The following is a 57671-nucleotide window of genomic DNA, read 5'->3' as shown; positions in this document are numbered from 1 at the left end:
GCGGAAGGAGGTGTGTGGAGTAGATGCATCCGGCACACAAACATGCCGTCAGAAAAGGATGTGTTTTAGCATTTTTTTCTGTGGTTGCAAGCTACTCAAATCTCTCCACATATCGTTTTTCGGGGGCAAAGATAGTGCAAACCGAACGCAGAACAAAATGAACTTGTTCATTTTTTATGCTGAGGTGCAGCCTATCTTCGCTTTCCGGAGGCAAAGATAAAAAAGAAATCTTGTATCTGCGCTACAGATAGCAGAGATTAACACTGATTTTGCAACAATTCCCCGATTGTCTTTCCCAATACCGGATGCACCACGCCTGAAGCAATCTCCGCCAACGGCTCCATCACGAAACGGCGTTCCTGCATCAGCGGATGAGGAAGTTTCAGTTCGGGAGTATCCAGCAAAACGGGAGTACCGTCATCGGCAAAACAGAGCAACAGGTCGATGTCTATCACACGGTCGCTATACACTGCATTGACAGACTTATGCGTACGCCCCATCTCCCGCTCGATTTCCTGCGTCGTTTGCAACACCTCCAAAGGTGCCAAAGCAGTGTCTACGCAGAGTGCGGCATTCAGAAAAGTATTATCGGAAGAAAAGCCCCACGGGGCAGTAGCATAAAAAGCAGATAGGGAAATCACTTCCCCTATCTGCTTTCTTATCTTTTGGACGGCCATGCGGAGATTCTGCTCCTTATCGCCGAGATTGGTACCAAGACTGAAATAAACAACCATAATTACCGGTCTGTAATCAGCATCGCATCTCCATACGTACCAAAGCGGTACTCTTCCTTCAATGCCACATTGTATGCCTCCATCACCTGCTCGTAACCGCCGAAAGCGGCAACAATCATCAGCAGGGTACTGAGCGGCATGTGGAAGTTGGATATCATGGCATTGGCCACGGTAAAGTCGTACGGCGGGAAGATGAACTTGTTGGTCCAACCCTCGTATTCCTTCAAATGTCCGTCGGTGCTGACGGTGCTCTCGATGGCACGCATCACGGTGGTACCTACGGCACAGACTTGGCGGTTCAGGTCTTTGGCATGGTTCACAATCCGTACGGCTTCCTCGTTCACAATCATCTGCTCGGAGTCTGTCTTGTGCTTGGTGAGGTCTTCCACATCAATGTCGCGGAAGTTACCCAAGCCAGCATGCAGGGTGATGTAGGCAAAGTCAATACCCTTGATTTCCATACGCTTCATCAGCTCGCGGCTGAAGTGCAGGCTGGCGGTAGGCGCCGTAACAGCTCCTTCGTTGCGTGCAAAAATAGACTGGAAACGTTCGGCATCGTCCGGCTCTACGGGACGGTTGATGATGCTGTGGGGCAGCGGCGTTTCGCCCAGCGCATAGAGCGCCTTCTTGAACTCATCGTGCGGACCGTCGTAAAGGAAACGAAGCGTACGCCCACGCGAAGTGGTGTTGTCGATAACCTCAGCCACCATAGAGTCGTCGTCACCGAAGTAGAGCTTATTGCCGATACGTATTTTACGGGCAGGATCCACCAGTACATCCCACAACCGGAGCTCTTCGTTCAACTCACGCAACAAGAACACTTCAATACGCGCACCGGTCTTTTCCTTGTTACCGTACAAGCGGGCAGGGAAAACCTTGGTGTCGTTGAAGATAAACACATCTTTGTCATCAAAATAGTCCAGAACATCCTTGAACATCTTGTGCTCAATCTCACCCGTCTTACGGTGCAACACCAGCAGACGTGACTCGTCTCTGTACTTCGTGGGGTGCAAAGCTATCTTCTCTTCGGGAAGCTTGAATTTGAATTGCGACAGTTTCATAATTAGTTATGAGTTATAAGTTATTTATTATTTATATCAGTCTGTTTTAGTCATAAGAGGGTATGAGTTATCCGGCAGTATGCTACACTTCATAGCAAATAACTCATAACTTATAACTAAATATCTATCTCCTGCGCCTCTATCCACTCTTTAAAATCGAGGGGATTGAGGCAGTCTGCCAGCCGGACGTCGCCTACGCGGGTACGCTCCAGGGCGGTGAGGTGAGCGCCGCTCTGCAGGGCTTCGCCGATGTCACGTGCCAGGGCGCGGATATAGGTTCCTTTGCTGCATACTACGCGTACCTTTATCCACGGTTCGGCAATATCCAGCCCGTCGTCCAGCAGCTCTATCTCGTCGATGACGAGCAACTTGGGTTTCAGCTCTACCTCCTCTCCCTTGCGGGCAAGGTCGTAGGCACGTTTCCCGTTCACCATACATGCCGAGAAGGCGGGAGGCACTTGCTGTATCTCGCCGATGAACTTCTTCAGCGTCTCCTCCACCAGTCCGCGGGTGATGTGCTCCGTGGGATAGGTGGCATCTATCTCATGTTCCAGGTCGTAAGAGGGAGTGGTGGCACCCAACCGGATGGTGGCAACGTACTCCTTCGTGTGATACTGGAATTCCTCAATCCGTTTCGTGGCCTTGCCCGTACAGACTATCATCACCCCCGTAGCAAGCGGGTCGAGGGTACCGGCATGGCCTACTTTCAACTTCTTCTCCTTTATCCGCCGGCAGATGTGGTAACGCGCATGTCCCACAACCTTGAACGATGTCCATCCCAGCGGTTTATTGAAATAGAGGACTTCTCCTTCTTTAAAATTCATTGGCCTCTCCCCTAACCCCTCCCCGGTAGGGAGGGGGATAAAATGGTACAACTTAATATTTTTCTCTTATTGATTTCCGGAGTAATCAGTCTTTCCCCCACACAAGGAGGGGACTTTAGCTTAATATGAGCGTTATGACACCGGCTATCGCGCAATAGATGGCAAAATAAATCAGCTTGCCCTTCTTCACGATATTTATCATCCACTTGCAGGCCAGGCAGCCCGAAACAAAAGCAGCCAGGAAACCTACCACCAGCGAAAGCGTCGGAATATCCCCTGCAACCGCCTCACCTTTCATCATCTTCATTCCATCCAGCAGTGCCTCGCCCAGGATGGGAGGCATCACCATCAGGAAAGAGAACTGTGCCAGCTTCGCCTTGTTGTCGCCCAGCAACAGACCGGTTGCAATGGTACTGCCCGAACGGGAAAGCCCCGGAAGCACCGCGCATGCTTGTGCCAGACCGATGATAAAGGCATCCTTCATGCTGATGTTCTCCTTCTGCTTCGGCTTATAATAATAGGAGAAAGACAGCAGCAGAGCTGTCAGCAGCAGGCAGCAGCCCACAACGACCAGTCCCGAACCGAAAATGGCCTCTACTTCGTCCTTGAAAAATACCCCCACAATGCCGATAGGTATCATGGATACCAGTATATTGATGACGTAACGTGTCTCCTCGTTCATCTGCCACTTGAACAGTCCCTTGAAAATCCAGTCAATCTCTTTCCAGAGTATCACCAGCGTACTGAACACCGTAGCCACATGTACCACTATCGTAAAAGCAAGATTCTCCTCTCCCTCAATACCGAACAATGCCGAACCTATGGCGAGGTGTCCGCTACTGCTCACCGGCAGATATTCGGTCAGTCCTTGAATAAGCCCAAGGATAAGCGCTTCAAACCATTCCAATTTGTTTAAGTTTTTAAGTTCTTGAGTTGCCGGAGGGGCTGTCCGGAAGCTCTGTTACTACTTTCTTTCTGATTATTTTTCAGACGCAGATAACGCAGATGACACGGATTTCTAATATTCCAATCTGCGTCATCTGTGTAATCCACGTCTGAAAGTTTACTCCTCTGCACGACAGCTTTTAGGCTTGCGCAGCACGGCATATATCATGAACACAAACCCCAGCAGGCAAACTACCGGAGCCACCTTGATGCGTCTCACACTAAAAATGTCCGGCTCAAAGGTCGTCGGGGTAGACACGGGGCCGGTCATCAGAAGAAAACCAATGATAACCACCGCCATTCCGATGCCAAGCAGGATAAAATTGGTCTTATCAAAAGCGAATTTCTCTTTACTCATCTATACATTTACTATTTTACTATTTACAATTTACTATTTGGAGGCTGCGATAACAGTACTTTCTCTCTATGCACTTCAAGGCGTTAAATATAATACAGTGTGCTTGCCTTCATCCTCAGATATTTGTTGATGGAAAGCAAAGCGCACAGCCACGTAATAAGTACACCGAACACCAGCACGGCACCCGACACCAGCACCATCACCTCGGGCGTAATCACCTTGACCAACTCCGGTTCGTAGGACACCAGCCAATAGGCGGCTCCCCACAGAATGCTGTCGGCTATGAAAGCGGCCAGCACACCTATCCAGAAATTGCGCCGCAGAAACGGACGACGGATGAATGCCCAGCTTGCTCCCACCAGCTTCATGGTGTGGATAAGGAAACGCTTGGAATATATAGCCAGACGGATGGTGTTGTTTATCAGCGCAAAGGAGATAAACGTCAGTATCACAGCCAGCCCCAGCAGCATCAAGCTGATATTCCTTATATTATCGTTCACGGCATCTATCAAGTCTTTCTGATAGAGCACTTCCTGGATATTGGTATTCTTTTTAATCAGTTTCTCTATTTTGGCGATGCTGTCCGAATTGGCATAGTCGGAATGCAGCTTGATTTCGATGGAGGCAGTGAAAGGATTGTAGCCGAGGAACTCTTGTGGGTCCGTACCCATCGCCTCAGTCTGCTCGCGGAGTGCCTGCTTCTTGGAAATGTATTCCGTCTGCTTCACAAAAGCCTCCTTGTCCAGCCTCTTCTGAAGCTTCAGGATGTCGCTCTCCTTCATGTCGTCACTGACAAGCACGGAGAAACTGATGTTCTCCTTGACGTACACGGAAAGATTATGAGCCGCGAGCACAAAGAATACAACCAGCCCCAACAGCAGTAACACCAGCGTCGTACTGATGCTGGACGTAATGAACTGCATGTCAAAATAGGATACCGAGTTATTCTTTGCTTTCATTATATCAATTATAAGTTACGAGTTACAAGCTACAAGTTATGTAAATCAGTCGCTATTAATCATTAATCATTAATCCCTAATCCCTTTTCTCACCCTTTCTTCCTGAACACGTAAATCATGGAACTGCTGCGTTCCTTCTTCACCAACGCGCTGAACCAGGCCAGTGTACCGGTCACCATTCCCCGCAGGAAAGTACACGAGTGCCTCATGTGCTTTTCTGTCAGCATGGAGACGTAGAAGGCATCGAACGGCATGGGATGCCGCTCTGCCATGATGAAACCATGCTTGGAACCGAATTGCTGGATGGTGCCCGGTGTGAAGTGCCACAAATGGCGGGGCACATCGTAGGCAGCCCAGTAAGCCCCGTATTTCTTTGCGTCGAAAGAGGAGCAGTTGGGCACAGCTACAATCAGTACCCCCTTTTCAGTCAGCAGGGAGTGCAAGGTTTCCCACGTTTCGTTGAGGGGTTCCAGATGTTCCATGACATGCCATAGGGTGATGACGTCGAAACTGCCCGGTGCAAAATCTTTCAATGCCGTATGGGGTTTCACATCCAGATTGAAGTGTTCTTTGGCAAAGGCACGCGCCTGCGCACTCTTTTCCACAGCTTCCACCTGCCAGCCGCGACGCTGCATGGCATCGGCAAAGTAACCAGTCCCCGTACCCAAATCCAGCAGGCTGCCCTCCTTGCGGTGTGCTTCACGGACCACAAGACGTGCCTTGCGTCCCAGCATATAGTTGCGCACCCAGTGGTACACGGAGTTCATCGCCCCCTTGCGGGTATCGGTATGTGAAATGTAATCAGGAGTTTCGTAGTAACGACCGATTTCAGCCTCCACGGGAAAGTCTTGCGTGAAAAGGAAACCGCAATCCCGGCAGCGGCACAAGTGGAACATTTCGCCCGAGGCATAATGGTCTACACATGTCAGGGCACGCTCCAAATGCGTTCCACCACATAACGGACAAGCTTTTATAGTGAGTTTATTCATCGAACGTTCTGCCAATAAGGAAGTGCAGCCCGAATGAAACAGACCACACCATACCTAAATTTGGTGCAAAATAACAAATAAAAAGTGATTTATAGGGTTTCCATTAAGGAGATTTAAGAAAACAAACGCTTGCTCCGGCCAGCTGGCGGAACGAATGACCAACTGTTCGATATTAAGCGGACAACTGTCCGATAATGAACAGTTTTCGAAAGCATCTATTCATTGATTATCAACAACTTAAATCTTTGGCATGGGAATTGACTATAATTAGGCGAAGGCGTTTGAGAAAAAGATTAGTTGGAATGCAACTTTTTAATCGGGAACAACGTCTAAAAGAAACAGAGTAAGTAACAACAATTAAAAATAAAGATTATGAAAACTACAAATTTATTCAAGGCAGTCGCATTCGTAGCAATGACTATCGTAAGCGTTATGAATACAGAAGTGAAAGCTCAGGAAAACAACTTCATCACCAATGAAGAAGTGAAAAACGAATTAGTAGTTGCCAAGACCATCTTTAAGCAAGACGGTGCACAACTTTACCGGCACATCCGTTATGAATACTCTTATGACGACCAGAAACGCCTGACCTGCAAGGAAGCCTCCAAGTGGGACGGTACAAAAGACGAATGGACACCTTACTTTAAGATGACATACCAATATGGCAATGATGAAATCACCATGTCCTACGCACGTTGGAACGAGTCTCACAAGGCTTATGACAAAGACATGAAGAAAAGTGTGTATGAATTGAACGATGAAAACATGCCGGTAGCTTACAAACTCTACAATCAGGACGCGCCAAAGTCCGAATTGACCCTGGTAAGCTACAACAAGACCGACTACGTAGCGAATATTCTGGCCATGGCAGAATAAAATTTAAAGTTTATAATATGAAAAGCACGAGCCTCACGGCTCGTGCTTTTATTCTATATACCGGTGTCATCATACTGATGTCATCGAGACTTTTCTATCCCGTCAGCCGGCTACCTCTTCTCCTTTCAGCGTAGCCGAACTGGATTCGGTAACCTTCACCATCACAAAATCGCCCACACGGTGCGTGCCACGGTCAAACACCACCACACGGTTTTGTTCCGTACGGCCGAACAACTGGTCACGACTACGTTTGGAAACACCTTCCACCAGCACCTCGTACGTCTTGCCCACGCAACGGGCATTCGCCTCGGCAGAGAGACGGTTTTGTAAGGCGATGATTTCATTCAGACGGCGAATCTTCACCTCCTCGGGCACATCGTCCGGCAGGTACTTGGAAGCATGCGTACCGGGGCGTTCGCTGTACTTGAACATAAAGGCGGAATCGTATCCGCACTCCTCCATCAGCGAGAGGGAAAGCTGGTGGTCCTCCTCCGTCTCACTATGGAAACCGGAGAATATATCCGTAGATAAGCCACAATCGGGGATGATGCGGCGGATGGCTGCCACGCGGTCCATATACCACTCGCGGTCGTACTTGCGGTTCATCAGCTTCAGGATGCGGCTGCTCCCACTCTGTACCGGCAGGTGGATGTGCTTACATACGTTGGGCATGTCGGCAATGACCTGGAGAGTTTCGTCGCTCATGTCTTTAGGGTGCGAGGTAGTGAAACGGATACGTACGCCCGGCGCTGCCTCTGCCACGGTGCGCAGCAGCATTGGGAAAGTAATCGTCTCTCCGTCCGGCTTCTCGAAGCGGTAGGAATTGACGTTCTGTCCCAGCAGGGTGACTTCCTTGTAACCCTTTGCCACGAGGTCGGCCACTTCATTGAGGATGCTTTCCACATCACGGCTACGCTCACGGCCACGGGTGTAGGGAACGATGCAGTAAGTACAGAAATTATTGCACCCACGCATAATGGAGACGAAGCCGGAGATGTGGTTTCCGCAAATGCGCGAGGGGATGACATCCCGATAGGTCTCTGTGGTGGAGAGCTCCACGTTCATTGCTTTCTCACCGGCCTCTACCGAGGCAATCAGTTCGGGCAGAGTAAGGTAGGCATCCGGCCCCACCACCAGGTCCACATGATGGTTGGTGATTAAGTCGTCCTTCACACGCTCTGCCATACAGCCCAGCACACCCACTATCAGGCCGCGTTTCTTCTTCTTGAGCGAGTGGAAGAACTCCAGACGGTTCAGAATCTTCTGCTCCGCATTGTCGCGGATGGAGCAGGTGTTCATAAACACTGCATCGGCTTCCTCCAGGGTGTCGGCCACCGAATATCCCGCCATCTGCATGACGGATGCAATCACTTCACTGTCGGCCACATTCATCTGGCAGCCGTAAGTCTCGATAAACAACTTCTTGTTGTCATCAGCAGTTGCAGATTTAAAGTCTGCTCCCGTTACTTTTTCCATAATCAGTTCGTTTAAAATCAGTTTATATCATAAGTTGGTATCTGTCATTCGGAGCGCAAAGATACTTCTTCCCTCCCAATAAACGGATGAAATGAAAGAAAAATGCCATTACAAGTTGTCAATCTGCGCCTTATCAGCTAATTTATGTTAAGAGAGCAAACATTTTCCGAGTGTTAATTTGGCATAGAGCAAATTAATTCACAAATTTGTGGAAAGAAAGAAACATTAGATTTTTTCATAGTTAAGGTTTAGGTTAAAAAAATTAAGGGGAGCTGTGAAGCTGCCCTTTTTTATTACCAATTCCTTGGCTGTAATCAGATTAAATAATTAACTTTGCCCAAAAGCAAAGATAAGAGATAATTGCACTATCTTTGGGTGGAAAATCAAAAAGAATATGGAAGATGTCTTCAAGTTTCTGTTAGTTGCGGCTGTCATAGTAATCGGACTCGTCAAGCAGTTTAAGAAAGAAGCAAATAAAAATGCTGACAAGAGTCCCGACATACCTATGCCCGACGTTGACAACCCACTGCCCGAATACTGGGGCGGAGATACTTACGGAGGCTTTATTCCCGAAGGCCCCAAGCCGGCAGAAAAGCCCAAGCCGGTATCCAAACCGTCTGCCAAATCCAAGCACACTTCCATAAAGGCTTCCCCTCCCTCCCCGGCATCCCGTCCGCAGGAATCCGATGAAGTAACGTCCGAATACGGCATCCACTCGGCAGAAGAAGCGAGGAAAGCCATCATCTGGTCAGAAATACTTCAACGGAAATATTAAAGACAGTCGATAATTGCAGAACCAATTACGAGCCCCTTCAGAATCTTTACACGAAAAAATAACTATTTATATTATGGCACTCAATTACATTTCGGCAGCAGAAGCTGCGAGCCTGATTAAACATGGCTACAACATCGGCTTGAGCGGATTTACTCCCGCAGGAACAGCCAAAGCCGTTACGGCTGAATTAGCAAAAATCGCGGAAGCAGAACATGCAAAAGGAAACCCGTTCCAGATAGGTATCTTCACCGGTGCTTCTACCGGAGATTCCTGCGACGGTATCCTTTCACGCGCCAAAGCTATCCGCTACCGTGCTCCTTACACCACCAACGCCGATTTCCGCAAAGCCGTGAACAATGGCGAAATAGCCTACAACGACATCCATCTCTCACAGATGGCGCAGGAAGTACGCTATGGTTTCATGGGAAAAGTGAATGTTGCTATCATCGAGGCATGTGAAGTTACTCCCGACGGTAAAATCTACCTGACGGCTGCCGGCGGTATCGCTCCGACTGTCTGCCGCCTGGCCGACCAGATTATCGTGGAACTGAATGCCGCCCACAGCAAGAGTGCCATGGGTCTGCACGACGTCTACGAACCCCTCGACCCTCCTTGCCGCCGCGAAATCCCCATCTACAAACCGAGTGACCGTATCGGCCTGCCCTACATCCAGGTAGACCCGAAAAAGATTGTCGGCGTAGTGGAGACTAACTGGCCGGACGAGGCACGTTCGTTTGCCGCCGCCGACCCGCTGACCGACAAAATCGGACAGAACGTGGCCGACTTCCTTGCCGCCGACATGAAACGCGGAATCATTCCGCCTACCTTCCTGCCGCTGCAATCTGGTGTGGGCAACATTGCCAATGCCGTACTGGGTGCTTTGGGACGTGACAAGACCATCCCCGCTTTTGAAATGTACACAGAAGTCATCCAGAACTCCGTTATCGGACTTATCCGCGAAGGCCGCGTGAAATTCGGCAGCGCCTGCTCACTGACCGTAACGAACGACTGTCTGGAAGGTATCTACCAGGATATGGACTTCTTCCGCGACAAACTGGTGCTCCGTCCGTCGGAAATCTCCAACAGCCCGGAAGTGGTGCGCCGGCTCGGTATCATCTCCATCAATACCGCCATCGAAGCCGACATCTACGGCAACGTGAACTCCACGCACATCGGCGGTACGAAGATGATGAACGGTATCGGTGGAAGCGGTGACTTCACCCGCAATGCCTATATCTCCATCTTCACCTGTCCGTCCGTTGCCAAGGAAGGTAAAATCTCGGCTATCGTGCCGATGGTTTCGCACATGGACCACACGGAGCATGACGTCAACATCATCATCACCGAACAAGGTGTGGCCGACCTCCGCGGCAAGAGTCCGAAAGAACGTGCACAAGCCATCATCGAAAACTGTGTTCATCCGGACTACAAGAACATTCTGTGGGATTACCTGAAACTGACCGACGGCAAATCACAAACTCCCCACGCTCTGCGCGCCGCACTGGCTATGCACGCTGAGCTGGCCCAAAGTGGAGACATGAAGAATGTAGACTGGGCACAGTATAAATAAACCGCTCCCTCAAAGGCGGAGAGAAACCGCCCGAAAGATATGCCGCGTTGCATGTATATTTCCGGTTTGCTGGATCTATATATGCAACGCGTTGCATATATAGATGGAACACGCTGCATCTATAGATCCAACAACAAGCTATTTCAGTACCTACTACATCCCTGCATCAATTCCTGGCAAAACCTCCTTCTTACCGGTAAACTCACTATCTTTTGCTTCAGTTTCCTTTTCAGTTTCTTCAATCGATCTCTCACCGAGCCAACACTTATCGTTCGCATTGAGTGAAAAACTGCAATAATTTGTCTAGAGAAATACTTGCCTCCATTTGATCCCTCCTATTCATTGAAAACGGGCTGCCTGGAATCACTTCCCGGACAGCCCTTCCTTCACATTTAAAATGAAGATGCAGAGAGAGTAGTATGATGACACTCTATTCCTGACCTCCCCCTAACGCCTTGTAGAGGTTAATCAGGCTTTGTATTTCAGAAAATCGATTTGCCGTCTGTGCCAGTTGTGCGTTGAGCAATGTCTGCCGGGCGGTAAGCACCTCCAGATAGGTGGTGTTGCCATGCTCCATCAGCAGGGAAGTGCTGCGGGCAGCTGTCTGCAAGGAAGCTACCTGCTTGTCCAGCAGTTCGCTTTTGGATAGGCTTGTCTGCCAAACAGTCAAGGCATCGTTCACCTCGCTGCCTGCATTCAGCAATGTCTGCTGGAAGGCAAGGGAAGCCTCCTCCTGCTGGGCACGGGCTATGCGGTACTGTGCAATGACCTGCCCGCGAGCAAAGAGCGGCTGCGTCAGCGAACCCACTGCCGAAGCCAGGAACTTGCCGGGATTCACAATCATTGAACCGGCAGAATTGGTCCAGCCCGCACTCCCGCCCAGCGTGATGGAGGGATAGAAGGCAGAGCGCGCCGCATTGGTGCCGTAGAACGCCGCTTCCAGTGTCCGCTCAGCCGAACGGACATCAGGACGGCAGGAAAGCATCTGAACAGGAATCCCTATAGAAAAGCCCACGGGGAACTGCTGCTCTGCCAGCACACCGCGCTCGTAATGACGGGGCGTCTCTGCCAGCAACAGCGCAAGGCTGTTCTCCACCTGGTTTATCTGTTCTTCCAAATCGAGCACGGAAGTCTGCACCTGATAGTACGTGGCCTCCATCTGCGACACGGCGGATTCGTTCGCCATGCCCGCATTCATCAGGGCACGGGTGGAAGCAACGGTTTCCCGCCACGTCTCTTCGGTCTGCCTGGAGATGGCAAGCTGCTGGTCCAGCATCAGCAGGGTATAGTAAGTATTGGCTATCCCGGCAATGAGCTGGGTACGCACGGCCTGGCGATAGTCCTGACTCTGCGCATAGAGCGCCTTCGACTGTTTCTTGGCATTGCGCATGCGGCCGAAAATATCCAGCTCCCAACTGGCAGTGACGGGCAGCGAATAGGTCTGTGTGGCCTTGCGGCTGTCAAAGCTGCTCACCGTGCCCTGCGGCGCAAGGGCAAAGGAGGGCAGGAAGGCAAGCTTTGCGGACAGCAGGGTAGCTTCGGCTTCCTCCACGCGGAGCTGTGCCGACTGGTAGTCGGTATTGTTCTGCAACCCTTGTCCGATGAGTGCCTGCAGATGCGGGTCGGTGAAAAGCTCGTGCCAGTCCATGCCGCCCAGGCCAAGGTCCAGGCTGTCTTCGGTGGCAGCCGGAGAACCGGCGAGGCTCTCCGTAAAAGCTGCCATTTCTTCCCCATAGAGGCCGTCGGGGACCTCGGTAGCGGGTTTGTATTTGGTGTACACGCCGCAACTGCTGAACAGCAAACCGGCGGCGGACAATAGGATGATATGTTTCTTCATTGTTCCAATCTGTTTTTATTTTATTTTCCTCAATCTTTCGCCCGTTCTGCCTCACTCTTCTGCTTTTCAAGCAATACCTGCATATCGGCTTCTTCCTCCATTGGCGGACGAACCTTCTCCTGTAAGTACTCGAAGATGATGTAGAACACCGGAACGACGAAAAGCAGCGCTAGCGTTCCGATGAGCATGCCGCCTACTACGCCCGTACCCAGCGAAGAGTTACCGTTGGCGCCCGCACCACTCGAGAACATCAGCGGAAGCATACCGAATATCATCGTCAGCACCGTCATCAGGATAGGACGCAAACGGACCTGGGCGGCCGAATAAGCTGATTCCACAATGCCCATTCCCTTGCGGCGCCGCTCGATGGCATACTCCGTAATCAGGATGGCCGTCTTGGCGAGCAAGCCAATCAGCATAATCACACCCGTCTGCAAATAGATGTTGTTCTCCAATCCCAGAACCTTGGCAAAGAGGAATGAACCCATCAGCCCGAACGGTACGGAGAAGATGACCGCAAACGGTATCAGGAAACTCTCATAAAGACATGCCAGGATGAGATAGATAAGGAAGATACAGATGGCATAAATAAAGACAGTCTGCGCACCACCAGTATTGGCTTCCTCACGTGCCATACCTCCGTACTCGTAACCGTAGCCCAGCGGCAATGTCTGTTCTGCCACTTCCGCAATCACTTTCTGCACTTCACCGGACGAATATCCTTCCGCCGGATTCACATTAGCGGCGATAGCGCTGTACAGATTGAAACGGTTTGCCGTCTCCGGACCGAGCACCTTGTTCAACGTCACGAACTGGCTGACCGGAGCCATCTCCGTACCGTTGCGCACAAACATATTACCCAGTGCTTGTTCGTCCAGACGATATTCGGGCGATGCCTGCATCATGACGCGGTACACCTTGCCAAACTGATTGTAGTTGGAAATATAGGCACCGCCGCAATAGCTGCCCAATGCGTCGAGCACCGCACCCGGCGAGATACCCGCACGCTTGCACTTGGCAGCATCCACATCTACCGATACCTGCGGGAAATTCATGGCATAAGAGGTATACGCCATAGCCACTTCGGGACGCTGGTTCAACGCACCCAGAAACTGTATCACTGCCTCGTAGAACGTAGCCATGTCACCACCCGTTCTGTCCTGCAGGTTCAGCTCCAGGGAGTTACCCATACCATAGCCCGGAATCATACCCGGCTGGAAGCTGAATATCTGCGCCTCTTTCACGCCGTAGAACTGGGCATTGAGACGGGCCACCACAGCGTCGGACGTGTGTTTGCTCCCCTTCCGCTCGCCCCAGTCCTTCAGACGGATGATGATGGTACCGTAGGAAGTGCCCTGACCGGACATCAGTCCGTATCCTGCCACCTTGGAATAGTGTTCTATCTCGGGAGTGTTTTTCAGGATGTCCTCCAGCTTGTTCATCACCTTCGTGGTTTCTTCCAGCGTGCTTCCCGGAGACGTGCTGACGTTCACCATGATGACACCCTGGTCCTCCTGCGGCACAAGCCCCGTCTTGGTGGTACTCATCAGGTAAACCAGCAATACGACGGTAGCCGCCAATGAAGTCCACACCATCCAGCGGTGGTGGATGAAGAACATCACACCTTTCTTATATTTGCCCAGCACGGCGTTGAACGAGGCATTGTATGCCGCACGCACCCGTCCGTTGATGCTCTTCGCACTCTTCGTACCGTCCGACGGACGCATCATGATGGCGCACAAGGCGGGACAAAGCGTCAATGCCGAAATCATGGAGATGCCCACCGCCGTTGCCATCGTGACACCGAACTGCGTATAGAACACGCCCGAAGTACCGCCCATAAACGTCACGGGGATAAATACCGCCATGAACACGCAGGTACAAGAGATGATGGCCATCGTCACATCGCCCATCGCATCCTTCGTGGCAAGGTAAGGGGACTTGTATCCGGCATCGAACTTGGACTGCACCGCCTCCACCACCACGATGGCATCGTCCACCACCGTACCGATGGCAAGCACCAACGCAAACAGCGTCAGGATATTGAGACTGAACCCCGCAGCCACCAGGCAGGCAAACGTGCCGACCAGCGACACGATAATGGAAATGGAGGGTATAAGCGTACTCTTGAAGTCCTGCAGGAAGAAATACACCACCAGAATTACCAGTATAATGGCAATGACCAGTGTCTCCACCACATTGTGTATGGAAGCGAAGAGGAAGTCGTTGGAGCTCATCATGGTTACAAACTCCGTCCCTTCGGGCAGGCTCTTCCTCATCTCGTCTATCTGTGCTGTAATCTGCTTGTTGACGGCGGTCGCGTTGGAGCCTGCCGTCTGGAACATCATGAAAAGCACAGCCGGCTTGCTGTCCATCTCACTGCGGAAACTGTAAGTCAACGTACCCAGCTCCACATCCGCCACGTCCTTCAGACGGAGCACGGAACCGTCACTCTGCGAGCGTACCACCGTGTTCTGGAATTCCTCCACACTCTTCAGGCGTCCACGATACTTCATCGTAAACTGGAACACGTTCTTTGAATTCTCGCCCAGCGAACCGGTAGGCGCTTCGATGTTCTGCTCGCCCAATACGGCGGTCACATCCGAAGGGACCAGTCCATACTGCGCCATCCGTTCCGGTTTCAGCCAGATGCGCATACTGTAGGTATCACCCAGCTCCATTACGTCACCCACACCTTCGATACGTTTGATTTGCGGAATCACGTTGATGTCGAGGTAATTGGCAAGGAACGTCTGGTCGTAGCGCCCGTCGGTGCTCACCAAAGCGCCGATTTGCAGGAAGCTGGTCTGCCGCTTCTGGGTAGTCACACCGATTTTCGTCACTTCGGCGGGCAGCAGTCCCTGCGCCTTGGATACGCGGTTCTGTACGTTCACCGCAGCCATGTCGGGGTCCGTGCCCTGCTTGAAATAGACTTGTATGGTGGCAGAACCGGCATTGGTGGCGGTAGAGCTGATGTACATCATGTTCTCCACACCGTTGATGCTCTCCTCCAACGGCATGATGACACTGTTCAGCACGGCTTCGGCATCGGCGCCGGTGTAGTTGGCACTGACATATACCGTAGGAGGCGCAATGTCAGGATATTGTTCCACCGGCAGCGTAAAGAGCGAAATGAGCCCTATCACCAGAATCAGTACGGAGATGGAGATAGCCATCACCGGCCGTTTTATAAATATGTTTCCTTTCATCTTAATGGGTCATTGATAGTTGATAAAATAGCAATCATCATTTCACTTGCGTTCCTTCGCGCAGCAGTCCGGCACCTGTGGAAACAATCTCGTCACCCACTTTCAGTCCGTCCAGCACCACGTATTCGCGTCCGTCATTTATTCCTGCCACGGTAATCAGGGTAGAGACGGCCTTGCCATCCACTACCTTGTATACCAACGTCTTGTCCTGCAACTGTACGGTGGCTTCTTGCGGAATCACAATGCAGTTCTTATACGTGGCAGGCACCACCACCGTGCCCGATGCCCCGCTATGGAGCAGGCGCGATTCGTTGGGGAAGACCACGCGTGCCACTACCGTACCCGTCTGGCGGTCGATGACACCACTGATGGACTCGATGGTACCTTTCTTGTCGTAGACGGAATTGTCGTTCAGACGCAGCTCTGCTGCCGGCATGTTCTTCAGCGCCTCGTCCATGCTGCCGTACTGGCGTGTCAGGGCGAGCAACTGGTTCTCGGTCATGGAAAAGTAAACGTACATGTCGCTGTTGTCACTGACCGTTGTCAGCGGTTGCGGCAAGCTGGGGCTGACCAATGCCCCTGCACGGTAGGGCAATGCCCCCACCACCCCGTCGCTGGGACTCTTCACTTCCGTATAGGAGAGGTTGTTGCGTGCGCTTATCTCCTGGGCCTCGGCCTGCGAGAGTTGCGCCTTGGCGGTAAGGTAGCTGTTTTCGGCAGTCTTCAGGCTGAATTCCGAAACCACTTTCTGCGCATACAATTCCTTGTTGCTGTTATAAGTCAGTTCGGCAGTAGCCAGTGCGGCACGTGCCGCTTCCACATTGGCAACGGCCGTTTTGAGTGCAGCCTTGTAGGGAACCTGGTCGATGATGAAAAGCAGTTGTCCCCGGCGCACCTTCTGCCCCTCGGTCACACAAAGCTTCTCGATGGTACCCGACACTTGCGGATAAATATCTATGTCCTGCCGTCCGCGTATCGTTGCTGAGTACGAAGTGGAAAGCTCTTTGTCCGTCGCCTCCACTTTCATGGTAGCATAAGAAGGTTTCATTCCGGAAGCATCCGATGCCTGCTTGCAAGATGCCAAACACATTGTACAACCGACAATCCCTATCAGCCGTATCCATTTCCTGTTCAATGTAATCATACTTTTTCTCATTGTCTTTTTGTTAAAACCGATGGCAAAAGTAGGAGAAAGGAACAACGCCATAATGACCAATTACACACCAAAGATGTTCCTTTTTCGACATTCATCTTTTTTAAGGCTAATGAATTGTCTATAAATGACATATAGAACAAGAAAGCCGCATAATGGAACATCCCATATTTCCCATTATTCACCAACTTTGCAAAACGAAAAAGGAAGAATATGGAGAAAGGGAACATAAAAATCGTAGAAATCGCGGACTTTAAAAACAGCGAACATGTCCTTGACTATGTAGACAATGACTTTGTCATAATCAATAGTCTGGAGGGAAGCCCCTACAATGAAGATACAATAAGATTAGGATGCTTCCTTATCGCTATCTGTCTAGAAGGCTGTATCCAGTTGGACGTCAACTACAAAACCTACCAACTGGAAGCAGGCGACTTACTGCTCGGCCTTCCCAATACCATTATCAGCCACGCGATGGTAAGCCCAAAGCACAAGATAAGGCTTGCCGCATTCTCCACACAGTTCCTACAACGCGTGGTCAAGATGGAGAAGGATACATGGAATACCGTTATGCATATCCACAACAATCCCATAAAGTCTGTCGGGGAGGAAGGGGACAAGGAAATCTTCAAATTCTACCGGGAACTGCTTATGGCAAAGATAAACGACGAGCCTCATCACTATCACAGGGAAGTGATGCAATACTTGTTTTCTGCCATTTTCTGTGAGATGTTGGGACACCTCAACAAAGAAGTGAACCCTTCAGAAATGACAGTCGATACAAAAGAAAGCATCAAACAGTCCGACTATATCCTGCGTAAGTTTATAGAGATGTTGTCCAAAGACAACGGCATACACCGTTCTGTAGGATATTATGCCGATGCACTCTGCTATAGTCCCAAACACTTTTCGAAGGTCATCAAGCAGGCATGCGGACGTACACCGCTGGACTTGATTAACGAAAGTGCCATCGAGCACATCAAGTACCGGCTGAAGCATTCGGACAAGTCCATCAAGGAGATTGCAGAAGAATTTAATTTCCCCAACCAGTCTTTCTTCGGGAAGTATGTGAAGTCTTATCTGGGTATGTCTCCGGCACGCTACCGCAATACGAAAGAGGAATGATTTCCCCTACTCTTGGGGCTCACTCCGTAAAGGTCTGCATTAGGAAGCTAAACCTTAACTTTACGACGCTAAAGGTCAACTTTACGATGGCTAAACCTCAACGTATCACTTCATCACACACCGCATCCTGGAAAGCGCGTGCTTCCCTGCCCGACAGTGCATTCTGGTTCATGATGGCAAAGGCTATCTCGTGTCCGTTGCGGGCTTTAAGGTAGCCGGCCAGGCAGTTGATGGCGGTAAAGGAACCCGTCTTGGCATGTACATTTCTGTGGGAAAGGGTGCCTTTCTTCATGCGGAACTCCAGTGTACCGTCCACGCCGCCAATGGGCAAAGCCTTATAAAGTTTCTGGAAAACATCCGTACGCGAGTAGGCATATCGCAGGAAAGAAACCAAGAGTTCCGGTGAAATGTAGTTGTAATTGGAAAGACCGCAACCATCTGCCAGATTATACCTATCGGGGTTATATCCCATCTCTTTTATCAGCATGCGGATGGCAGAAAGCCCGTCCTCGGCAGAGACACGCTTCTTTCCGCTGCTCTGCACACCCAACCGGCAGAGCATGGCTTCGGCATTGAGATTATCGCTCTCCTTCATTATCTGTTTCACCACATCCTGCACGGAAGTTTCGTAGGAAGCCATCCGTACGGAGAGGCTGTCTTGCCTGAACTCGCCGAAGAGGTAAGAGACTTCCGCATCTACCGCCGGAATGCACCGGATGCCCCGTGCCTGCAACCGTTCCATAAAGGTATGCATGAAGAAGTCCTGCGAAGAAAATATATTGACCGTACCTGCACGGCGGGCATCGACGTTGCCCGTCACGGTGATGTTGTTCCCGTTCACCAGCCAGTCGCGCGACACACGGAAACGTCCGGCAGAAGGGGTACGGCTTTGGGTCTTGTTCGTCAGTGTATAATAGGAAGAGGCGGGAGTGCATTCAAGGCGTGCGCTGTCGCCCCGTTCGCCGGGTGTGGCGGTAACCTTCACCACTCCTTTATTCAGCATCAGCGGTGAGAGGTAGGGCTGGAAGGAATAGGGAGTATCATCCCACAACCAGCCGCTGCCCCAGTACAAGGAGTCTTTCATGGAGACATCTCCATACACCTTGCCTTTGATGACAGAGAAGGGGAAACGGGCCACGGTAGCCACCAGGGAATCCAATGCCTCTTCATCAAACTCCGGGTCGTAACCGCCTATCACATACATATCCCCCTGCAAGGTATCGCGCTCAATGGTTCCCTGATACCACACTTCCGTACGGAACGGCTCGTCGGCTTCGGGACGGGAAAGGGCGGTAATGGTGGTCAGCAGCTTCATGGTGGAAGCGGGACGGGAAAGCTTGTCCGCCTGATAGCCGTACAAGGGCTTTCCGGCAGTCAGGTCATAGACCGAAATGGCCACATTAGAGCCTGCGGGAAGTTTGTGTTCTATCAACGCATCAATCCGCGCAGAGAGCGGCTTCACCGGAGTTACCGTCTCTTGGGGCCATAATGGGAGCAGGCAGACGGATAAAATTAACAGCAACAATATCCTTTTCATAAATATATTTATCTTTAAAGGCAAAAGTACGACAATCTTACAAATGAACAACAACGAGGTAGTCTTTTCATAAATTATATCCAGCCATCCATCTTAATATTCCTTTAAAAATACTACTTTTGCATAGATTGCATAGGCAAAATCTCCCAGTTACTATCACTCTAAAATTGATGTACCATGAAACTACAACTTACAATTGCCTGCTTTACAATATGCCTCCTTTTCTCCCCCATGCTTCGGGCACAAGAATCTCCGCGCATTGTCAGTTATGACTTAACCGTACAGATTGATGTACCGAACCGACAAGTCGAAGTTGGCGGTTCGTTTGAAGTCGATTTCCATGACAGTGACTCAATCTCGTTGGTACTATGGCGCCATGCCCGTATCGACACACTACGCCACAGCAGCCGGGAGATAACCTACCGTTTCGATACGCTTGCCCCAGCACCTGCCCAATTCATTCCCGACGGACGGACCTTGACCCTCTACCGGCCGGCAGGAGCCGATGACCGCTGCCGCATAAATACCCGTTACACACTCTACATGCAGGAAGTGCAGGGCCCTGCAAAATCATTCAATGACCATTGGATTGAACTTGGTTACTATACGGGATGGTATCCTGTCTGCAACGGTAACCGGGCAGATTATTCGCACTTACGAATCGGCATCACTGACGGTTATACGGTGAGCGGCTCAGGTATTATTTCCCATACAGAAGAAGGGATATGGGAAATGGAGCAACCTTGGGAGAATTTCGACAATGTTATCCTGGCTTCACCCATGCTGAAAAGCCGCCGCATCAATGATAACGGAACTACCATTGAACTTATCTATACAGACTTCCCGGATGCCGGTGCAGACTCGGCACTTCAATGTTGCCACAATGCCTTGAAATTCTTCCGACGCCTTTATAAAATTGCGGGAGATGAGGATATTTACATGAAATTCCTGCTTTCAGCTTCCGGCACCTCAGGAGGGTACAGCCGTAAAAATTTCATTATGCTCAGTTCCCGAACATTCAATGAATATGTACTCAAGAACACCGCCCACGAAATCGGCCACTTCTGGTGGAACAAGGCTCCGGTGGAATCTTGGCACGACTGGCTGAACGAATCTTTTGCCGAATTCAGTGCTTTGCAATACATACGCCACGCCCGCGGCGAAAAAGCCTATGCCGCTTACATCGACGCCTACCGTAAGGAAACACGCCATATCCGTCCTATCTGGGGTATTGACCGCAACGACCGCGAAGCGCATCTTGCCCTCTATAGGAAAGGGTCAGTACTACTCGCCGACCTGCTTGTCCGAGTGGGTGAAGAACCTTTCTTCAACTTTCTGGCAGGTGTCATCCAAGCCCATATAACAGACACATCGGCTTTCCTGGATTTTGCGGAAAGCCGATTGGGACGTAAAAACCGGGACTGGATTGAAAAGCGGTTAAAAGAATAAACACCTGATTATTCTTCAACTGTTCCTTTCGCCACCGGCTTCTCAAAATGAGTGCCGCACTTCCTGCATACATACTCCCAATGCTCAGTGCCCGGAGGTGCGGCCGACAATGCCGCAATAACAGCAGCCACCACAGCACGCACCCGATGGCTCTTCTTCAGCACAAACTTAATCTCATCCGAACCGCAATGGGGGCAGTACCTCAACTGTTCCGGAATCATCTGGTTCCGTTCAAGCAGACGGAGGGCATTGTCATATTCGTCCTCATAGACAAATATATCCACTCCCGTGACATCACGGACATATCCGCGCATCACGGAAGACATGTTTTCATTATGCAAAACAGACGCAATGCCCTCATTCTTCAAGGCACCCTGAATAACATGTGCCTGAAAGGCATCGTCGCAGGTGATTAGCTTTACGGTTTTCATCTTTTATGTTTATATGAAACAATAGTCATGGGTTCTACAATGCCTCCTTGAATATCTCTCCCACCGTGGGGTGCGGAAAGACAATCTTCTTCCATTCATCGGCAGTAAGTTTCAGTTCAATAGCCATGCCTGCCAGCGTGATGATTTCCGAAGCGGGATTACCCAAGACATGTGCCCCCAATACGGTATCGTCACTGCCCAACAGTAACTTGCAGACGCCATTCACTCCTTCATTCTCTGCTACAAAGCGACCACTGTACGCCATCGGAAACTTCACAGCACGATAGGCAACGCCTCTCTTCTGCAGGGATTCTTCTGTCTCGCCCACACCGGCTATTTCGGGATTGGTATATACCACGCCGGGGATGGCACGGTAGCTCATGGCATCCTTCTTGCCAATGATGGAATGTATGGCTACTTCTGCCTCGCGGACGGCTGTATGCGCCAGCAAGGAATATCCCGTCAAGTCGCCGCAAGCATATACTCCGGGAACTGAAGTCTGCATCTGTCCGTTGACAAAGACATTTCCGCGCTCCGTTCTTTCCAAGCCCAGATTCTCCAATCCGAAGCCTTTCATTACCGGACGGCGCCCGACACTCATCAGAAGCCGTTCGGCAACGACGGAACCGGGACCGTCGGCTGTTTCATAATTCACCTGGATAAGGGAAGAAGCTTCGGCAGTATCCGGCATGACAGACACTACTTTTGCACTCAGCATGAACTTGATTCCCCGCTTGGCGTACTCTGCACGGAGCATACCCGCCAGCTCTCGGTCCATACCGCCTCCCAGTATCTCGTCCAGCATCTCGACGACGGTTACCTGCACTCCCAGGCTGTTGAAGAAAGAAGCGAACTCCATACCGATGACACCGCCGCCGATGATGGCAAGCGAAGCGGGCAGTTCCTTGTTATCCAGTGCATCACGATGAGTCCAATAGGACACTTTGTCTATGCCGGGAATGGCAGGGACAAAGGTTTCGGAACCGGTGCAGAGCAGCAGGTTCTCGCATTCGTAGGTTTCTCCGCCGCACTCCACATGATTCTTGTCCGTCACTGTGGCCTCTCCGCTGACAATCGTCACACCATGGGCAGTCAGCTTTCCTTTGATTCCCAATACCAGCTTGCGTACTACCTTCTGCTTGCGGGCAATAATCTTGGGCAAATCGAACGATACTTCGGGCACACTGACCGCATACTTCGAAGCATGGCGGGCTCCGTCATAGGTCTTGGTCGAATACAACAAGGTCTTGGTAGGGATACACCCTTCATTCAGGCACACTCCACCGAGACTCTGCTTCTCAAATAGTACGACACTCAATCCTACTTTTCCGGCAGCTTCGGCAGCAGTATATCCCGCAGGACCTCCACCGATAATGGCAACTTGGTATTTCATGGAATTAATGGTTAGTGGTTAATGATTAGCGATAATTTGTGCGCAAGTTAATAAAACCCGTATTATCCGACAAAAAAGAACACTTCTTTCTTTCGGAGAATACAGCGTAAAGAGGAAATAATTATCTTTGTCGGGCAGCATTTACAAAGAATGCCACGTCCAATGGACATAAATCAAATAATAACCAACATGAAAACGACTGACTTATTCCAACCCATCCTTCTGTTCGCTCTTTTTCTTTGCGGCTTGACGGCTTGCAATGATAGCGATGAAATCCGCCTCTCGCCCTTTCAGGAAACTACCGTGAAGGGCGAAGCCTCTACCCTGCAGATAGACCTAACACGCGGCGACTGGCGCATAACCTCCATCACCACCCCATGGGGAGACCTCATGATGGATGGCAACAAGCTCCCACAACTGGAAGGTACGGGAAGCCTGCATTATAAATGGTGGGACTTGGAACGGGACACCGACAGCCATCTCATCCTGCACTTTAAAGACAACTTTGACTTAGGTGAATCCCGTAGCCTCATCATCAACCTTGAGATGAAAACGGGACTCTACAAGGAACAAATCATCATACACCAAGAACCGTGCACTAACTTCTATCAGATAGAGTCCATCGAATACAGCGTGGAAGAAGGTGACGGAGTGAAAGAAGCCGGAACAGGACCTGATAAGAGTACCTATAAAAATGAAAATCTGGGAAACACAACCGACAAGCATGACTACTATCCATTCATCAATAAATGGACAGAATACGCATTCATACCCGATGGGCACTCTGATGAAACCTTCAAAAGCATAGACCCGGAGAAACGTAGCATCTATCTGCCCAACCACATAGAAGACGGAAAAATAATCATGGGACAACAACTGTTATTCTTCATCAACCAAGGCAAGTATTACAAAGAAGACGAACTGAGATATAAACATTTTGAAGTAGACATAGTAGGTATGAAATGGAACATATACACTTCAACCATCTACTACAAACGGCTTCAAGTGACATTCACCGCCACTCTTTCACGTCCCGGTAGCGATACAAAGAAGGTACTCAAGGGTAAATTCATGCAGAGATACCCTTATGACTGCTCGGAAATACATCACGAAGTAAAGGATTCTTTAGAAGATTAGAGTCCGGTGTCTGTCAGACAAGACTCCACCTCCTCCCTGCTCAATGCCGGAGCTTGCCCATCGGCAAGCTTGCGGCATACCAACCGACCGGCCGCCAGCGCTTCCACCTTTGTTGCAAATGGCAGGCGACCGCTCAAAGCAGGTATAAAAGGTTGATATATCAGGGTATCGGCTCCATGCAGCACCACGTAGCCGTAACCGCCTTCCACCTCCATCACCCGGCATTTCAACTCATTGCCACCGCCGGCAGTATGACCCGAACAGCAAGAAAGGCATACCGCCATCACAGCCGGTACACCTATCTTTATCATAATAAACATCAGCTTCATAAGTTCCGTTCAGTTATGGGGCGAATCAGACTTCCTCTTCCTCATCGGGTAGAAGTTCGTACACATCATCAAAGTAGCTGGTACCACTTGTTCCTGTCAGCACAAAACCACGTTCGCCGGTAGAGAAACCAACGGCAGCCCTGCGCGAAGAAGCACCGGAAGGATAATTATGTACATCTGTAATGGGGGTAAAGTCGTCATCGGAATCGCCGTACCATAAGTCCTTGTCAGGGTCGTACAGCCAGTAGTCGCTGCTCAAGGAAGTGCTGTTACGTATTCCCGTAGCCACAAATCCCCTTCCACCGATGACGAAGGATACGGCTTCGGACCGTGTGATGGCGTAGTCATCGTCATAGTCATTGTCGGAGTCCGTATCGGCAATGTCACGCAACTGGGTCCAGTTGCTTCCGTCGAACTTCCAGAAATCCACCAGATCGGTACTGTTGTTTCGCCCGCAACAGATGTAGGCCACCTCATCGATGACGAATGCCGTACCGAAGTAGCGCTTCTCGCCTCCATACCCGCTCACCGCTTCCCATTGCGAACCTTCGGCGCCATTGGGGTTGAAACGGTAGAAGTCCATCTTGTAGGCACTCTCGCTGCCGGTAGCGTCGCTGTTGCAGCCCGTACCGACATAGCCATATCCGCCTATACTGAAAGCCAGGGCACCATCGCGTACTCCACCTTTGAAGTCGTCTTTCCGTGTCCAGGTATCCGTGGCAGGGTCATACTCCCAGGTATCTGCTACACAGTAGGACGAGGAGCCGTCCTTTACGGAACCGGTCGTAATGTATCCCTTGCCATTCACGGCAAAGCCCACGGCAGCCTTGCGCCCGGCAACGGGCATGTCGGCACACTGCGTCCAGCTGTTCCGGCTCATGTCATACTCCCAAAGGTCGTTCAGGTAATCCTTGTTCGCTCCGTAGAAGCCGCCACACAAATATCCATAATTGCCGATGGTGAAGCCGGAGGCATAAGCGCGGTACACACCGTTATAGCTGGCTTTCTTCATCCACTGCCCCTGAGTGTATTCATCCTCGTCCGTACAACTGCCGGCAATGCACACGATGGCCAGCAACATTATTCCTACCAATAGTCTGTTCATTGTTTATTGTTTTTTTAATGATTAAGCTTTATACTTCCCACTTTCCAAAACAAGAAGCTGCGGGAGGTCCTTTTTGTCTGTCCGCAAAAGTAAACCACCGCAACCACACCGACAAAAATAACCGACGAACAGTCCGAAATTCCCGTTAAACGCCTTTACCGATAAAAACCGTCCGAACGCCGATTTTTGTAGGAAGATATAAAAGTTTTGCCTTTCCTTTGCCGCCAACTAAAAGAACAGAAATGAAGAAGTCATTGTACAGCTTATTCGCAGTCCTCGCTATCTTCTGCGCCTGCCAGGACGAGAACTCGCAGCTTGGAAAGAGCCTCGTGGAAAGCTCCTTCTATAATGTATACGCAGACACCTGCTCGGTAGACATCAGCACCATCCTGCTAGACTCCATAGAGACCCGGGGCGACAGCATCTGCCAGCTAGGACATTACCGGAGCAGCGCCTGGGGAGAAGTATCCGCCACCTACTATGCCGAATACTCCACGTCCGACTTCACCCCCAACACAGACTATACCTATACCCTCGACTCCCTCGTACTGCGAATGATACCTTCGGGCCATTTCTGGGGAGATACCCTGACGCAACAGCGCATCTCCATCTACCGGCTGAAAAAACCTATCGTGCTGGACAACGACGAGGACCTTTACAACAGCACCGTACTCCCGACGGAAGATGCCCCGCTCTTCAGCTTTACCTTCACCCCCTGCCCGGGGCGGAAGAAGGAAGTAAGCGTCCGCCTGCCCGACTCATGGGGACAACAACTGCTGAATGACCTCGTGGCCCAGGACGACTACTTCGATACCCAAGACAAGTTCAAGAAGAAATTCCCCGGACTGGTCTTTGTTCCCGAAAACGACGGGCAGTGTATCACCGGATTCATGGTGAACGACTCTGCCATGAGCATCAACCTCCACTATCAGGAAGTCTCCAACCAACGTACCGGACAAGTGCTGACTTTCAACGTAAACACCGACTATGCCTATACCGGTATCCGGCACGACCCCACCGGCACCCACCTTGCTTCCCTGAAAAGCGGAATAGAGAACCTCGTCCACTCCAGCGACATGGGTTGCCTGGCCTATATGCAGGGATTGACGGGTTACTACAACCAACTGGAATTCCCCTACCTCAACAGCCTCGGAAGTGCCGGACAGATAGTCTCCATAGAGAGCGCCACACTCTACCTCTATCCTCTGGCCCGGAGCTACAACGAAGTGAACCAGCTTCCCAATGACATCCGCCTTTATATCACGGACGAGAACAATGTGCTGGAGGACTACGTATACGGCAGTGACGGCGTAACCGTACAGACCGGCGACCTGACCATCGACGAGATGTACGGGAAAGAGACCTACTACTCCTTCGACCTCACCGAATTCATCCGCAACAACTACGGCACTTCGGGCATCAAGCGGCAGAAACTGCTGATGAGTCTGACAGACGAAGAAAGCACCACCACCTTCAACCAGGTCATCTTCACCAACGACCCCGAACAAGAGAGACAATGCAGATTAGACGTAAGATTCAAAATATACAACGAGCAATGAAACGCCATTACCGGATTCCCCTTCTGCTGTGCAGTCTGTGTACGGCAAGCCTCACCGCCGTGGCCCAGAACACCACCAACCTGCCCACCTCCATGTACGGAGTGGGCGAACTGAGTGCCGGTGACGGCGGACGTTATGCCGGCATGGGCAACACGGGCATCGCCCTGAACCGTACCGGATTTCTGAACACGCTGAACCCCGCAGCCATCACCCGCATGGACACCGCCTGCTTCACGTTCGATGTGGGTGTATCTGCCTCATATGCCCGCTACTCCTTTCTGAGCGAACACAGCTCCAACTTCACCGGCAACCCCAACCGCATCAGCATGGGCTTCCGTGTCCTGCCGCGCTGGTATGCCCTTGTAGGTGCAGCACCATACAGCAGTGTGGGCTATGTCATCCAGACCGAAGAAGAGATAGAGGGAATGCCCGGCAACTACACCTACTCGCTCTTTGAGGGTACGGGCGGACTATACCGGTGCTACGTCACCAATGCCTTTGCACTGAGCAGGCAACTGTCGGTCGGCATCAACCTGGGGATGATAGCGGGCACAGTGACGCAAAGCGAAACGCAGGAAAGCGCCGTCGTAAAGTACGAATCTTCTAAACAGGCCTTTTATGCGGACTTCGGCATACATTACGAATGGGGTGCGACCGGACAACGGAAGTGGGCGGCAGGGCTGGTATTTGCTCCCTCCCTTCCCATCAGCCACGACAATACACTGACTTACAGCAACTCATCTACCAGCGAGAACCTCGATAAAGGATACCACAGCCGTACACAATATCTGCCCATGCACCTCGGCACCGGCCTCAGCATAACCACCGAACGCTGGGTGCTGACCGCCGACTACAACTACCTGGACTGGAGCCGCAACTCCTCCTCCTACACTTCCATGAAATACGAGAACCAGCACAAAGTGAACCTGGGAGGCAGCTACATTACCAAGCCACGTCTGGCACGTTCCACCGAGCTGATGGGTGGAATAGGTTTCGGCAACTCCTATATCAACCTGAAAGGCGGGAAGATGCAGTATCTGGAAGCCAGTGTAGGGGCGAGCTTCCCCATCCGGTACTCCTATCTTTCGCTGGGCGCCACCTGGCGGAAACAACTGAACACACGCAGCAATCTGATGCAGGAAAGCCGATTCAGCCTGAATCTGAACTTGACGTTCGGGGAAAGGATTTCGAGAGCAAAACTAAAGTAATACAAGGTTCCGGTTCACCACAGATTACACGGATTTTACACCGAATGATTATCATTTGTTGGATCTATATATGCAACGCGTTGCATATATAGATGCAGCACGCTGGAACTATAGATCCAACAAACAAAGTATATAGTATCTGAAAACAGGGTATTACAACACTGCCAGCCTGGACACATACCCTTTCACCCTTTCGCGGTAAGCATCGCCAATGGGGACATCCTTCTGCTCGATGAGCAATGTGCTGCGCCCGATGGCGCTGATGCAGTCCATGCGGACAATAAAAGAACGGTGCACGCGGATAAATTCGTTCGCCGGAAGTTTTTCCTCCATGTACTTCATACTGCATAGGCTCAAGATAGGCTTAGGGGAATCTTTACAGAAAATCTTCACATAATCGCCCATACCTTCTATATAGTTTATCCGTTCCAGGTCGAGCCGCATGATGCGGTTGTCACACCGCATGTAAATCACCTTCGGAACCTCTTCCGGACCTTGCCTGTGTTTGGAGTCGGACGTACCTGCATCCTGCAAAGAGAACCAGCGTGCCGCTTTGCTGACAGACTGGAAAAACGTGGAGAAATTGAGCCCGTCCATCAGATAGTCCAACGCATCCAGACGGAAACATTCGGCAGCATAGCGGTCGGTGTCTGTAATGAAAATGACACGAGTGGACGAGGACAAGAGCCTGCAAAAATCCATTCCGTTGATTTCACCTTCTTCCACCGGATAGATGCCGATAAAATAAACTTCCACTTTTGTCTCATAATAATCCTTCAGCGCTTCAAGAGGATTGCCGTACTTTCCGTGCAAAGAGAGAAAAGGAACCTTGTCGATATACTCTTCCAACCTTCCGGCAATCTCCGGGTCTGCATGTAAAATGGCGCAATTCAAATTCATATTCGTTTCTCTTTTACATAATGGACGCTGCCATATCCGAAAAACTGCAAACAGAAGAGCTAAAATTAAGCTTTATTTATGATTCAAAGATTACCTGCATCTACGGAAAGACAGATAAAGGGAAAGTTCATACAAACAACTCCGGAAAGCTACACAGGAGACATTACCATGGAAGCGATAACGACAGATTAAAACGGAATTGCATACGTGGGCACACCATATTGCTCATCCTCTCCGTTCCTCCAGTAACCGGATAAACTCCTCCTCCTTGACGGGAAGAAGCACTACACACTTACCCTCGCCATATTTCACGAGCACATAGCGCATCACCGCAAACCGCCCTACCTGCATGGAAGAAGCACGCTCCACAGAAGTGATGTCTTTCATCAGAATTTCCTTACTCCGGGAGAAACGGCCGAAGGACAGCACCAACTTCCCGTCGGGCGTTACGGTATAGGTGGTATGAATCAGCTTCTCGATAATAACCACCAGCCAAAGCATGAAAATAGCAGCCAGGAACGGAGACTTGTACCAAAGCATATAGACGGCGAGAATACCTATCAGGATGAGAAACAGATACTGCCCCATAGCAATGCGCGCATGAAAGATTCGATTCATTTTATCTGATTTTTGCCGCTAAGGTACGTATTTTTATGATAACAACTTCTTCATTAGCATCTCCATTTCTCGAACTTCCGTCACATTCATCTTGCGGCAGACCGAAGCACATAACAATTCTACCCGTTCCGGCGAAAAATAAATCAGTTCTGCAATCTCCTTTACAGACTGTCCAAGAGCTACCAGCATACATATCAGTTCTTCATCCTTATCCACCTCCGGAATAGACTGATAAAGTTTCTCTAAAAAAGAAGGATAATGAAAAATAAAGATTTCACGGAATACAGCCTCACGAGTTCCGGACAACAAAGCCTCCGAAGCATTGGGAGAATCTTCCGAAATCATTTCGCGCAAAGCTCTGGCAATCTCCTGCATATTAAAAGGTGTCACTGTTTTCTTTGTTTTCATTGTATCTTATTTCACCATTATACATATTTACAATCGTTTTATACAAATTTGCAAAATATGCACAACCTAACCATAAGAATACGATATACAATCTGATATACAATTTCATATTATATTTATTATCAAATAATTAACAAGAAACAAAAAACAAGTCTATTGTTGTAAATTTTAAATTAAGAAATTATATCTTTGCCTTACAAAACAAACAGTCCACAAAATATGAATGCCAAAAAACTTTCATTTTTACTTCTGATTCTCGTAGCTGTAGCCTGCACCAACCGCTCCACCTCTTCGGAACAAGACGAAGTGAGGCATTGGAACAATGTCCTTCAACAAATCAATGCCTTACTACTCGAAAACAAAGCGCAACAAACGTTGGATCTTGCCAAACAGACCTTGCCCGAAATCCTGGAATCGGCAGAAAAAAACGGAACTACAGATACCCTGATTTACTATGCCCGCAAGATATTTAATGCCTGCGGGAACAATTACATAAACACCAAACAATACAAAGACGGCATCGACTATATGGACAGCATTGGAAACCATCCCCTCATCCGCGAACATTGCCCACACGAACTGCTGAGCTTCAAGGCCGGACTGAACCAACTGTATGGCAATAACCCGGAAGCTGTCCGACTGGCAGAAGACTACCTCCAGTTACCGGTCTGTACCAGTGCCAATGACTTTATCCGGCAGGCAGAAATCATAAGCGGTGTCTACATGTACTCCGGAAACAATCTACCCAAAGCTATCCAAATTTTGGAAAAAGCAATAGATGTCTACCGGAAAGGTGGAAACTTCCCGAACATGCTGCGGATAATGTCACGGTTGGGCATCTATTACCACCTCAGTGGCGAATACGAGAAAGCTATAGCCACTAACCAAGAAGCCATAGCCACTTACAACGACAGCATAGCACCTGGAAATGTAGTGATTGCCTACGGAGAACAAGCTAATCTCTACGCCGAACTGGGTATGTACGACCAGGCCCTGGAAATGAACAAAAAAGCCCAATACTACTCCATGCTGAAAGACAGCTTCGGACTGGGAGACTTGTACCGCTACCGTGCCCAGATCTTTCGTAACATGAATCAAAAGGACTCTGTATTCCACTACCTCAGGCTGGGAGAAAAGTTGTCAATGATACAAAACAGCTTTAAGGGCGTATTCGTAAACAAAGTAGAAACGGTAAACAGTTATCTGGACTATCCCGACTCTTTGGAAAAAGCACTGCAACTTGCCCTTAGCATCTGTCCCGATACCGTGCGGATGCCCCAATGGGCCAAATACCAACTCAACCTCCACCTAGGCCGGGCCTTACTGCAAACCGGGAAGGAGCAAAACGGCATACACCTGATAGACCGGGCTGCACAAGACCTCATCAACATGAAGTTCATGGAAGGCCGCGATGCCAACGAGATATTAATGGATTACTATCTGGCCAAAGGCATGAACGACGATTTTGCTCGTTGCTACATCCGTAACCGACAGTTTGCCGATTCTCTGGACAATAACGAAAAGAAACGTGCTGTGGCAGCAGCCAACATCCGGTTTGATGCCAACCAAAAAGAGAAAGAAAACAAACTGCTCTCGGCACAAGTGCAATGGCAGCAACAGCAGTTGTTCTACAACATCTGCATCTCCATTACATTACTGTTGCTACTTATCACCACTACAGCCTATTTCATCATCCGAAGGAAGGCCAACCACCAGCTTATAGAAAACAACAAACGGGAAATACAGACCCTCATTACCCGGCAGCAAGACCTGAACCGCCGCAACGAACAACTGACGGAAGAAATAGAACGGGCCATGGCTACCAATAACCTCAACTCCATTCGCCAGCTCACCGTGCAAAGCCTGCTCAGCAGGGAAGATGAGAACACATTCCGCCGGTCGTTTGCCACCATACATCCTTCTTATCTGCCCAAGCTCCGCGAAAGTTATCCTCAACTGACCCGCAACGAAGAATTGCTGGCCATGCTCATCTGCATGAACCAAAGTACCGACGAAATAGCCCTTATCATGGGAATCAACCGGAATAGTGTAAACGTAGTCCGTTCGCGCATGCGCAAGAACATGGAATTGCCCAAAGAAAAATCCCTGGATGAAGTATTGAAACAATACCTTACATAACAAATAAAAATAAGCCCGCTTATTTTGCTCTACGTTTGGTTTACACTATCTTTGCGGCGTTTAATACACAAAACCTATGGTAAGAAAGTTCGATTTTCTCGTTATCGGCTCCGGACTTGCCGGTATGAGTTTTGCGCTGAAAGTAGCGCATAAAGGAACAGTAGCCCTCATTTGTAAGGCAGGTTTGGAAGAGGCAAACACTTATTTTGCACAAGGAGGTATCGCCTCTGTCACCAATCTGGCCGTAGACAATTTTGAAAAGCATATCGAAGATACCATGATTGCGGGTGACTGGATAAGCGACCGTGAAGCCGTAGAGAAGGTGGTGCGCAATGCCCCCGAACAAATCAAGGAGCTTATCAAATGGGGAGTGAACTTCGACAAAAAGGAGGACGGAGAGTTTGACCTGCACAAAGAAGGCGGCCACTCCGAATTCCGCATCCTCCACCATAAGGACAATACGGGTGCAGAGATACAGACCAGCCTCATTGAAGCTGTGAAGCAACACCCCAACATCACCGTACTGACCGACCATTACGCTGTGGAAATCATTACCCAGCATCACCAGGGAATCATCGTTACCCGCCACACCCCCGGCATCAAGTGCTACGGTGCCTATGTGCTGAACGAAGCGACGGGCGAGGTGGATACCTTCCTTTCCAAAGTCACCATCATGGCAACGGGCGGTTGCGAAGCCGTTTACCGCCATACCACCAACCCGCTGGTGGCCACGGGAGACGGCATTGCCATGGTCTACCGTGCCAAGGGAGCAGTGAAAGACATGGAATTCATCCAGTTCCATCCCACAGCCCTTTTCCATCCGGGAGACCGCCCCTCGTTCCTCATCACCGAAGCCATGCGCGGTTATGGCGGCGTGCTGCGTACCAAAGACGGAAAAGAATTCATGCAGAAGTACGACCCGCGACTCTCACTGGCCCCGCGTGACATCGTGGCGCGTGCCATCGACAACGAAATGAAACAGCGCGGTGAGGACCATGTGTATCTGGACGTCACCCACAAAGACCCCGAAGAAACCAAGAAGCACTTCCCTAACATATACAAGAAATGCCTCAGCATCGGTATAGACATTACAAAGGAATACATACCGGTAGCCCCCGCCGCCCATTATCTCTGCGGTGGCATCAAGGTGGATTTGGACGGACAGAGCAGCATCCGCCGCCTGTACGCCATCGGCGAATGTTCGTGCACCGGACTGCATGGCGGCAACCGTCTGGCAAGCAACTCACTGATTGAAGCCGTGGTTTATGCCGACGCGGCAGCCAAACACGCGCTGAGCGTACTGGAACGTTATGACTTCAACGAAGACATTCCCGAATGGAACGACGAAGGTACCATTTCCACCGAAGAACGTGTCCTCATCACACAAAGCATGAAGGAAGTGAACCAGATTATGGAGGCATACGTAGGCATTGTCCGCAGCAATACCCGGTTGACACGTGCATGGAACCGCCTGGACATCCTTTACGAGGAGACAGAAGCACTCTTCAAGCGTAGCAAGGCTACCCGAGAGCTGTGCGAACTACGCAACATGATAAACGTAGGATACCTGATAACAAAGCAAGCCATGGAACGCAAGGAAAGCCGCGGACTGCATTACACGATAGACTATCCGCACGCCAAGAAATAAACATAAATCCTCTCCATCATGAGGAAACAATATTTCTCTTTCATTTTTTTGTATATTTTCTCAAGCTGTCTCTACAGTCAGACGATGGACGACAATATCATCATCAACTGCTGTGAAGACAGCTATGTTTTTAAAGAAGGCCCGGGAAACAACCCCATCGTACAAAACACCCGAAAGACCGAATATGAAGCTTCACGAATGGGAGCTACCGTACAACCTCATATGTTCTATGGCGAATTCATCTCTCTGGACGAAGCCAAAGCTAAGGGAGTACTTGCCCCCAAAGCCATCCACCGCCATGCCACACCGGAAAATGTATTCTTCGACGATACCCGTATCTGCTACTTCAACCTCTCCCTAAGCCGGCAGGGGAAAAAGGCGGCCATACAGTTCAACCGTACCTTCCATGACCTGCGCTACTTTACACACATCTACTTTCCGGAGGAATACTTCATCCGCAAGAAACGTATCACCGTCACCATTCCTGCCGCACTGTCCCGTTTCCGGCTGGTGGAGAAGAACTTCGGTCCCGGCATCCGGTGTGAAAAGAGCGTGAATAAGGAAGGGGATTCCCTTTTTGTCTACACCTTAAAAGGAGTGCCTGCCACCCGAAAGGAAGAAGCTGCTCCCGCAGACAACTGCCTCTATCCCCATCTGCTGGTGACCGGTCCCTTTGCCGATGTACAGGCCATGTACCGCTGGCTGAACGGACTGGCCGAGGTGGACTGCACTCTCCCCCAAGCCGAAATGCTGACGGATGAAATTACTGCCGGATGCACCGATGAACTGGAGAAGATACGCCGCACCTATGCCTACGTACAGCAGAACATACGCTACATCGCCTTTGAAAACGGATTGGCAGGACATCGGCCCGACCGGCCTGCCGAAGTGCTGCGCAAGCGTTACGGCGACTGCAAGGGAATGGCACTCCTGCTGCGCACATTGCTGAAAGCCCAAGGATTCGATGCCCGAATGGCCTATATCGGTACGGACGACATCGCCAGTTCTCCCGACGAAGTGCCGACACTGGCTGCCATCAACCATGCCTTCTGCCTTCTTTTCCATCAAGGGAAAAGATATTGCCTGGATGCCACCTACCGATACCTACCGCCCGAAGACATCCCCCAAGGTATACAAGGCCGAAAAGCACTGGTAGAAAACGGAGACAGCTGCCTGATACTGACTCTTCCCCAGCAGGATGCCTCCGCCTCTACGGACAGTCTCAATTATCACTATCGCTTGATGACGGACAGCAATCCCCCTACCCTGAAAGGCCCGCCACCCGCGTAAGTACGGGCGAATACAAGGAATACCTGCTCAGTCTCTACCATGACACCCCCAAGGAGAAGCAGACAGACCTGCTAAACAATCAGATAAACAATACCGCTGCCGTACAATCGGCCGATGGAGAGTACTGCCTCGAAGCAGACCCGCACGAAGATTTCTTCCACCAGCCCATTGACACCACCCGCCGCAAGCAGGATTACCTACTGCCGTGGAGATGCCGTATTGTACGCGAGGTAACGATTGATATTCCACAAGGATATGCCGTGTCTTATTTGCCTGCAGACTTTCACATTGAAACGAATCAGGGCATCCTCAGTTGCTCCTACCGCGCCGGAGCAGGATATATCCACTTCCGAAAAGTGATGGAGATACGCAGAAAACGTATTCCACTTGCTCTTATCCCTGCTTGGAATGATGCCCTGCGACAATGGAAAAAAGCCTGCAACGAACAGATAGTAATCCGGCAAAGCACCCTTTAAACAAATAATTGAACATAAAACGCCATCACCATGAAAACAACACGTTCTTTCCTACTGCTGCTGATGTTACTTGCCACTTCGGGACTAAATGCCCAAAAGGAAGAAGACAAATATGCTGCGCTCGTAAGCGAAGTGCGCAATGAAGTATGGTCGCTGAACCTGCCCGACTTTAAAAATATGACTGTACCCGAGAAATACAGAAACGAACCCGCCGTTATCCTTGCCGCACACAGCCGTCTGGAGGTAACCCGGAAAACCAAGTTGGACTGGTGGGGAATGGGATTGACCAAACAACAGATAACCTGCCGCAGCATCTACCGCCAAATGGTATACATCAACAGCCAAAGTGCACTGGAAGAGATGTCACAGTTCAGCTTCCTTTCCCAGGAAAAAGAACGCTACACCCGCAATGAACAACAGCGTATACTGGGTGTGCGCATCATCAAACCGGACGGAACAATTCAGGAAACAGACCCGCAGGAGTACATGGAAACCGATGAAGGCGGCCACCCACATAGCCGCAACATCCAAGAGAAATGGAACAAGCTGGCCGTACCCGGACTGGAAATCGGAGACATCATCGACTTGTTCTTCGTACGATACACCATACTGAACAACCAGAATCCCGAACCTTTCGGTTTTTACTTTATGGACAGCTATCCTCTGCTTGCCTATTCCGTCCATTGCGAGATAGACCCGAAGCTGAGCACTTTCTACCGTTGCCTGAACGGAGCAAGGGACTTCGACCATAGCACCGATACCGAAGGAAACCATATCCTCGACTTGCATACCGGAGACTCCGGACGTGTCATTCCCGACTTCTGGTACAACAGTGCCCGGCAAACGCCCATGATTCTGATGTACATCTACAACAGCAAGACACCCTATGCCTGGATGCCGCCCAGCGCCCGCAAGCCGGGACTATATGCCAACCCCAATCCGAAGCTGATGACAGATGACACACGTGCCTCCATGAAGGCTCCCGGCACCAACTGGTCCGGTCTGCGCAGCGGACGGAAAGGCGAAATATCCAAAGCCCTCAAAGCCCGTCAAGCCGAAGGATGGAGCGATAAGAAACTGATGGACTATCTCTACCAATACTGCTATTACCGGTATATGGAAAACGGTGCAGACTATACTCCCGCCAGTTTCATCCTGCTGATGCACGAACTTCTGGAAAAAGCAGGTATTCCCCACCGGACAGGAATCACGACCAAAGATACCCGGGAGCCTCTGGACCAGCTCATCAACTACAGTAATACCACTTGGTTTATCTATCTGGAAGCCAACGGAAAATGCTATACTCCACCGGCCTGCTATGCTGTTCCCGGTGAAGTGCCTGCCAGCCTGCAAGGCGAAGAAGCCATACTGGAAGACAACACATGCCTTACCCTTCCCTCCGCCACCCCCCAAGACAACCGGGATATGGCTACCATAAACGCTTCTATAAGCGGCACCACTCTCCACATCAGCCGCCGGGAAGAGATGAGCGGTGCTCTGAAAGAACACTTCCAACCCTACCTCATTATGGACGAGGACCTTTACAACTCCGTTCGTCGCCAACTGGGTATTACAGCCACCATCTACGACGAAACCAAAGAAAAATTCCATGCCGACCTGCGCGAAAGTTACCGCCGTGAACGGGAGCAGGAGAAAGAGCGTTACCGTAATGAAATCATCGGTTATCATGGCTCGGAAGAAGGACTGGAAACACTCCTCGGCTACCAGCTTTTCAGCATCGGAAACCGGGCAGACAGTGCGGCACTTGCCTATCAAGTGGACTATGTACTGGACGGATACGTAAAGAAAGCGGGTACAAACTTTGTTCTCTCCGTAGGTCGGTTGATAGGGTCACAGCCAGAGCTGAAAGGCGAACAACGCCTGCGCAAGGAGGACATTTATTGGGAGATGCCCCGTTGTTACCAATGGGACATCACAGTCAATCTGCCGGAAGGTTATCGAATTTCTCCCGAAGGCCTGGAAAGACTGAACGTAAAAGTAGAAAACGACTGCGGTGCTTTCATTGTCCAAGCCACCACTGAAGACGGAACATTAAGAATAAAAGCCGAAAAACGCATCAACCACAAGACGGAACCGGTAGCCAACTGGGAGAAACTGCTTGAAATAACCGATGCTGCCAACAGTTATGAAGCACTTTCAATAGTGTTCCAAGCAACCATTAATCCCCCTACATCTCCAACAACCGGCTATTAATCCTTCTCTGCCCGCTGCAGCATCGCCATACACAGCTTGCTGTCGTACTGTACAGCCACTGCAAAACGACTGCATACTTTTTGCAGCGTCACTGCATACCGGTTTGCAGCAGCACTGCAATTGATTTGCAACAGCACTGCAACAGTTTTGCAGTCGCACTGCAATTTGTTTGCAGTGACGCTGCAGCAAATGTGCAGCAATTACAAGCTATATGACTGTCACAGCAAACAAAAAGCCCCGCAGAGCTTGCTTTCGCTCTGCGGGACTTTGTTCTCTCTATGAGGAAATTATCATCAATAGTTTGACTTCTTTACTTCGAAGTAAGCCTGCGGATGCAAGCAAGCCGGGCATACCTGAGGAGCTTCCTTACCGGTGTAGATGAAACCACAGTTGCGGCACTGCCATACCACTTCGCCTTCCTTGGCAAATACGCTGGCAGTCTCTATATTCTGGATAAAAGCGCGATAACGTTCTTCGTGTCCCTTTTCGGCAATGGCGATGTTACGGTACATAAGAGCGATTTCGGGGAAACCTTCTTCGTCTGCAATATCAGCAAACTTAGGATAATCCAATGACCATTCTTCGTGTTCGCCGGCAGCAGCTTCCTGAAGATTTTCCAGGGTAGTGCCGATAACACCTGCAGGATAAGAAGCGGTGATTTCCACCATACCGCCTTCCAGCCACTTGAACATACGTTTAGCGTGTTCCTTTTCCTGGTCAGCCGTTTCTGTGAAAATAGCGGCGATTTGTTCGTAACCTTCTTTCTTGGCTACACTTGCAAAATAAGTGTAACGCATTCTTGCTTGTGATTCACCAGCGAATGAAGTCAGCAGATTCTTCTCAGTCTGAGTTCCTTTAACACTTTTAGCCATAGTCTCTTTTTTTATTAGTTAATATAATTACGTATAAATGTCGTTCGTACTGTTTATAAACAACACAAAATTACGAATTTAGTTTGGAATAATCACACCTCTGCCCCATCGGATTTATTTATCGTCTTATAGAAAGAATCTATCTTCACCGATAACCCGAAGAGGTATTTCAGACATAATTAATAGCACATATCTGATAAGGAAAACAAAATACATCACAGTTGTGTTCACTAATATCCATTATTTTATCTACTTTTGCAGGCAATTTGCAATATATACATTACATTCTGTATAAAAAAACGTATAAAAAAGTAGATTATAATGAAAGCGTTCGGATTCAGACCAAAGCTATACACGGCTTTAAAAAATTACTCTAAAGAACTGTTCATGGCAGACCTGATGGCAGGTATCATTGTAGGTATCGTTGCCCTCCCGCTTGCCATTGCATTCGGTATCGCCTCCGGCGTATCACCGGAGAAAGGTATCATTACGGCTATCATAGCCGGTTTCATCATCTCCCTGATGGGTGGGAGCAAGGTACAGATTGGAGGACCGACCGGTGCGTTCATCGTCATTATCTATGGCATCATCCAGCAATACGGTGAATCGGGGCTTATTGTCGCCACACTGATGGCAGGCGTACTGCTCATCCTGCTGGGAGTTTTCAAGCTGGGAGCTGTCATTAAGTTTATCCCCTATCCCATCATCGTAGGTTTTACAAGCGGTATTGCCGTCACCATCTTCACTACGCAGATTGCCGACATTTTCGGGCTGACGTTCGGAGGAGAGAAAGTTCCGGGAGACTTTGTAGGAAAATGGATGATTTATTTCCGACATTTCGATACCGTAAACTGGTGGAACACGATTGTAAGTATTGTCAGCATCTTCATCATTGCCATTACACCGCGGTTCTCGAAGAAGATTCCGGGGTCACTTATTGCCATCATCGTGGTGACAGTGGCAGTCTGGCTGATGAAAGTATATGGAGGCATTGATTGTATCGATACCATCGGCGACCGTTTCAGCATCCGTGCCGAACTGCCGGATGCCGTGATGCCTGCCCTGGATTGGGAAGCGATAAAGAACTTGTTCCCCGTAGCCATTACAATCGCTGTACTGGGTGCCATCGAATCTTTGCTGTCTGCCACCGTGGCCGATGGTGTGATAGGCGACAAACACGATTCCAACACGGAACTGATAGCACAAGGTGTTGCCAACATGGCTACCCCGCTGTTTGGCGGTATCCCTGCCACCGGAGCCATCGCGCGTACCATGGCAAACATCAACAACGGAGGAAAAACTCCCGTAGCAGGCATGGTGCATGCAGTGGTATTGCTGCTTATCCTACTGTTCCTCATGCCGCTGGCACAGTATATCCCAATGGCTTGCCTGGCGGGTGTACTGGTCATAGTATCCTATAACATGAGTGGTTGGCGTACGTTCAAGGCATTATTGAAGAATCCTAAATCGGATGTCACGGTACTGCTGATTACTTTCTTCCTGACCGTCATCTTCGACCTGACTATTGCCATTGAAGTAGGTCTGGTGATTGCCTGCGTGCTGTTTATGCGCCGCGTCATGGAGACTACCGAAATATCCGTCATCAAAGATGAAATAGACCCGAATGCAGAATCGGACATTGCAAGCAATGACGAGCACCTGATAATCCCCGAGGATGTGGAAGTATATGAAATAAACGGTCCTTACTTCTTCGGCATCGCCACCAAATTCGAAGAAATCATGGCGCGGCTGGGCGACCGCCCCAAAGTGCGCATCATCCGCATGCGTAAAGTTCCGTTCATCGATTCTACCGGTATCCACAACTTGACAAGCCTTTGTGAGATGTCCCAAAAGGAAAAAATAATCATTGTGCTCTCCGGTGTCAATGAAAAGGTACATAAGGTACTGGAAAAATCGGGCTTCTATGAGCTGTTGGGCGAAGAAAATATCTGTCCGAACATAAATGTGGCACTGGAAAGGGCCAAAATGATTATCCAACACTAATCCCGGCATGGCACGAAAAAAAAAGAAACAATCGCAAGGCGTCTATTATCTTATATTGTTTATATGTGCGGTCTGCCTTGCCTATGAACCCGTTGCAAAGATACTTTCGGATGCCAGGCAAAAGAATTCTACGCCTGCCAAGATAGAACTCACAGCAGGCACACGCCTTGAAATACCAGCAAAGCTGAAGAACGTCTCCGAACAGATTCTCCAGCGGAAAGGCTACACAGTATCCTACAACAAGGATTTAAAGATACCCAACTGGGTAGCCTGGGAACTCACTCCCGAAAAACTGGTGGAGCGTGAAAGCCGTACAGACAAGTTCTTGCCCGACCCCGACCTGCCTGAGCACGAGGCAGTAACCACCGATGATTACAAGGGAGCCGGCATGGACCGCGGACATATGTGTCCCGCCGGTGACAACCGCTGGCACTGGAAAGCCATGCAAGAGAGCTTTTACATGACAAACATTTGCCCGCAGAACCACAATCTGAACCGTGGCGACTGGAAAGAACTGGAAGAGTCATGCCGCCGTTGGGCACAAGAAGAAGGCAAGATATACATTGTATGCGGTCCTATTCTCTATGACCAACGTCACCGCACTATCGGCAAGAAGCACAAGATTACAGTGCCCGAAGCATTCTTCAAGGTCGTTCTGTGTGCAGACAGCAATCCCCCCAAAGCCATCGGCTTCATTTATAAGAATGCATCGGGCAATCATCCGTTGGACAGCTACGTCAATACAGTGGACGAAGTGGAACGAATTACAGGTATAGACTTTTTCCCTACCCTTCCGGATGAAATAGAAGAGAAGGTGGAAGCCGAATATGACTTGAAACTGTGGTAAAGGAGTTATTCCTTTACCCAGGCATCTACAATCTCGGCTACATAAACCCGGTGCAATCCGCCGTGGTCACCGCCATACCAACGTTCGTAGACGGAATGGTCGAGGAAGAGTTCTTCTTTCATATCGGTAATGAAAAGCTTGCGGCACTCCAATCCCAGGCGGTCCTGCTCAAAGAGAATGTTTCCCCGTTCGGTAACAATAGGATTCAGCCCAGTTTCCTTTACCTTATCCACTTCCCTACCCGATTTACTGCCACAAAGATTGTAAATGCTCCGATTTTCCTTTCCTAAAAAAGAAAGGGTGAAATATTCGTTCTCCTCCATAAACTCATACGTATAGCGCTCGGAACGTATAAAGACAAACACCACCGGCTTGTTCCAAAGCCAGCCAATACCTCCCCAACTGGCAGTCATGGTGTTGAAATGTTCTTTACTGCCTGCCGTAACCAGCATCCACTCTTTGCCTATCACTTCGAAGAAGTTCTCACTTAAATCTTTAATTGCTATTGATTTCATAAGTATATTATTAATAAGAAACACTTACCGGTATACCCGTTTCACGTATCCGTTCCGCAATGCGATCCAGTTCCTCATGAGTGGCCTTCTGCAAATCATGGTCGGGCGTTTCGCGGTCGATGGTATAAATCATCACTTGGCGGGGAGCAATCTCCTTGACAGCTTCCAGCCAGGGAAGAACAAATTTATCGGATGTATTATCCATATCTTGTCCTTTATAACTTCCTTTGAGAAACATGGTCTGGATAATGCAGTTCCCTTTGAACGCTTTCATCCCTTCTATAATCTCCCGGATGGAGTAATGTCCGGTAGGACGGTCAAGTACACGGATATACTCTTCATCCACCGTATCCAGTTTAAGGATGTTGTTGTCAATCTTGTTCAAAGCCTCGAATACGGCAGGACGATGAATAAAGGTAGAATTGCTCAGTACGCTCACCTTTGCATTCGGAAAATACTTGTCGCGCAAGGCAAGTGTATCTTCTATGATTTCGGGGAAACGGGGATGTGCCGTCGGTTCTCCATTACCGGCAAAAGTCAGAACATCCGGTGTAGGTCCGTTTTGCTGCATGTCCCGCAGGCGGGCTTCAAGGGCCGAACGGACTTTTTCGCGTGTGGGCAGCGGCTGTTTGGGACGATGGTCGGCATTGAAACCACATTCACAGTAAATGCAGTCGAAAGTGCATACTTTGCCGTCTGCCGGCAATAAATTTATTCCCAAAGATACTCCCAGACGGCGAGAATGAACGGGACCGAATATGGGAGACGGATAAATGACAGTCATACTATTTACGATTTGACGATTTACTATTTACTATTTAATGCTCCGAGTATCTATTAATCTTAGCACTCCAGAGTTCATCCTTGGATTATCATACGGACAAAGATAAAGAAAGAAATAAAAAAGCTATCAATCATTCCTCTAAAACTTGATACGCAGTTGCATCTGCAAGTCCGCTTTCCTATTTCCCGGTATCTCATCATTGCCCGAACCAATCGTCTCCCTATCCTGATAAACCGTCTGTCCGAATTTGGCAAGAAACATGAAGTTCTTACTCAAATCATATCGCAGATGAGCGGAGTAACGGAACCCTTTGCCATAGAAGGAAGGGGTATAGAAAGTATATAACAATCCACGCTCGGAGGCGTAAACACGCGAATCGTAATCGTCCGTATGAAACCAGGTTCCCTGCACGGAAACTGACAGAGGGAAGGGGAAAGTGTACGAGCAAAATTGAGTACACTGATAACCTTGCCGTCTATCAAAGCGATACCCTTCCCCATCCTGCTGACGGAAGTGGTTATAATCTATTGTAGTACGAAAGATATATCTTCCCGGCATATAGGTCAGCCGATAACGGAGTTTATGGTGATAGATAGGTTCGATAACTGCACCGCTTGTACCCGTCACGTCTCTTTCTTTCTGTTTGTACCGATAATTAAAATACATCGAAAGGCTCTTTCGAGGAGTATAAGTAACCTGAAACATGGCATCCACTCCCTTTGAGGGCTTACTTATACGGTATTTCCACCAAGGAAAAGAAAACACATCCAGTGAAGTGAAAAACTTCCACCGGGCGAAAGGTGTGGCCTCTGCTGCCAGATACCATCCGTTCTCATTCTGCGGCATACTGCTTTCGCCAAAGGAACGCCCAAACAAAGTCCAATAATCATATGAATAATACCGGTGAACAAGTAGCAGATGATAATCGGAAGAAAGATTATACTTCAGCCGGTTCAGCAACGCATAGCCTTTACTGCCGGTTGCCGCTTCCCCCACCCAGACAAAACGGCCCAGACGATACCTATAATCCATGCCCACATTATAGAAATCACTTCCATGAAGATTGTACTTTGCATACTTGTTCAACCGAGGCTTGTAAGGATGGTTGAAAAAATAGTAAATCCCCGTCACTCCCACCTTCAGAGAGTTCTTTTCATAGGTCATGTTTCCACCTATCACCTGCAAGGCAAAGGCATTCATTTTATCTGCCTCCTTCTGCGTGCGATGCAATCCCGTCTTGTAAATGGAAGTTATCTCGCCATCCTCCACCACACCGTCCATGGAGCGATGCGAATAGAAAGCCGAAATATCCAAGTAAGGCAATACTCCCACCGTTGCCGCCACTCCCCGGAAATAATTGTACTCATCGGTAGAACTATGCTTACGGATGCCTCCGGTACGATATTCTGTTGTAGACATAGAGAATGTTTTTCCTAAACGAAAATCCGTACTAAGTACCAGTCCCTGCCCGAAGCTCAGACGGTAATTGCCCAATGCCAAAGCCTTCAGCCGCCCCAGATTCTTTATCAGAAAATAGAAAGAATAGTAATCATAGCCTTTTCTGTTGTGCAGGGCAAAGAAGGGTTCTCCGGCATCCTTCTCTCCCGTCACGCCTATTTGGAGATAATCTCCATAATGAAAATTATAGCGCAAAGAATGGTAAAGGGAAGGTCCCAGGTAATTCTTCTCATATCCTTTACGGATATAGAACGGTACATCCAAACGTGCCAATGTTTCGTGTTTCCCGTATTTCAGTATAGATTTTAAAGCAGGATACCCCCTACCCGCTTTCACTGCCCGCACACAGACAAAGGGCAGCAGTAGGTCGATGGTACGTTTATCCATCTCCTCCACCAGTTGCAATTCATAAATGGTCTGCATCTGTCCGTGTATATAGACATAAGCCAGAAGATTCTCTATCTGTATATCCGTAAGAAAAGGAAACTGCTCCAATTGCCGTTTAGTGGCGGCATTGAGGTTGACAGGCTCTTGCAGACGTCGGGACAACTCCTCCAATTCATCTTCCCAACCGTATTCTTCCTCATTCCCGATGGAGAGTTGTTCCAAATTTTCTTCCAAAAGAAGTAAAGGCTGTTCTTTCTGAAGGCCGGATATATTTTGAGCTTCAAGCATAGGAGTCATTGACAGCATACTTACAAAAACTCCTATCTTGAGTAATTCCATTAATAGTAGGTCACTTTCATGTTTTGGGAAGCGAAGTTACCTTAAATAAGTTAATTGAGCAAGGAAAAATCAACATGATGCAACAACATTACACAGAATGGTGTACTTTTGCAACATGAACGCAAGGCTTAACATAGTAATACTCATCATGTTTCTTTCTCTCGGAAGCCTGAAATGCTTTGCACAGCAGCAACCACAGTCTGCTGCGCAAAAGAGTGTCTATCTTACTCCCATGTGCGTTTACGAAGGAGATACCATCCCTTATGTCAAGCTCCCCACTGTCTACATCTTCAAGCCGCTTAAATTCAAGAACAAGCGCGACATGAACAAGTACTACAAACTCATTCGTGACGTAAAGAAGGTACTTCCCATCTCCAAGGAGATTAACCGTGCCATCATTGAAACCTACGAATACATGATGACCCTGCCCACCGAGAAAGCCCGCCAGAAACACATGAAAGCAGTAGAGAAAAGCTTGAAGGAGCAATACACTCCCCGCATGAAGAAACTTACCTTTGCCCAAGGCAAACTGTTAATAAAACTGGTAGACCGACAGACCAACTCCACCGGATATGAACTGGTAAAAGCTTTTATGGGCCCTTTCAAAGCCGGTTTCTACCAGACTTTTGCCGCACTCTTCGGCGCCAGTCTAAAAAAACAATACGACCCTATGGGAGACGATGCATTGACCGAACGGGTGATATTGATGGTAGAAAGCGGACAATTATAAACTGATGTTTATTCCCGCCTTGCGTGCCTGCGAATGTTGAAATTGGCGTTTCACATTATATGTCTTTCCGTCTTTGACGAACTTAGAACCGGTCTGCTTGAACCAGAAGTCCACTTTATTTTCCACACAAATTCTGCGAAGGTCCATCACCCATTCAAAATCACAAGGGCGGGCTTCGTAACCGGATTCTCCCCCTGCAACTATCTGTTCAATCCATTCGCCAACAGCATAAGTACTTAAATCTATCCTTTCCAGCAGCGGTTCACAGATTATTATCTTATGCTTTATAGGAGCCCTCTTATAAATGGGCAAGCGATAATCGGCGCAAGCCTGGTTTTCAACCGTACAGCAGATGGTTACATTATCATATCCGTCTCCCCAATCATCGGGCAGACAGTCAGAAAAACGGTCTATACGCTTGGTAATCATCATAAAATGCAGGTCACTGCGACAACGAATCATCTCCCATGCTTCGGCCCGCCATTTGTCAGCATCTTCCACAAAGAAATCGGAAGTAAAGCAGGTGTAGACAAATGTTCCAGGTGGTATCTTGAATTCTCCGTTACGCTTTTTACGCAAAGGCAGGTCAAAGTTTTTTGTCCGCACCACCACCGAACTGTCCACCTCTCGCCGGGCATCACCACGATAAACATAACAATGCTTGCAACCTGCACTCAATTTATGGCAACCATGCCATAAGTTCCACATCATCGACTTCGCAACAATACCGTTCATTCAAACAAAAAACTTATCGTTAACACCATGTTGAAAACTATGTTAGCAACATAAATAATCAGTTATTAAACAATTGATATTAAGCTATATATTCAGTTAATAACAGAATGAACAATTGTTTATTACTACCTATTCGGGTTGTACCTCTCCTGCCATCGGAAGCTCTTTCCAACCTTCACCAAATGCATCATAAGCATCGGTAACCACTACAAAAGCCTTTGGGTCTACTTCCCTTATCTTCTGCTTGATACCTACCACTTCCTTGTAACTCACCACAAGAAACAGCATTTCCTTGTCTACATTGGTATAAAGACCACTACTTTTGATGCAAGTGGCTGTACGGTCCAAATCTTTAAGAATATAGTCGTGCAAAGCGGTAAGGCGCATATCACTGATGACAAACAGTATCTTGTCATTCTTCTCCCCATTTATCACATAGGCCAATACCCTTGAAGTGACAAAAATAGCTATCAGTGAATAGAAAGACAAATGCCACGAAGGTTGTGTAGCATCATCCGGATTTCCGATACCGAAACCGATAACCAATAGGCCGAATCCCACCACAATACCATCTACCAGCAGTATCGCCTTTGAAAAACGTATATGGCAATATTTCTGCAATATCATCGCCACAATATCCGTACCTCCTGTAGTAGCCCGGCTACGCACTACAATACCACAGCCTATACCGATAACCACCGCACCAATCACAGAAGTCAGCATCAAATGGTCGGACATATTCAGACTGCCACCCAGCAACTGTGTAGGGTCCAACTGATGGAGCGCTTCTTCAGAAGGATAGGAGAGGAGAGACAGCACATTCATGGCAAGCGGAGTGAATAGTGCCGCCACGATAGTACGTGCTCCCAATTTTGCTCCCAGTACCAGCACGGAAATGATAAGCAAAGGAATATCAAACATATAACCGAAAGTACCTACCTGAATAGAAGGGAACAGATTATGAAGCACAATACTGGCTCCATACACCCCGCCAGGAACAAGATTATAAGGATTGATAAAGTAAACAAAACCTGCTGCCAGAATAGTACAACCTACAAAAATGCCTATCCATGAAGATATTATCTTTTTCATATCGATATGATTTATATATATTCAGCAAATATACAAAAAATAAGAAAAGACACCAACTGTACAGCAAGTTTTCCACATACAACCGATATGTGTTGAATACATGGTTAACAAAAAGGATAAATTAGGAGATAAAGCATTAATTTACAATGAATGAAGTGGTTGATTATAAAAATAAACCACTGTTCATAAAATCTCTCATCATACCTATATAGAACTAGTTTATTGGAGCTATAGATGCAACACGCTGGATCTATAGATGCACCGTGTTCGATCTATAGCTCCAACAAACCCGATATATTGACAGCTTATTAACAGCCCTGTTATTATCTCAGTTTCTTGAATAAATCCCAAATAACAATACCCGCCGTAACCGATACATTCAACGAATGCTTTGTGCCGTATTGAGGAATTTCAATGCAACCGTGCGAATGGTCAATCACTTCTTGTTGAACACCCTTCACTTCATTTCCCATTACCACAGCATACTTTTTAGTCTTGTCCAGCACCAGTTCGTCCAGCATCACACTACCTTCTGCCTGCTCTACAGAATAAACGATGTATCCCTCGGATTTTAGGTTATCAACAGCTTCAACAGAGTTATCAACATATTTCCAATCTACGGTAAATTCCGCTCCCAAAGCTGTTTTGTGCATCTCCGGATGGGGTGGGATAGCTGTAATGCCACAAAGATAAATGCACTCGATGCGGAAAGCATCCGAAGTACGGAAAACGGAACCTATATTATGGAGACTGCGGATATTATCCAATACCACTACCAAAGGCAGTTTTTCGGCTTCCTTAAATTCCTCTACACTAATACGATTCAGTTCAGTTATCTTCAGTTTACGCATGACAATATACTTTTAAATCTCCCTGCAAAGATACTTTTTTCCGTTTATATCCCGGTTAATAACCGTTGAAAAGGTGTCAATACAATAGGGAAACAATTTTAAAAATAATCCTTGCATTATTCAAAGGTCTGCATATTACAGCAGTGAAACGAACAAACCAAAAAAGTTAAGGAGAATTTTCCAGGCTTCATTCAACATATTTTTCAGCCTGGTTTCATCGGTTTATAACTCTAAAGTTATTAACTTTGCATATTATTAACAACATGTTAATGCTGTTTAGCAGAAGTCTTATTATCAACGGATAAACTTAAAAACCCCGGTTTATAAGCATAAGAGTAAAATTCAGCTTGATACTAATAACTTCATGGGCAAGAAAAATCGTATTTATTTGTCCACACTATTAACAGCCTATCATCACTATCAAAGGATTTTTAAAGAAGAAAGAGAAATTAAAAAATATAATTATGGATAATCTTATAGAAGCTATCAAGCAGCTGAAGAAGGAGAAGAACGCAATCATTCTGGGCCATTACTACCAGAAAGGTGAAATACAGGATATAGCCGATTACGTGGGCGACAGTCTGGCTTTGGCACAATGGGCAGCCCGGACGGAAGCGGACATTATCGTGATGTGCGGCGTTCACTTCATGGGAGAAACGGCGAAGGTGCTTTGTCCCGACAAGAAGGTACTGGTGCCCGATATGGCGGCAGGCTGTTCGTTGGCAGACAGTTGTCCGGCAGACAAATTCAGTCAGTTTGTCAAAGAGCATCCCGGATATACGGTGATATCCTATGTGAACACAACGGCTGCCGTAAAGGCGGTGACCGATGTGGTGGTAACTTCTACCAATGCAAAGCAGATTGTGGAAAGCTTCCCCAAAGATGAGAAAATAATCTTTGGCCCGGACCGGAACTTGGGTAATTATATCAACTCCATTACCGGAAGAAATATGTTATTATGGGATGGCGCATGCCATGTACACGAGGAATTCTCGGTTGAAAAGATTGTTGAAATAAAACGGCAGCATCCCGATGCGGTGGTACTGGCACATCCCGAATGCAAGAGTACAGTCTTGAAACTGGCTGATGTGGTAGGCTCTACGGCAGCTTTGCTGAAGTACGCAGTGGCACATCCCGAAAAGAGCTACATTGTAGCTACCGAAAGCGGTATCCTGCACGAGATGCAGAAACAATGCCCGCAGACAACATTTATTCCGGCTCCTCCCAACGACAGCACTTGTGCCTGCAATGAATGCAGTTACATGCGGCTGAATACACTGGAAAAGCTTTATGATTGTTTGAAAAACGAATCACCGGAAATAAAGGTGGATGCTGAGATTGCAGAAAAAGCAGTGAAACCGATTAAGAGGATGTTGGAAATATCGGCTCAACTGGGGTTATAATGTGCTGATATGCCAATGTGCCAATGACCTTTCGGCGTGACAGTGCAGCCAATTAGCACATTGGCACATTAGCATATCAGCACATTAAAAACATTATCTCATTAAGAACTTACACAACTTGTTAGTGGCCAATGCCCGGTGACTGATTTTATTCTTCAGTTCATTCCCCATTTCTGCAAAAGTCTGCGTATATCCTTCGGGAATGAATATGGGATCGTAACCGAAGCCTGAAGCGCCTTTTCTGTTTTTCGTGATTTCTCCTTTCACGATGCCTTCAAACAGATGTTCCTTTCCGTCGATGATAAGTGCAAATACGGTACAGAATTGTGCCTTACGGTTCTCGATGCCCTCCATATCTTTCAGCAACTTCTTCATGTTTGCTTCCGAATTGTGTGCATCGCCGGCATAACGGGCGGAATATACACCCGGTGCCCCACCAAGGGCCTCCACTTCCAAACCGGTATCATCGGCAAAACAATCCAGATGATAGTTATCGAAGATATATCTTGCTTTCAGCAAAGCATTTCCTTCAAGTGTGTCTGCAGTTTCCGGAATGTCAGTATCGCATTTGATATCCTTCATGCTGAGAAGTTCGACCTTCTCTCCCAAAATGGCAGTCACTTCTTCCAGTTTGTGTGAATTGTTGGTGGCAAATACAAATTTCTTTCTCATATTATGTTCTCCTTATACTTGTGGCTTATACAAGTCCCTATTTCACTTTCAACCGGTCGAAACCTTCTCCGTATACACCGATGACGGAACTTTGGGAAATGAAAGCGTTCGGGTCTATATCTTTCACCATCCGGAATATTTCTACCGATTGGCGTTTGTAGGCAAGGACGACCAGTACCTTCACGTTGTGTTTACTGTACCAGCCGATACCGTCGAGTACCGTTACACCGCGATGGGTTTCTTTGGTGATGCGGTCGGCAATCTTTTCATATTCTTTGGAGAAAATAAAGAACTGGACGGATTGCCGGGCACTGTTGACTATGTAATCCAGTACAAATCCGATAACAAACAAAGTTACAAAACCAAATATCACACGTCGCCAGTCATGGAATACCACATAACAGGAACTGATGATGATGAAGTCGCAAGCCATAATCATGCGTCCCAGCGTGACATCCTTGTATTTATGGATGATGGCTGCAATGATGTCCGTACCTCCCGTGCTGCCGTTGCAGTTGAACACGATACCCAGTCCGGCACCGCACATTGCCGCACCTATCAGGCAAGCCATGAAGTCTTGTCCTTCGCCCAGCAGTTGGGGAGGGACGCCGTCCGAACCGTTCACCAGCAACTGGAAAAACCATAAGAAGAAAGTGAGTCCGAAGATGGCAAACGTAGTCTTGATACTGAACTTCGGTCCGAGTATCTTGATGGCAAAAGTCATCAGTACGGCATTGATGATGAAGTATGACCACTGGATGGGAAATCCGGTGGCATAATAGATGATGGCACCGATACCGGTAGTACCTCCGGTCGTAATCTGATAGGGAATGAGGAATGCCGCCCATCCCAGTGCATAGCTGATGAGTCCCAGAGTGATGAAGATATAATCCTTCAGCTCTCTCGTCACTTCCGCTTTGGTTGGTTTTGTAATTTGCATATCTGTTATTTGACAACGATGTTCACAATCTTCTTCGGCACTACGATTACTTTGACGATGGACTTGCCTTCCATCCATTTTTCAGAACGTTCGTCGGCCAATACAGCAGTCTGGATGGCATCCGATGCCGCATCTGCCGGGAACTCCATGTTGAACCGTGCTTTTCCGTTGAAGGAAACGGTGTAGTTGACCGTATTTTCCACCAAGTATTCTTCGTTGCATACCGGCCACTTGGCATCGCATACGGAGCCTGCATTGCCCAGTGTCTCCCACAACTCTTCGCATACATGCGGAGCAAAGGGAGCCAGAACGATGATAAACTGGTTCAGGATTTCCTTCTTGCTGCACTTCATTCCGAACAACTCGTTTACACAAATCATAAAGGCACTGATACTTGTGTTGTAAGAGAATTGCTCGATGTCTCCTGTCACTTTCTTAATCAGTTTATGGAGGGATTTCAGTTCTTCCTTGGTGGCAGGTTCATCCGTTACCAGATAATTGTCGTTGCGGTCGTAGAACAGTGACCAGAACTTCTTGATGAAGCGGTGCACACCGTCTATTCCGTTTGTATCCCACGGCTTTGATTGTTCTACCGGGCCGAGGAACATTTCGTACATGCGGAGAGTGTCGGCACCGTATTTGTCGACAATCATGTCGGGATTGACCACATTGAACATGGATTTACTCATCTTTTCCACAGCCCATCCACAGATGTACTTGCCGTCTTCCAGAATAAACTCGGCAGTTTCGTATTCTGGACGCCATGCCTTGAAAGCTTCAAGGTCCAGAACATCATTGGATACGATATTCACATCTACGTGGAGTGGGGTAGTGTCGTACTGGTCTTTCAGATTTAGGGACACGAATGTATTGGTATCTTTGATGCGATAGACGAAATTGCTCCGTCCTTGAATCATACCTTGGTTCACCAGCTTTTGGAACGGTTCTTCGGCTACGGAAATGCCGAGGTCGTACAGGAACTTATTCCAGAAACGGGAGTATATCAAGTGACCGGTGGCATGTTCGGTACCGCCTACGTAAAGGTCTACATTGTGCCAGTACTCATCCGTTTTCTTGTCTACAAGTGCCTGGTTGTTGTGTGGGTCCATGTAGCGCAGATAATAGGCGCTTGAACCGGCAAATCCGGGCATAGTATTGAGTTCCAGCGGGAAGACGGTGATGTTGTCTATCTTTTCGTTTTCTACGACGCATTTGTTTACGGTATTCCAAGCCCATTTTGCGGCATGTCCCAATGGAGGTTCACCGGTTTCGGTAGGCAGGAATTTGGCTACTTCGGGCAGTTCCAAGGGCAGGGCGCTCTCGTCAATCATGTAAGGCATGTTGTCCTTGTAGTAAACCGGGAACGGCTCGCCCCAATAGCGCTGGCGTGAGAAGATGGCATCGCGCAGACGGAAGTTCACCTTTACACGTCCCAAGTTATGCTCTTTCACATATTTCTTGGTAGCGGCAATCGCTTCCTTGATGGTCAGCCCGTTCAGTGAGAGGTCGCAATAGGGAGTAACGCCTTCGCGTGGAGAGTTGCATACAATGCCTTCCTTGGCATCGAAGCTCTCTTCGCTTACATCGCAGCCTTCTACCAACGGACGAATTTCGAGACCGAAGTGCTTGGCAAAAGCATAGTCACGGCTGTCGTGCGCAGGCACAGCCATGATGGCACCCGTACCGTATCCTGCAAGTACATAGTCGCTTATCCAGATGGGAACTGCCTCACCGGTAAAGGGATTGATGGCATAGCTTCCGGAGAATACACCGGTAACGCTACGGTCGGCAATACGTTCGCGTTCGGTACGTTTCTTGGTGCGTTCCAGATAAGCGTTTACTTCATCTTTCTGTGTGTCGGTGGTAAGTTGCTGTACCAGTTCGCTTTCGGGAGCCAATACCATGAAGGTGACGCCGAACATGGTATCTGCACGGGTGGTGAAGATAGTGAATTCCAAATCGCTGTCTTTTACCTTGAATTCTATTTCAGCGCCTTCGCTGCGTCCTATCCAGTTCTTTTGGGTTTCTTTCAGGGATTCGGTCCAGTCGATGGTATCGAGTCCGTCCAGCAAGCGTTGTGCATAGGCAGATACACGGAGACACCATTGACGCATCTTCTTTTGAATGACGGGGAAGCCGCCTCGTTCGCTTACGCCGTCCACCACTTCATCGTTGGCAAGTACGGTTCCCAGCTGAGGGCACCAGTTTACCATCGTCTCGCCCAGATAGGCTATACGGTAGTTCATCAGGATTTCCTGTTGTTCCTTTTCGCTCTTGGCATTCCACTCTGCGGCGGTGAAACTCAGTTCTTCGCTGCAAGCCACGTTTATTCCTTCGGTACCGGTTTGGCTGAATGCTTCAATCAGTTCCTGGATGGGACGTGCCTGCTTTTCATCGTTGCAGTAGTAGCTGTTGAACATCTTTTGGAATGCCCATTGGGTCCAATGGTAATATTCCGGTTCGCAGGTACGGATTTCGCGGTTCCAGTCGAAAGAGAAACCTATCTTATCCAACTGTTCACGGTATCGGTTGATATTGTTGACGGTCGTAATTGCAGGGTGCTGTCCCGTTTGTATGGCATATTGTTCTGCTGGAAGTCCGTAAGCGTCATATCCCATGGGATTCAGTACATTGAAACCTTGCAGTCGTTTGTAGCGGGCGTAAATATCCGAAGCAATATATCCCAGCGGATGACCTACATGCAATCCCGCACCGGAGGGGTATGGGAACATGTTCAGTACATAGAATTTTTTCTTCGTTTCGTCTTCCGTCACTTGGTAGGTTTTGTTTTCCACCCACCTTTTCTGCCATTTCTTTTCAATTTCCCTGAAATTGTATTCCATAGTGGTACTTATTAATATTTTGTTGAAAACATTGTTTATTCAATGGTTAAAACCGGTTAGTATTCGGTTAATATCGGTGCAAAGTTACGGGTTTATTTTCAGATTTGTAGCGAAGTAACATAAAAAACAATGGCAAAGACTTGATAATTCACTTTTTATTACTTACATTTGTGATGTGCTTTTAAAACTAATTTTTTGTTTGTAATACAAATAATAGCTAAATTAATTCAATAGGATATTTACTAAAAGATTTTTAGGATATAGCGAAGGATGAAGTCTGGGAAGATTTCATCCTTCGCGTTATTGTGTTGAAGAAGAAAGTCGTATCTTTGCGCAACTTATCGGAAGTGTATGAACGCAATGAAAAATTATATTTATCATATTGTCGCCGTCCTTACGGTAGGTATTTGGGGTCTGACTTTTATTTCAACGAAAGTATTGATTGGGCATAGCCTTTCCCCGCAGGAAATATTCTTGCTTCGTTTCCTGATAGCTTATCTGGGCATCTGGTTTATTTCTCCCCGAAAACTGTTTGCTGATAATTGGAAAGATGAATCTTGGCTGTTTTTAGGAGGTATAGCAGGCGGTTCATTTTACTTTTTTACGGAAAATACAGCTTTGGAGATTACATTGGCGACGAATGTGGCATTTATTGTCTGTACGGCACCATTGCTCACGACCATTCTTTCTTTGTGGATTTATAAAAAGGAAAAGGTTACCCGTGGATTGATGGCTGGTTCTTTGCTGGCGTTGGTTGGTGTGGCATTGGTGGTTTATAATGGTAGTTTTGTATTAAAGATTTCTCCTTTAGGTGATTTCCTTACTTTGCTTGCAGCTTTTTCCTGGGCATTCTATAGTTTAATAATGAGGAAAATGTCCAACCGTTATGGTATAACTTTCATTACCCGTAAGATATTTTTTTATGGAGTATTGACTATTCTTCCTGCATTTCTGATTCATCCCTGGAATTTCGATATTGTCCGTCTTCTCGAGCCGGCTATTCTGTTCAATTTACTTTTCCTGGGTGTATTGGCTTCTTTGATTTGTTTTGTAGTCTGGAACGTAGTATTAAAACAGCTGGGAACGATAAGAGCTTCCAACTATATTTATCTGAATCCTCTCTTCACTCTGGTAGGTTCTGCTTTTCTGCTTGGCGAACAGCTTACTATAGTTGCTTTGATGGGGGCGGTGCTGATATTGGGGGGAGTTTATTGGGCAGGAAAGAAATAAATACAAGATAAATGGGGTTGTGTCTCACGACACAGCCCCATTATTAATGTGATTTAGCAAAATTCTTTTTATGGATTACATTTGAGTTCAGCAGACATTAAATAAGTATTATATGGTAGCCACATAGACATAATGAAATAAAGTATATTTCCTTTGAGTGATATGGGGTGAATATAAGAACCATACAATTGTGAATATTGCCAGCCATCGACTAGTTTTTGTGGTTTACTCCATTCCCCTATAATATGATCTGCTGTTCGGAATGAGATATCATAGCGTGTACTATTGAAATAGAGCAATATCCATTTTTTAAATTCTGGATGATAAGCGATGGAAAGTTCTCCAGATATATCATTGAATAATGGAGTGGCTGCAGTTTCATTTCCTTTAATCCATCCACTTCCATTCCAAAATTCGTATTCTGTTTGATTTTCAATATTTTCTTCTAAAAAACGAGCAAGATGAGGCTTATTGTCACGTCCAGTAATTGTACCCACCATATAAATATATCCGTCTTTTTTGAAATAGCTTACTTGACCAAAATTACTTGTTGAACCAAATTTTACATTTTGGCAACGTGTCCAAGTAATTCCATTGTCTGAAGATTTGTAAAGACTTGAAAAGTTAGTTATCCATCCTGCCCAATTACGAATATTCATGTAATGAACATAATCTATGCCATTGGCACGAATGGCTGCTGTGGGAATAGAAGTCCAATCTCCATTACCACTTCCATCTTTACCTCCATAACATATTTCACGAGCATTTTTACCACTTTCATCCATAGCAGCACCATTAATGGTGAGCCCATCAGAAAGATCTTGATCGTCAGAGAAAAGCAAAACATTACTTCTCCAGTTACTCCCATTGGGTCCTGGATTTACAAAATTTGGATAAAAGTCACTACCGAATGTATCGCCGAAAAAAAATCCATAATGTCCGGGTTGTAATTCCCAAACAATACCTAAATCTGTACCACCTACATTGTATAATTCATTAGTACGATTATTTACTTCAAATTCTACAATAGGTAATCCGTTTGTGCCATTTATTTCAGCACCAGTAATACGGGATACACATTTTAAATTTGAAAATTTTAATTCTCTAGAATAATTGACGATACCTTTATTGACTATCAATTTGGAAATTTCTGATGACTGATTATTATTATCTACTGCAATAAATTCAAAATAAAATGTAGAAGAATCATCCTTTTTTATAATATATTCAAATATATATTCTGGTGATAAATTTGATTTTATATATTTCTCAGAAATATTATTAGTATCGTTAATTTTATTTATTACTAAATAAGCTAGTTGATCGAATTCTTTTATTGATACTTTGATAGATATTATACCATTAATCGCAGTAATTTCATTTTGAGAAAGGTTAACTTCTAAATTATAACTATTTACTTTATCTGTATCCGAATTTTCACAACTTGTAAGCCCCCATATAGAAAGGAGGCTTGCAAGTAATAATACATGTATTCGTATCATGATTTTTTATAATTTTGTAATATGTAATAGCGCTCCTCCATCCCTTGCCAGATTCAGTTCAATGATATCCTTCCTTGTAACTTTCCGCACCAGTCTGTCCAGATTGTTTGGATTCCGCTCCACATCCTCCGCATCGGTATAGATCGTTGCCTGGTAGTCCCCCTCACTAAGGAAGTCCAATTCCAATTTCAGATCCCTTTCCGTACCGTTGTTCAGCGAGCCCACCCACCAGTCCGAACCGCTCCTGCGGGCCACCGTGACATGCTCATTCATCCTTGCCAGCGGAACTCTTATCTCATCCCACGTTCCCGGCACGGTACGGAGCACCTCGAACCCCGGTTGACCTTCATAAGCCTTTGGCGTATCGCACAAAGAGGTGAGATGGTTTTCCAAAACCACATACATGGCCAACATATGGCAGCGTGTGCTCATTACATGAGGATTTACATACTGTATCTTGAACTCCGAGCGCGGCAGTGCCCTGAACCCTCCCAGGTGATAGTCCGTCGCTCCCGCCAGCATCCTGGTGAAGGGTATCGCAATGTCATGGTCCGCATTCACCAGCGTGTCCCATTTGCATACTTCATAGTTGAGTGTCCCCTCCCGTGTGAATTCATTCGGATACGTCCTTACCAGTCCGGAAGGCTTGCTCGACCCATGGAACTGTATGAAGAGCCTGTGTCTTGCCGCACATTCCAGTATCTCTTCTTGGATGCGTATCATCTCTTGGTCATT

General features: G+C 48.1%; 49 protein-coding genes. 18 read left to right on the top strand and 31 right to left on the bottom strand.

What is annotated here, in order from left to right:
- Window positions 1–257: 257 nt before the first annotated feature.
- From folK to ABUA47_RS01905, 7 genes are all read right to left on the bottom strand, one after another.
- Complete coding sequence (gene folK / locus ABUA47_RS01935) at window positions 258–734, bottom strand: 2-amino-4-hydroxy-6-hydroxymethyldihydropteridine diphosphokinase (protein WP_005825297.1); 477 nt, start codon at window positions 732–734, stop codon at window positions 258–260.
- A 2-nt stretch (window positions 735–736) separates the two neighbouring features.
- The gene (queA, locus tag ABUA47_RS01930; RefSeq protein ID WP_005825296.1) at window positions 737–1795 is read right to left on the bottom strand and encodes a tRNA preQ1(34) S-adenosylmethionine ribosyltransferase-isomerase QueA; all 1059 of its coding nucleotides are present in this window, start codon (window positions 1793–1795) and stop codon (window positions 737–739) included.
- 116 nt (window positions 1796–1911) lie between these two features.
- A complete protein-coding gene (gene truB, locus ABUA47_RS01925; RefSeq protein WP_005825294.1) occupies window positions 1912–2619 on the bottom strand; it encodes a tRNA pseudouridine(55) synthase TruB in 708 nt (235 codons plus the stop codon).
- Between the two features lie 115 nt (window positions 2620–2734).
- Window positions 2735–3526 (bottom strand): undecaprenyl-diphosphate phosphatase, encoded by a 792-nt coding sequence (locus ABUA47_RS01920; RefSeq protein WP_005825291.1) that lies wholly within the window; start codon window positions 3524–3526, stop codon window positions 2735–2737.
- A gap of 156 nt (window positions 3527–3682) precedes the next feature.
- Window positions 3683–3922 carry a DUF3098 domain-containing protein gene (locus tag ABUA47_RS01915; protein ID WP_005833999.1) on the bottom strand — a complete coding sequence of 80 codons (240 nt, stop codon included), beginning with the start codon at window positions 3920–3922 and terminating at the stop codon, window positions 3683–3685.
- Between the two features lie 83 nt (window positions 3923–4005).
- A complete protein-coding gene (locus ABUA47_RS01910; RefSeq protein ID WP_005825286.1) occupies window positions 4006–4881 on the bottom strand; it encodes a cell division protein FtsX in 876 nt (291 codons plus the stop codon).
- Between the two features lie 89 nt (window positions 4882–4970).
- Window positions 4971–5870, bottom strand: coding sequence for a class I SAM-dependent methyltransferase (locus ABUA47_RS01905; RefSeq protein WP_120139497.1), 900 nt, complete (start codon window positions 5868–5870; stop codon window positions 4971–4973).
- A 372-nt stretch (window positions 5871–6242) separates the two neighbouring features.
- On the opposite strand from ABUA47_RS01905, the gene ABUA47_RS01900 reads away from it, so the two are divergent.
- On the top strand, window positions 6243–6746 hold the full coding sequence (locus ABUA47_RS01900) for a DUF3836 domain-containing protein (RefSeq protein WP_005825281.1): 504 nt from the start codon (window positions 6243–6245) through the stop codon (window positions 6744–6746).
- A gap of 102 nt (window positions 6747–6848) precedes the next feature.
- On the opposite strand, the gene miaB is transcribed toward ABUA47_RS01900, so the two are convergent.
- On the bottom strand, window positions 6849–8222 hold the full coding sequence (miaB, locus tag ABUA47_RS01895; RefSeq protein WP_008662310.1) for a tRNA (N6-isopentenyl adenosine(37)-C2)-methylthiotransferase MiaB: 1374 nt from the start codon (window positions 8220–8222) through the stop codon (window positions 6849–6851).
- A gap of 394 nt (window positions 8223–8616) precedes the next feature.
- Here miaB and ABUA47_RS01890 point away from each other — a divergent pair, with 394 nt between their 5' ends.
- Window positions 8617–8997, top strand: a complete 381-nt coding sequence (locus tag ABUA47_RS01890) for a hypothetical protein (protein WP_005825277.1) — start codon at window positions 8617–8619, stop codon at window positions 8995–8997.
- 73 nt (window positions 8998–9070) lie between these two features.
- A complete protein-coding gene (locus tag ABUA47_RS01885) occupies window positions 9071–10567 on the top strand; it encodes an acetyl-CoA hydrolase/transferase family protein (protein ID WP_057254109.1) in 1497 nt (498 codons plus the stop codon).
- A 430-nt stretch (window positions 10568–10997) separates the two neighbouring features.
- On the opposite strand, the gene ABUA47_RS01880 is transcribed toward ABUA47_RS01885, so the two are convergent.
- From ABUA47_RS01880 to ABUA47_RS01870, 3 genes are read right to left on the bottom strand one after another with little or no spacing between them, the layout of a single operon-like run.
- Window positions 10998–12404 (bottom strand): TolC family protein, encoded by a 1407-nt coding sequence (locus tag ABUA47_RS01880; protein WP_349829750.1) that lies wholly within the window; start codon window positions 12402–12404, stop codon window positions 10998–11000.
- Window positions 12405–12433: 29 nt separating this feature from the next.
- Window positions 12434–15613, bottom strand: a complete 3180-nt coding sequence (locus tag ABUA47_RS01875; RefSeq protein WP_057259092.1) for an efflux RND transporter permease subunit — start codon at window positions 15611–15613, stop codon at window positions 12434–12436.
- Window positions 15614–15650: 37 nt separating this feature from the next.
- Window positions 15651–16757 (bottom strand): efflux RND transporter periplasmic adaptor subunit, encoded by a 1107-nt coding sequence (locus ABUA47_RS01870; protein WP_034523281.1) that lies wholly within the window; start codon window positions 16755–16757, stop codon window positions 15651–15653.
- A gap of 222 nt (window positions 16758–16979) precedes the next feature.
- Here ABUA47_RS01870 and ABUA47_RS01865 point away from each other — a divergent pair, with 222 nt between their 5' ends.
- On the top strand, window positions 16980–17891 hold the full coding sequence (locus tag ABUA47_RS01865) for a helix-turn-helix domain-containing protein (protein WP_005825269.1): 912 nt from the start codon (window positions 16980–16982) through the stop codon (window positions 17889–17891).
- Window positions 17892–17988: 97 nt separating this feature from the next.
- Here ABUA47_RS01865 and dacB read toward each other — a convergent pair whose 3' ends face one another.
- Entirely contained in the window at window positions 17989–19428 is a 1440-nt protein-coding gene (gene dacB, locus ABUA47_RS01860; RefSeq protein ID WP_117719980.1) for a D-alanyl-D-alanine carboxypeptidase/D-alanyl-D-alanine-endopeptidase, read from the bottom strand.
- A gap of 177 nt (window positions 19429–19605) precedes the next feature.
- Here dacB and ABUA47_RS01855 point away from each other — a divergent pair, with 177 nt between their 5' ends.
- Entirely contained in the window at window positions 19606–20877 is a 1272-nt protein-coding gene (locus ABUA47_RS01855) for a M1 family aminopeptidase (protein WP_347774198.1), read from the top strand.
- 8 nt (window positions 20878–20885) lie between these two features.
- On the opposite strand, the gene ABUA47_RS01850 is transcribed toward ABUA47_RS01855, so the two are convergent.
- The gene (locus tag ABUA47_RS01850; protein ID WP_005825260.1) at window positions 20886–21308 is read right to left on the bottom strand and encodes a DUF2007 domain-containing protein; all 423 of its coding nucleotides are present in this window, start codon (window positions 21306–21308) and stop codon (window positions 20886–20888) included.
- Window positions 21309–21342: 34 nt separating this feature from the next.
- A complete protein-coding gene (lpdA, locus tag ABUA47_RS01845; protein ID WP_347774196.1) occupies window positions 21343–22701 on the bottom strand; it encodes a dihydrolipoyl dehydrogenase in 1359 nt (452 codons plus the stop codon).
- Between the two features lie 189 nt (window positions 22702–22890).
- Here lpdA and ABUA47_RS01840 point away from each other — a divergent pair, with 189 nt between their 5' ends.
- Window positions 22891–23838, top strand: a complete 948-nt coding sequence (locus ABUA47_RS01840; RefSeq protein WP_035457628.1) for a hypothetical protein — start codon at window positions 22891–22893, stop codon at window positions 23836–23838.
- Here the strand turns inward: ABUA47_RS01840 and ABUA47_RS01835 are convergent.
- Window positions 23835–24167 (bottom strand): DUF4907 domain-containing protein, encoded by a 333-nt coding sequence (locus ABUA47_RS01835; RefSeq protein ID WP_005825250.1) that lies wholly within the window; start codon window positions 24165–24167, stop codon window positions 23835–23837. The two genes, ABUA47_RS01840 and ABUA47_RS01835, sit on opposite strands and share 4 nt — an antisense overlap.
- Before the next feature lie 25 nt (window positions 24168–24192).
- Entirely contained in the window at window positions 24193–25272 is a 1080-nt protein-coding gene (locus tag ABUA47_RS01830; RefSeq protein WP_005825248.1) for a Kelch repeat-containing protein, read from the bottom strand.
- A 242-nt stretch (window positions 25273–25514) separates the two neighbouring features.
- On the opposite strand from ABUA47_RS01830, the gene ABUA47_RS01825 reads away from it, so the two are divergent.
- Together ABUA47_RS01825 and ABUA47_RS01820 are read left to right on the top strand one after the other, a co-directional pair.
- Window positions 25515–26831: a DUF4270 family protein gene (locus ABUA47_RS01825; protein WP_175331882.1), complete on the top strand. Its 1317-nt coding sequence runs from the start codon at window positions 25515–25517 to the stop codon at window positions 26829–26831.
- Window positions 26828–28039 (top strand): hypothetical protein, encoded by a 1212-nt coding sequence (locus tag ABUA47_RS01820; protein WP_022400619.1) that lies wholly within the window; start codon window positions 26828–26830, stop codon window positions 28037–28039. Before ABUA47_RS01825 ends, ABUA47_RS01820 begins: the two co-directional genes overlap by 4 nt.
- 153 nt (window positions 28040–28192) lie before the next feature.
- Here the strand turns inward: ABUA47_RS01820 and ABUA47_RS01815 are convergent, their stop codons facing one another.
- The 3 genes from ABUA47_RS01815 to ABUA47_RS01805 form a co-directional block, all read right to left on the bottom strand.
- The gene (locus tag ABUA47_RS01815) at window positions 28193–28939 is read right to left on the bottom strand and encodes a LytR/AlgR family response regulator transcription factor (protein ID WP_008662289.1); all 747 of its coding nucleotides are present in this window, start codon (window positions 28937–28939) and stop codon (window positions 28193–28195) included.
- A gap of 225 nt (window positions 28940–29164) precedes the next feature.
- Window positions 29165–29557, bottom strand: coding sequence for a PH domain-containing protein (locus ABUA47_RS01810; RefSeq protein WP_005825240.1), 393 nt, complete (start codon window positions 29555–29557; stop codon window positions 29165–29167).
- A gap of 33 nt (window positions 29558–29590) precedes the next feature.
- The gene (locus ABUA47_RS01805; protein ID WP_005825238.1) at window positions 29591–29965 is read right to left on the bottom strand and encodes a helix-turn-helix transcriptional regulator; all 375 of its coding nucleotides are present in this window, start codon (window positions 29963–29965) and stop codon (window positions 29591–29593) included.
- A gap of 219 nt (window positions 29966–30184) precedes the next feature.
- On the opposite strand from ABUA47_RS01805, the gene ABUA47_RS01800 reads away from it, so the two are divergent.
- The 5 genes from ABUA47_RS01800 to ABUA47_RS01780 all read left to right on the top strand — a co-directional run bounded on the left by ABUA47_RS01800 (window position 30185) and on the right by ABUA47_RS01780 (window position 37732).
- Window positions 30185–32104, top strand: coding sequence for a tetratricopeptide repeat protein (locus ABUA47_RS01800; protein ID WP_009037522.1), 1920 nt, complete (start codon window positions 30185–30187; stop codon window positions 32102–32104).
- Window positions 32105–32180: 76 nt separating this feature from the next.
- Window positions 32181–33752: an L-aspartate oxidase gene (gene nadB / locus ABUA47_RS01795; protein ID WP_005825234.1), complete on the top strand. Its 1572-nt coding sequence runs from the start codon at window positions 32181–32183 to the stop codon at window positions 33750–33752.
- A gap of 18 nt (window positions 33753–33770) precedes the next feature.
- Window positions 33771–35042, top strand: coding sequence for a transglutaminase-like domain-containing protein (locus tag ABUA47_RS01790; protein ID WP_008662286.1), 1272 nt, complete (start codon window positions 33771–33773; stop codon window positions 35040–35042).
- 269 nt (window positions 35043–35311) lie between these two features.
- Entirely contained in the window at window positions 35312–35518 is a 207-nt protein-coding gene (locus tag ABUA47_RS01785) for a hypothetical protein (RefSeq protein ID WP_232282133.1), read from the top strand.
- Window positions 35519–35548: 30 nt separating this feature from the next.
- Window positions 35549–37732: a DUF3857 domain-containing protein gene (locus tag ABUA47_RS01780; RefSeq protein ID WP_347774193.1), complete on the top strand. Its 2184-nt coding sequence runs from the start codon at window positions 35549–35551 to the stop codon at window positions 37730–37732.
- Between the two features lie 293 nt (window positions 37733–38025).
- On the opposite strand, the gene rbr is transcribed toward ABUA47_RS01780, so the two are convergent.
- Window positions 38026–38604, bottom strand: coding sequence for a rubrerythrin (gene rbr / locus ABUA47_RS01775; RefSeq protein ID WP_005825226.1), 579 nt, complete (start codon window positions 38602–38604; stop codon window positions 38026–38028).
- Between the two features lie 321 nt (window positions 38605–38925).
- On the opposite strand from rbr, the gene ABUA47_RS01770 reads away from it, so the two are divergent.
- Together ABUA47_RS01770 and ABUA47_RS01765 are read left to right on the top strand one after the other, a co-directional pair.
- The gene (locus ABUA47_RS01770) at window positions 38926–40608 is read left to right on the top strand and encodes a SulP family inorganic anion transporter (protein ID WP_035447452.1); all 1683 of its coding nucleotides are present in this window, start codon (window positions 38926–38928) and stop codon (window positions 40606–40608) included.
- Window positions 40609–40615: 7 nt separating this feature from the next.
- On the top strand, window positions 40616–41455 hold the full coding sequence (locus tag ABUA47_RS01765; protein ID WP_057259077.1) for a DNA/RNA non-specific endonuclease: 840 nt from the start codon (window positions 40616–40618) through the stop codon (window positions 41453–41455).
- 5 nt (window positions 41456–41460) lie between these two features.
- Here ABUA47_RS01765 and ABUA47_RS01760 read toward each other — a convergent pair whose 3' ends face one another.
- From ABUA47_RS01760 to ABUA47_RS01750, 3 genes are all read right to left on the bottom strand, one after another.
- A complete protein-coding gene (locus ABUA47_RS01760) occupies window positions 41461–41970 on the bottom strand; it encodes a flavin reductase family protein (protein ID WP_009037517.1) in 510 nt (169 codons plus the stop codon).
- Window positions 41971–41980: 10 nt separating this feature from the next.
- Window positions 41981–42754 (bottom strand): radical SAM protein, encoded by a 774-nt coding sequence (locus ABUA47_RS01755; RefSeq protein WP_008662280.1) that lies wholly within the window; start codon window positions 42752–42754, stop codon window positions 41981–41983.
- Between the two features lie 138 nt (window positions 42755–42892).
- Window positions 42893–44938 (bottom strand): helix-hairpin-helix domain-containing protein, encoded by a 2046-nt coding sequence (locus ABUA47_RS01750; RefSeq protein WP_009037515.1) that lies wholly within the window; start codon window positions 44936–44938, stop codon window positions 42893–42895.
- Between the two features lie 97 nt (window positions 44939–45035).
- Between ABUA47_RS01750 and ABUA47_RS01745 the strand changes: the two genes are divergently transcribed.
- Window positions 45036–45668: a DUF4294 domain-containing protein gene (locus tag ABUA47_RS01745; RefSeq protein WP_005833968.1), complete on the top strand. Its 633-nt coding sequence runs from the start codon at window positions 45036–45038 to the stop codon at window positions 45666–45668.
- Here the strand turns inward: ABUA47_RS01745 and ABUA47_RS01740 are convergent.
- The 3 genes from ABUA47_RS01740 to ABUA47_RS01730 all read right to left on the bottom strand — a co-directional run bounded on the left by ABUA47_RS01740 (window position 45663) and on the right by ABUA47_RS01730 (window position 48346).
- Complete coding sequence (locus tag ABUA47_RS01740; RefSeq protein WP_009037514.1) at window positions 45663–46403, bottom strand: DUF5131 family protein; 741 nt, start codon at window positions 46401–46403, stop codon at window positions 45663–45665. The two genes, ABUA47_RS01745 and ABUA47_RS01740, sit on opposite strands and share 6 nt — an antisense overlap.
- A 129-nt stretch (window positions 46404–46532) precedes the next feature.
- Entirely contained in the window at window positions 46533–47495 is a 963-nt protein-coding gene (locus tag ABUA47_RS01735; protein ID WP_005825206.1) for a YitT family protein, read from the bottom strand.
- A gap of 323 nt (window positions 47496–47818) precedes the next feature.
- Window positions 47819–48346: an RNA methyltransferase gene (locus ABUA47_RS01730; RefSeq protein ID WP_009037513.1), complete on the bottom strand. Its 528-nt coding sequence runs from the start codon at window positions 48344–48346 to the stop codon at window positions 47819–47821.
- A 464-nt stretch (window positions 48347–48810) separates the two neighbouring features.
- Here ABUA47_RS01730 and nadA point away from each other — a divergent pair, with 464 nt between their 5' ends.
- Entirely contained in the window at window positions 48811–49749 is a 939-nt protein-coding gene (gene nadA, locus ABUA47_RS01725) for a quinolinate synthase NadA (protein ID WP_005825202.1), read from the top strand.
- Window positions 49750–49842: 93 nt separating this feature from the next.
- Here nadA and ABUA47_RS01720 read toward each other — a convergent pair whose 3' ends face one another.
- Genes ABUA47_RS01720 through leuS form a run of 3 tightly spaced genes read right to left on the bottom strand, consistent with a single transcriptional unit; the run spans window position 49843 to window position 54204 of the window.
- Window positions 49843–50421 (bottom strand): non-canonical purine NTP diphosphatase, encoded by a 579-nt coding sequence (locus tag ABUA47_RS01720; protein ID WP_349824382.1) that lies wholly within the window; start codon window positions 50419–50421, stop codon window positions 49843–49845.
- Between the two features lie 37 nt (window positions 50422–50458).
- A complete protein-coding gene (locus ABUA47_RS01715; protein WP_005825197.1) occupies window positions 50459–51361 on the bottom strand; it encodes a YitT family protein in 903 nt (300 codons plus the stop codon).
- Window positions 51362–51366: 5 nt separating this feature from the next.
- Entirely contained in the window at window positions 51367–54204 is a 2838-nt protein-coding gene (leuS, locus tag ABUA47_RS01710) for a leucine--tRNA ligase (protein WP_117588638.1), read from the bottom strand.
- A 351-nt stretch (window positions 54205–54555) separates the two neighbouring features.
- On the opposite strand from leuS, the gene ABUA47_RS01705 reads away from it, so the two are divergent.
- Window positions 54556–55434 carry a DMT family transporter gene (locus ABUA47_RS01705; protein WP_035447465.1) on the top strand — a complete coding sequence of 293 codons (879 nt, stop codon included), beginning with the start codon at window positions 54556–54558 and terminating at the stop codon, window positions 55432–55434.
- A 68-nt stretch (window positions 55435–55502) separates the two neighbouring features.
- On the opposite strand, the gene ABUA47_RS01700 is transcribed toward ABUA47_RS01705, so the two are convergent.
- Both ABUA47_RS01700 and ABUA47_RS01695 read right to left on the bottom strand, forming a co-directional pair.
- The gene (locus tag ABUA47_RS01700) at window positions 55503–56936 is read right to left on the bottom strand and encodes a DUF4185 domain-containing protein (protein WP_035447468.1); all 1434 of its coding nucleotides are present in this window, start codon (window positions 56934–56936) and stop codon (window positions 55503–55505) included.
- Window positions 56937–56942: 6 nt separating this feature from the next.
- Window positions 56943–57671: glycoside hydrolase family 97 catalytic domain-containing protein (locus tag ABUA47_RS01695; RefSeq protein ID WP_349831394.1), on the bottom strand; the 729-nt coding region annotated here is incomplete at its 5' end.

Source organism: Bacteroides sp. RTP31139st1_H2_RTP31139_211217 (genome assembly GCF_040227615.1).
GTDB lineage: Bacteria > Bacteroidota > Bacteroidia > Bacteroidales > Bacteroidaceae > Bacteroides > Bacteroides uniformis.
This window is presented reverse-complemented; position numbering and strand designations above follow the sequence as displayed.

Excerpts from the sequence above, each read along its gene's own strand:
- folK (WP_005825297.1), bottom strand. The coding sequence starts at position 734 with ATGGTTGTTTATTTCAGTCTTGGTACCAATCTCGGCGATAAGGAGCAG.
- queA (WP_005825296.1), bottom strand. The coding sequence starts at position 1,795 with ATGAAACTGTCGCAATTCAAATTCAAGCTTCCCGAAGAGAAGATAGCT.
- truB (WP_005825294.1), bottom strand. The coding sequence starts at position 2,619 with ATGAATTTTAAAGAAGGAGAAGTCCTCTATTTCAATAAACCGCTGGGA.
- ABUA47_RS01915 (WP_005833999.1), bottom strand. The coding sequence starts at position 3,922 with ATGAGTAAAGAGAAATTCGCTTTTGATAAGACCAATTTTATCCTGCTT.
- ABUA47_RS01910 (WP_005825286.1), bottom strand. The coding sequence starts at position 4,881 with ATGAAAGCAAAGAATAACTCGGTATCCTATTTTGACATGCAGTTCATT.
- ABUA47_RS01905 (WP_120139497.1), bottom strand. The coding sequence starts at position 5,870 with ATGAATAAACTCACTATAAAAGCTTGTCCGTTATGTGGTGGAACGCAT.
- ABUA47_RS01900 (WP_005825281.1), top strand. The coding sequence starts at position 6,243 with ATGAAAACTACAAATTTATTCAAGGCAGTCGCATTCGTAGCAATGACT.
- miaB (WP_008662310.1), bottom strand. The coding sequence starts at position 8,222 with ATGGAAAAAGTAACGGGAGCAGACTTTAAATCTGCAACTGCTGATGAC.
- ABUA47_RS01890 (WP_005825277.1), top strand. The coding sequence starts at position 8,617 with ATGGAAGATGTCTTCAAGTTTCTGTTAGTTGCGGCTGTCATAGTAATC.
- ABUA47_RS01885 (WP_057254109.1), top strand. The coding sequence starts at position 9,071 with ATGGCACTCAATTACATTTCGGCAGCAGAAGCTGCGAGCCTGATTAAA.
- ABUA47_RS01880 (WP_349829750.1), bottom strand. The coding sequence starts at position 12,404 with ATGAAGAAACATATCATCCTATTGTCCGCCGCCGGTTTGCTGTTCAGC.
- ABUA47_RS01875 (WP_057259092.1), bottom strand. The coding sequence starts at position 15,613 with ATGAAAGGAAACATATTTATAAAACGGCCGGTGATGGCTATCTCCATC.
- ABUA47_RS01870 (WP_034523281.1), bottom strand. The coding sequence starts at position 16,757 with ATGATTACATTGAACAGGAAATGGATACGGCTGATAGGGATTGTCGGT.
- ABUA47_RS01865 (WP_005825269.1), top strand. The coding sequence starts at position 16,980 with ATGGAGAAAGGGAACATAAAAATCGTAGAAATCGCGGACTTTAAAAAC.
- dacB (WP_117719980.1), bottom strand. The coding sequence starts at position 19,428 with ATGAAAAGGATATTGTTGCTGTTAATTTTATCCGTCTGCCTGCTCCCA.
- ABUA47_RS01855 (WP_347774198.1), top strand. The coding sequence starts at position 19,606 with ATGAAACTACAACTTACAATTGCCTGCTTTACAATATGCCTCCTTTTC.
- ABUA47_RS01850 (WP_005825260.1), bottom strand. The coding sequence starts at position 21,308 with ATGAAAACCGTAAAGCTAATCACCTGCGACGATGCCTTTCAGGCACAT.
- lpdA (WP_347774196.1), bottom strand. The coding sequence starts at position 22,701 with ATGAAATACCAAGTTGCCATTATCGGTGGAGGTCCTGCGGGATATACT.
- ABUA47_RS01840 (WP_035457628.1), top strand. The coding sequence starts at position 22,891 with ATGAAAACGACTGACTTATTCCAACCCATCCTTCTGTTCGCTCTTTTT.
- ABUA47_RS01835 (WP_005825250.1), bottom strand. The coding sequence starts at position 24,167 with ATGAAGCTGATGTTTATTATGATAAAGATAGGTGTACCGGCTGTGATG.
- ABUA47_RS01830 (WP_005825248.1), bottom strand. The coding sequence starts at position 25,272 with ATGAACAGACTATTGGTAGGAATAATGTTGCTGGCCATCGTGTGCATT.
- ABUA47_RS01825 (WP_175331882.1), top strand. The coding sequence starts at position 25,515 with ATGAAGAAGTCATTGTACAGCTTATTCGCAGTCCTCGCTATCTTCTGC.
- ABUA47_RS01820 (WP_022400619.1), top strand. The coding sequence starts at position 26,828 with ATGAAACGCCATTACCGGATTCCCCTTCTGCTGTGCAGTCTGTGTACG.
- ABUA47_RS01815 (WP_008662289.1), bottom strand. The coding sequence starts at position 28,939 with ATGAATTTGAATTGCGCCATTTTACATGCAGACCCGGAGATTGCCGGA.
- ABUA47_RS01810 (WP_005825240.1), bottom strand. The coding sequence starts at position 29,557 with ATGAATCGAATCTTTCATGCGCGCATTGCTATGGGGCAGTATCTGTTT.
- ABUA47_RS01805 (WP_005825238.1), bottom strand. The coding sequence starts at position 29,965 with ATGAAAACAAAGAAAACAGTGACACCTTTTAATATGCAGGAGATTGCC.
- ABUA47_RS01800 (WP_009037522.1), top strand. The coding sequence starts at position 30,185 with ATGAATGCCAAAAAACTTTCATTTTTACTTCTGATTCTCGTAGCTGTA.
- nadB (WP_005825234.1), top strand. The coding sequence starts at position 32,181 with ATGGTAAGAAAGTTCGATTTTCTCGTTATCGGCTCCGGACTTGCCGGT.
- ABUA47_RS01790 (WP_008662286.1), top strand. The coding sequence starts at position 33,771 with ATGAGGAAACAATATTTCTCTTTCATTTTTTTGTATATTTTCTCAAGC.
- ABUA47_RS01780 (WP_347774193.1), top strand. The coding sequence starts at position 35,549 with ATGAAAACAACACGTTCTTTCCTACTGCTGCTGATGTTACTTGCCACT.
- rbr (WP_005825226.1), bottom strand. The coding sequence starts at position 38,604 with ATGGCTAAAAGTGTTAAAGGAACTCAGACTGAGAAGAATCTGCTGACT.
- ABUA47_RS01770 (WP_035447452.1), top strand. The coding sequence starts at position 38,926 with ATGAAAGCGTTCGGATTCAGACCAAAGCTATACACGGCTTTAAAAAAT.
- ABUA47_RS01765 (WP_057259077.1), top strand. The coding sequence starts at position 40,616 with ATGGCACGAAAAAAAAAGAAACAATCGCAAGGCGTCTATTATCTTATA.
- ABUA47_RS01760 (WP_009037517.1), bottom strand. The coding sequence starts at position 41,970 with ATGAAATCAATAGCAATTAAAGATTTAAGTGAGAACTTCTTCGAAGTG.
- ABUA47_RS01755 (WP_008662280.1), bottom strand. The coding sequence starts at position 42,754 with ATGACTGTCATTTATCCGTCTCCCATATTCGGTCCCGTTCATTCTCGC.
- ABUA47_RS01750 (WP_009037515.1), bottom strand. The coding sequence starts at position 44,938 with ATGGAATTACTCAAGATAGGAGTTTTTGTAAGTATGCTGTCAATGACT.
- ABUA47_RS01745 (WP_005833968.1), top strand. The coding sequence starts at position 45,036 with ATGGTGTACTTTTGCAACATGAACGCAAGGCTTAACATAGTAATACTC.
- ABUA47_RS01740 (WP_009037514.1), bottom strand. The coding sequence starts at position 46,403 with ATGAACGGTATTGTTGCGAAGTCGATGATGTGGAACTTATGGCATGGT.
- ABUA47_RS01735 (WP_005825206.1), bottom strand. The coding sequence starts at position 47,495 with ATGAAAAAGATAATATCTTCATGGATAGGCATTTTTGTAGGTTGTACT.
- ABUA47_RS01730 (WP_009037513.1), bottom strand. The coding sequence starts at position 48,346 with ATGCGTAAACTGAAGATAACTGAACTGAATCGTATTAGTGTAGAGGAA.
- nadA (WP_005825202.1), top strand. The coding sequence starts at position 48,811 with ATGGATAATCTTATAGAAGCTATCAAGCAGCTGAAGAAGGAGAAGAAC.
- ABUA47_RS01720 (WP_349824382.1), bottom strand. The coding sequence starts at position 50,421 with ATGAGAAAGAAATTTGTATTTGCCACCAACAATTCACACAAACTGGAA.
- ABUA47_RS01715 (WP_005825197.1), bottom strand. The coding sequence starts at position 51,361 with ATGCAAATTACAAAACCAACCAAAGCGGAAGTGACGAGAGAGCTGAAG.
- leuS (WP_117588638.1), bottom strand. The coding sequence starts at position 54,204 with ATGGAATACAATTTCAGGGAAATTGAAAAGAAATGGCAGAAAAGGTGG.
- ABUA47_RS01705 (WP_035447465.1), top strand. The coding sequence starts at position 54,556 with ATGAACGCAATGAAAAATTATATTTATCATATTGTCGCCGTCCTTACG.
- ABUA47_RS01700 (WP_035447468.1), bottom strand. The coding sequence starts at position 56,936 with ATGATACGAATACATGTATTATTACTTGCAAGCCTCCTTTCTATATGG.